The organism is Pseudomonas sp. GW821-FHT10C09, from assembly GCF_059415465.1.
Genome location: NZ_JBWKNG010000006.1, coordinates 212,402 through 266,707, shown reverse-complemented (window position 1 = coordinate 266,707; position 54,306 = coordinate 212,402). Strand labels below are relative to the sequence as shown.

Sequence of the window (54,306 nt, the reverse complement as noted above, 5' to 3'; positions counted from 1 at the left end):
TGAAGACTGTGCTCAACCAGCAGGCAGGTAAGTAATCATGGCTGAAGCCGAAAAAACTGTCCGTACGCTGACTGGCCGTGTTGTCAGCGACAAGATGGACAAAACCATCACCGTACTGATCGAGCGTCGCGTAAAGCACCCGATCTACGGTAAATACGTTAAGCGTTCGACTAAGCTGCACGCGCACGACGAAACCAATCAGTGCCACATCGGCGACAAAGTCACTATTCGTGAAACTCGTCCTTTGGCCAAGACCAAGTCTTGGGCGCTGGTTGATGTTCTCGAACGCGCTGTGGAAGTCTAAGGACTAGGGGTCGGAGAAATTATATGATTCAGACTCAATCCATGCTCGATGTGGCCGATAACAGCGGCGCTCGCCGTGTTATGTGCATCAAGGTGCTGGGTGGCTCCCATCGTCGTTACGCTGGTATCGGTGACATCATCAAAGTTACCGTGAAGGAAGCAATTCCTCGCGGTAAAGTGAAAAAAGGCCAAGTGATGACTGCTGTTGTAGTCCGCACTCGTCACGGCGTACGTCGTGCTGATGGCTCCATTATCCGCTTTGATGGCAACGCTGCTGTTCTTCTGAACAACAAGCAAGAGCCGATCGGCACCCGTATCTTTGGGCCAGTGACCCGTGAACTTCGTACTGAGAAGTTCATGAAGATCGTCTCGCTCGCCCCAGAAGTGCTGTAAGGAGATCCGACATGCAAAAGATTCGTCGTGACGACGAGATCATCGTGATCGCCGGCAAAGACAAAGGTAAGCGCGGTAAGGTGCTTAAGGTTCTCGCTAATAACCGTCTGGTTATTGGCGGTCTGAACCTGGTTAAGCGTCATACCAAGCCTAACCCGATGTCGGGCGTACAAGGCGGTATCGTCGAAAAAGAAGCTCCACTGGACGCTTCTAACGTCGCCATTTTCAACGGCGAAACCAACAAGGCTGACCGCGTTGGTTTCAAAGTAGAAGACGGCAAGAAAATTCGTGTCTTCAAGTCGACCCAAAAAGCGGTTGATGCTTGAACACTGCTAGGTAGAAGACCATGGCACGACTAAAAGAGATTTACTGGAAGGAAATCGCACCGAAACTTAAGGAAGAACTTAAGCTTTCGAACGTGATGGAAGTTCCACGCGTTACAAAAATCACCCTGAACATGGGTCTGGGCGAAGCCGTCGGTGACAAAAAAGTCATCGAGCACGCTGTTGCCGACCTGGAAAAGATCACCGGCCAGAAAGTCGTTGTGACCTACGCTCGGAAATCCATCGCTGGCTTTAAAGTCCGTGAAGGTTGGCCGATCGGCGTCAAAGTGACCCTGCGCCGTGAGCGTATGTACGAGTTCCTGGATCGTCTGCTGTCGATCTCCCTGCCTCGGGTTCGCGACTTCCGCGGCCTGAATGCCAAGTCCTTCGATGGTCGTGGTAACTACAGCATGGGCGTTAAAGAGCAGATCATCTTCCCGGAAATCGACTACGACAAGATCGATGCTCTCCGCGGTCTGGACATTACCCTGACCACCACTGCCAAGAACGATGATGAAGGTCGCGCCCTGTTGCGTGCTTTCAAATTCCCGTTCCGCAACTGATTGGAGTAGGAAAATGGCCAAGATGAGCATGAAAAACCGCGAGCTGAAGCGTCAGCTCACGGTTGCCAAGTACGCCAAAAAGCGTGCAGCACTGAAAGCTATCATCGTTGATCTGAACGCAAGTCCAGAAGCACGTTGGGAAGCTACAGTAGCTCTGCAGAAGCAGCCACGTGACGCAAGCGCCTCGCGCATGCGTAACCGCTGCCGCCTGACCGGTCGTCCACACGGCGTTTACCGCAAGTTCGGCCTCGGCCGTAACAAACTGCGTGAAGCTGCAATGCGTGGTGACGTACCTGGTCTGGTTAAAGCCAGCTGGTAAGCACTATCAAAGTCTCGGCGTTCGGAATCGCAAGATACTGACCGCCGGTGACCTTGAACTTGAATCAAGCCCCTTTTGGGGCTTGATTCATTTGTGGGGTGTGTCTAGAATACCCGGCTCGCCTGAGCCCGTGCTTTTTCCGCATGGATGAGCTCGGCGACAAGTAGTAGCCGCAAGGCTAATTTTTTTGTATTAGGAGCGTCTAGCCCATGAGTATGCAGGACCCGTTAGCGGACATGCTAACTCGAATCCGTAATGCCCAGATGGCTGAAAAGTCCGTCGTAAGCATGCCATCTTCTACTTTGAAGGTAGCTGTTGCCAAAGTCCTGAAGGACGAAGGTTACATTGCGGGTTATCAGATCAGCAGCGAAATCAAACCACTGCTGTCCATCGAGCTGAAGTACTTCGAAGGCCGTCCGGTCATCGAGGAAGTGAAGCGCGTTAGCCGTCCAGGCCTGCGTCAGTACAAGTCCGTCGATGATCTGCCAAAAGTTCGTGGCGGTCTCGGTGTGTCTATCGTCTCCACCAACAAAGGTGTGATGACGGATCGTGCTGCGCGCGCTGCCGGTGTCGGCGGCGAAGTTCTTTGCACTGTGTTCTAAGGGGGGATAAGCATGTCACGCGTCGCTAAGAACCCCGTTAAGCTGCCAGCCGGTGTCGAAGTCAAATTCGCAGGCCAACAGCTTTCGGTGAAGGGTGCCAAGGGCACTCTCGAACTGAACATCCATTCGTCCGTTGAGATCGTTGAAGAAGCTGGTGAGCTGCGTTTCGCTGCTCGCAATGGCGATCAACAAACTCGCGCAATGGCTGGTACCACTCGTGCGTTGGTAAACAACATGGTCCAAGGCGTAAGCCAAGGCTTCGAGCGCAAGCTCCAGCTGGTCGGTGTTGGTTACAAAGCGCAAGCAAAAGGCACAGTGCTGAACCTGGCTCTTGGCTTCTCGCACCCAGTGGATTATGAACTGCCGGAAGGCATCACCGCTGAGACTCCTAGCCAGACCGATATCCTGATCAAGGGCATCGATAAGCAGCTGGTAGGTCAAGTGGCCGCCGAGATCCGCGACTTCCGTCCACCAGAGCCGTACAAAGGCAAAGGTGTGCGCTACGCGGACGAAGTCGTCCGTCGTAAAGAAGCCAAGAAGAAGTAGGGCATAGCAAATGACCGACAAAAAAGTTACTCGACTGCGTCGCGCTCGCAAAGCACGCCTGAAAATGCACGAACTCGAAGTCGTGCGTCTCTGCGTGTTCCGCTCGTCGCAGCACATCTACGCCCAGGTCATTTCGGCCGACGGCAACAAAGTCCTGGCATCTGCCTCGACTTTGGATAAAGAACTGCGTGATGGCGCCACTGGCAACATCGACGCGGCCACTAAGGTTGGCCAGCTGGTCGCTACGCGTGCTAAAGCCGCTGGCGTCTCGCAGGTGGCTTTCGACCGCTCTGGCTTCAAGTACCACGGCCGCGTCAAGGCGCTGGCTGATGCTGCTCGTGAAGCTGGGCTGGAGTTCTAAGTTATGTCAAATAACGACCAAAAGCGCGACGAAGGCTACATCGAGAAGCTGGTTCAAGTTAACCGCGTAGCCAAAACCGTTAAAGGCGGCCGTATCTTCACTTTCACCGCGTTGACCGTGGTTGGTGATGGTAAAGGGCGTGTTGGCTTCGGCCGTGGCAAGTCGCGTGAAGTGCCTGCTGCGATCCAGAAGGCAATGGAAGCTGCTCGCCGCAACATGATCCAAGTTGATCTGAACGGCACCACTCTGCAGTACGCAATGAAGTCCGGTCACGGCGCTTCGAAGGTGTACATGCAGCCTGCTTCTGAAGGTACCGGTATCATCGCTGGCGGCGCTATGCGTGCTGTCCTCGAAGTTGCTGGCGTTCAGAACGTTCTGGCCAAGTGCTACGGCTCGACTAACCCGGTAAACGTGGTTCACGCCACTTTCAAAGGTTTGAAAGCTATGCAGTCTCCTGAATCCATTGCCGCCAAGCGTGGCAAAAGCGTCAAGGAGATCTTCTGATCATGGCTACCGTTAAAGTTACGCTGATCAAAAGCATGACCGGCCGTATCCCTAACCACAAACTGTGCGTTAAGGGTCTGGGTCTGCGTCGCATCGGTCACACTGTAGAAGTACTTGATACTCCCGAGAATCGCGGGATGATCAACAAGGCTTACTACATGCTGCGTGTCGAGGGTTAATCGATGAAACTCAATGATCTGAGTCCAGCGCCGGGTTCCCGTCGCGAAAAGCATCGTCCGGGCCGTGGTATCGGTAGTGGTTTGGGCAAGACCGGTGGCCGTGGCCACAAAGGTCAGTCTTCCCGCTCCGGTGGCACCATTGCTCCAGGCTTTGAAGGCGGTCAACAGCCGCTGCATCGTCGCCTGCCGAAGTTCGGTTTCGTTTCCCTGAAAGCCATGGACCGCGCAGAAGTGCGTCTGTCCGAGCTGGCTAAAGTGGAAGGCGACATCGTCACCGTGCAGTCCCTGAAAGATGCCAACGTGATCAACGTCAACGTTCAGCGTGTGAAAATCATGCTGTCCGGCGAAGTTACTCGCGCTGTCACCATCGGAAAGGGAATCGGCGCCACCAAAGGTGCGCGTGCGGCTATCGAAGCAGCTGGCGGCAAGTTCGAGGAATAAATGGCTAAGCAAGGTGCTCTCTCTGCGCTCGGCAAAGGCGGTATGTCTGAACTCTGGGCTCGTCTGCGTTTTCTGTTCCTGGCGATTATCGTCTACCGAATAGGCGCACACATCCCGGTTCCAGGTATCAACCCGGACCGACTCGCGGACCTGTTTCGACAGAATGAGGGGACCATTCTTAGCTTGTTCAACATGTTTTCCGGCGGCGCGCTGGAACGGATGAGCATCTTTGCACTGGGGATCATGCCGTACATTTCGGCATCGATCATCATGCAACTGATGACCGCCGTCAGCCCGCAGCTGGAGCAGTTGAAGAAGGAAGGTGAAGCTGGCCGTCGCAAGATCAGCCAGTACACCCGCTACGGCACTGTCGTCCTCGCTCTCGTTCAGGCAATTGGCATGTCCATTGGTCTGGCAGGGCAGGGCGTTGCGTTCACTGGTGACTTTGGCTTCCATTTCGTCGCGGTATCCACTTTTGTGGCTGGTGCGATGTTCATGATGTGGCTGGGTGAGCAGATTACTGAGCGTGGTGTTGGCAACGGTATCTCGATGTTGATTTTTTCGGGTATCGTCGCCGGTCTTCCGAGAGCGATCGGGCAGTCTTTCGAGTCTGCACGTCAGGGTGATATCAACATCTTCGCCCTGGTTGCCATCGGTTTGCTGGCAGTAGCGATTATCGGTTTCGTGGTGTTCATTGAGCGTGGTCAGCGTCGTATTGCTGTTCACTACGCCAAGCGTCAGCAGGGCCGTAAGGTCTTTGCTGCGCAGACTAGCCACTTGCCGCTGAAGGTGAACATGGCCGGTGTTATTCCGGCCATTTTCGCGAGCAGCATTTTGCTGTTCCCGGCTTCGTTGGGTGCCTGGTTTGGTCAGTCTGAAGGTATGGGCTGGTTGCAGGACATCTCGCAGTCGATCGCTCCTGGTCAGCCGTTGAATATTCTGCTGTTTAGTGCAGGGATTATTTTCTTCTGCTTCTTCTATACGGCGTTGATGTTCAATCCGAAAGACGTAGCGGAAAACCTGAAGAAGTCCGGTGCCTTTATTCCGGGCATCCGTCCAGGTGAGCAGTCTGCGCGCTACATTGATGGCGTTCTGACCCGCTTGACCATGTTCGGTGCTCTTTACATGACGGCCGTGTGCTTGTTGCCCCAGTTCCTGGTGGTTGCAGCAAACGTACCGTTCTACCTTGGCGGGACCTCGTTGCTGATCGTCGTCGTGGTTGTGATGGACTTCATGTCCCAAGTACAATCGCACCTCGTTTCGCACCAGTACGAATCCCTGATGAAGAAAGCCAACCTGAAGGGTTACGGCAGCGGCATGTTGCGCTGAGTACCCATAAGGTTCGAGGAGTTGGTGATGAAAGTTCGTGCATCGGTGAAAAAGCTGTGCCGTAACTGCAAAATTATTCGCCGCGAAGGTGTTGTTCGAGTAATTTGCAGCGCGGAACCGCGTCACAAACAGCGCCAAGGCTGAGTGTGATTGTGCTTCAAGCCCGGTAGCTAGTGCGCTACCGGGTTGATTATTTGTTATTACAGCGATATTATCTCGCGCCCTATTTCTTGGCTTCCGGGGCGTAGGTAGCTGTCAATTGGAGTCCCACTGAATGGCCCGTATTGCAGGCGTTAACATTCCAGATAACAAGCATACTGTTATCTCGCTGACCTACATCTATGGTGTTGGTCGCACTACTGCACAGAAGATCTGTGCAGTGACTGGGGTAAACCCAGCCGCAAAGATCAAAGATCTGAGCGACGAGCAGATTGAACAGCTGCGTGGCGAAGTGGCGAAGTTCACCACTGAAGGTGACCTGCGTCGCGAAATCAACATGAAAATCAAGCGTTTGATGGACCTCGGTTGCTATCGCGGTCTGCGTCATCGTCGTGGTCTTCCAGTGCGCGGTCAGCGTACCAAGACTAACGCGCGTACCCGTAAAGGTCCGCGTAAGCCGATCCGCAAGTAATCGCCCCCGCGAATCGACAGGAAAATTATCATGGCAAAACCTGCTGCTCGTCCTCGTAAAAAAGTTAAAAAGACAGTGGTTGATGGCATCGCCCACATCCATGCATCTTTTAACAACACAATCGTGACCATCACCGACCGTCAAGGCAACGCTCTTTCCTGGGCTACCTCCGGTGGTTCGGGTTTCCGCGGTTCCCGCAAGTCCACCCCGTTTGCTGCTCAAGTAGCTGCTGAACGTGCTGGTCAAGCTGCGCTGGAATACGGTCTGAAAAACCTCGACGTTAACGTCAAAGGTCCAGGCCCAGGTCGTGAATCTGCAGTCCGCGCTTTGAACGGCTGTGGCTACAAGATCGCCAGCATCACCGACGTGACGCCAATCCCGCACAACGGGTGCCGTCCGCCGAAGAAGCGCCGCGTGTAATCCAGGAGATTGTAAAGAATGGCTCGTTACATTGGTCCAAAATGCAAACTCGCTCGTCGCGAAGGCACCGATCTCTTTCTGAAGAGCGGCGTGCGCGCGATCGAATCGAAGTGCAACATTGAAGCAGCACCTGGTATCCACGGCCAACGCCGCGGTCGCCAGTCCGATTACGGCACCCAACTGCGTGAAAAGCAGAAGGTCCGTCGTATCTACGGCGTTCTCGAGCGTCAATTCAGCGGCTACTACAAAGAAGCTGCTGGCAAGAAAGGTGCAACCGGTGAAAACCTGCTGCAACTGCTCGAATGCCGTCTGGACAACGTTGTATACCGTATGGGCTTTGGTTCGACTCGTGCCGAATCCCGTCAGCTGGTATCGCACAAATCCGTCAGCGTTAACGGTCAAACCGTAAACGTACCGTCTTACCAGGTTCGTGCTGGTGACGTGGTCGCGATTCGCGAGAAAGCAAAGAACCAACTTCGCATTGTCCAAGCTCTCGATCTGTGTGCCCAACGTGGCCGCGTAGAATGGGTAGAAGTAGACACTGAGAAGAAGTCGGGCGTTTTCAAGAACGTTCCAGCTCGCAGTGATCTGTCCGCCGACATCAACGAAAGCCTGATTGTCGAGCTCTACTCCAAGTAAGGGCTAGAAAATAGGTGCATCCATGCAGATTTCGGTAAATGAGTTCCTGACACCCCGCCACATTGATGTGCAGGTTGTCAGTCCAACCCGCGCCAAGATCACTCTCGAGCCTCTCGAGCGTGGTTTCGGCCACACCCTGGGCAACGCGCTGCGCCGCATCCTGTTGTCCTCAATGCCCGGCTGTGCAGTAGTCGAGGCCGAGATTGACGGTGTACTCCATGAGTACAGCGCCATCGAAGGCGTACAGGAAGACGTAATTGAAATCCTGTTGAACCTTAAAGGTCTGGCTATCAAGCTGCACGGTCGTGACGAAGTTACGCTGACCTTGTCGAAGAAGGGTTCGGGGGTGGTTACCGCTGCCGATATTCAGCTGGATCATGATGTCGAGATCGTTAACCCCGATCACGTAATCGCTAACCTGGCGTCTAACGGCGCCCTGAACATGAAGCTCACCGTAGCTCGTGGTCGTGGTTATGAACCGGCAGACTCGCGTCAGAGCGATGAAGACGAAAGCCGCAGCATCGGTCGCTTGCAGCTTGACTCTTCGTTCAGCCCGGTTCGCCGTATCGCATACGTGGTGGAAAACGCCCGTGTCGAGCAGCGTACTAACCTGGACAAGCTGGTTATTGATCTGGAAACCAACGGTACCCTGGATCCTGAAGAGGCTATCCGCCGCGCTGCAACCATTCTGCAACAGCAGTTGGCTGCGTTCGTCGATCTCAAAGGTGACAGTGAGCCAGTGGTTGTCGAGCAGGAAGACGAGATCGATCCGATCCTGCTTCGCCCGGTTGACGATCTGGAACTGACTGTACGTTCGGCTAACTGCCTTAAGGCGGAAAACATCTACTACATCGGTGACCTGATTCAGCGTACCGAAGTAGAGCTGTTGAAGACTCCGAACCTTGGCAAGAAATCCTTGACTGAAATCAAGGACGTTCTGGCCTCCCGCGGTCTGTCCCTCGGCATGCGCCTCGACAACTGGCCGCCTGCAAGTCTTAAGAAGGACGACAAGGCGACTGCCTGATCGTCGTAATCACCGAACGTCGTGTTTGGTAAGGAATGAACCATGCGTCATCGTAAAAGTGGTCGTCACCTGAGCCGCACTAGCTCGCACCGCAAGGCCATGTTTCAAAACATGGCAGTGTCGCTGTTCGAGCACGAGCTGATCAAAACTACACTGCCGAAAGCTAAAGAACTGCGTCGCGTTGCTGAGCCGCTGATCACTTTGGCCAAGACAGACAGCCTGGCTAACCGCCGTCTGGCTTTCGACCGTACTCGTTCGAAAGCTATCGTTGGTAAGCTCTTCAACGACCTGGGCAAGCGTTACGCTACCCGTGAGGGTGGCTACCTGCGCATCCTCAAGTGCGGCTTCCGCACTGGCGACAACGCGCCTATGGCGTACGTCGAGTTGGTTGATCGTGCTACTGCCGGCGAAGCTGTATCCGCCGAGTAAGACGTCAGTCTGAAACGAAAAACCGGGCCTAGTGCCCGGTTTTTTGTGGGCGCTCGAAAAGTGCCACGACCGTTAGTTATTTTCTATCGCTACTGAAAGGTTAATGAATTTGTAGGTGTAACGTTGGTGATCAATACTCCTCCTCAGCCGATTAGCCGGCAGTTATAGACTGACAAAGGAAGAGATCGCATGAGCCAAAGTAAAACGCTTACCACCGCCAGTGGCGCTCCTGTCGCCGATAACCAGAATTCCCGTTCCGCCGGCCCCCGTGGCCCGCTGCTGCTCGACGATTTTCACCTGATCGAGAAGCTTGCCCACTTCAACCGCGAAAACATCCCGGAACGCCGTGTACACGCCAAGGGCTCGGGCGCTTACGGTACGTTCACCGTTACGCGTGACATCACCGAGTACACCAGCGCCAAACTGTTCGAGTCTGTCGGCAAGCAAACTCCGACGTTCCTGAGGTTCTCCACCGTCGGCGGTGAGCGTGGTTCGGCCGATACAGAGCGCGATCCACGGGGTTTTGCCCTGAAGTTCTACACCGAAGAAGGTAACTGGGACATCGTTGGCAACAACACGCCCGTGTTCTTCATCCGCGATCCGTTGAAATTCCCGGACTTCATCCACACGCAAAAACGCCTGCCGCAAAGCAATCTGAAAAGTGCGCAGATGATGTGGGACTTCTGGTCGCATTCGCCCGAGGCGCTGCACCAGGTCACTATCTTGTTCTCGGATCGCGGCATTCCTGACGGCTACCGTCACATGCACGGCTTCGGCAGCCACACCTACAGCCTGATCAACGCCAATGGCGAGCGGCACTGGGTGAAATGGCACTACAAAACAAAGCAAGGAATCAAAAACCTCGCCCCGGCAGAAGCTGCGCGCCTGGCGGGTACTGATCCTGATTACGCCCAGCGCGATCTGTTCGGCGCGATCGAGCGTGGTGACTTCCCGAAATGGCGCGTGTGCGTACAAATCATGACCGAGGCTCAAGCGGCGGCGCACTACGAGAATCCGTTCGATGTGACCAAAACCTGGTCGCAGAAAGAGTTTCCACTGATCGAAGTCGGCGAACTGGAGCTCAACCGCAATCCGCTGAATTACTTTGCTGAAGTCGAGCAAGCGGCGTTCGGTCCGAGCAACATGGTGCCAGGTGTTGGTCTCTCGCCTGACCGCATGCTGCAAGGTCGCGTATTCGCTTACGCGGATGCTCACCGCTACCGCATCGGCACCAATCACCAGCAACTGCCGGTGAATGCCCCTCGCAGCCCGGTGAACAGCTACCAGCGCGATGGTTCGATGGCATTTGGCAGCAACGGCGGTGCGGCACCTAACTACGAGCCTAACAGCTACGTGGATTCGCCGAAGCAAGCGCCTCGCTATGCAGAGCCGCCCTTGGCTTTGAGCGGTGCAGCTGATCGTTACGATCACCGCGAAGATACCGACTACTACAGCCACGCCGGTGCGTTGTTCCGCTTGATGAGCGACGAGCAGAAAGCGCTGTTGGTCAACAACATTGCCGGCGCAATGGCCGGGGTTTCCAGTGATGTGGTTGACCGTCAATTGCAGCATTTCTACAAAGCCGATCCGGCGTATGGAGAAGCAATCGCAAAGCTGCTCAACGTACAGCTTAACGAAGTCTAAATGAGAAGCAGAACCGCCCTCGATTGGGCGGTTTTTGCGTTATTTAAACCACTTTTCTCAGAATATCTTCGCTTTTATCGCGCAAACGGAGTGACCAATCAGTCTTCGTGGTTCAAACTACAGACTTTCAAGCAGGGAGATGTAGGGCGATGCAAGGCCACCCAGACGTAATCGATTACCTCAACACGTTGCTGACCGGCGAACTGGCGGCGCGTGATCAATATTTCGTCCATTCGCGGATGTATGAGGACTGGGGTTTCACCAAGCTCTACGAACGTATCAACCACGAAATGGAAGAAGAAGCCGGGCATGCTGATGCCTTGATGCGCCGAATTCTGATGCTCGAAGGCACGCCGCGCATGCGTCCGGACGACCTTGATGTCGGCACCACCGTGCCGGACATGCTCGCCGCTGACCTGCGACTGGAATACAAAGTCCGCGCCGCGCTCTGCAAGGGCATCAAGCTCTGCGAGCAGCACAAGGACTATGTCAGCCGCGAGATGCTGCGGGTTCAATTGCATGACACCGAAGAAGACCATACCTACTGGCTTGAAAAGCAGATGGGCCTGATCAAGTTGATCGGTCTGGAAAATTACCTGCAATCGCACGCCTGATTCCACCGAATACAAAAAAGCCCCTGTCACCGACAAAGTGACAGGGGCTTTTTCATGGCCGTGATTCAGGCCTTGTCGCGTGCCAACAGTGGCTTGAGGTAGAAGCCGGTATGAGACTGCTTCATCTCCGACACTTCTTCCGGTGTACCGACGGCAATAATCTGCCCGCCCTTGGAGCCGCCCTCTGGTCCAAGGTCCACCAGCCAGTCCGCAGTCTTGATTACGTCCAGGTTGTGCTCGATCACCACCACGGTGTTGCCGTGGTCGCGAAGGCGATGCAATACATCAAGCAGTTGCTGAATATCCGCGAAGTGCAGACCAGTCGTTGGCTCGTCGAGGATGTACAGGGTCTTGCCGGTATCGCGCTTGGACAGTTCTCGGGACAGTTTCACCCGTTGCGCCTCACCACCGGACAGCGTGGTCGCCGATTGCCCCAGCTTGATGTACGACAAGCCCACATCCATCAACGTCTGAAGCTTGCGTGCCAGCGCTGGAACCGCGTCGAAGAACACCCGGGCTTCCTCGATGGTCATCTCGAGGGTTTCATGGATGCTCTTGCCCTTGTACTTGATCTCAAGGGTTTCACGGTTGTAGCGCTTGCTCTTGCAGACGTCGCACGGAACGTAGATGTCTGGCAGGAAGTGCATTTCCACCTTGATCAACCCGTCGCCCTGGCAGGCTTCGCAGCGTCCGCCCTTCACGTTGAAGGAGAAACGACCCGGACCATAACCCCGTGAGCGAGATTCCGGCACGCCGGCGAACAACTCGCGAATCGGTGTGAACAGCCCGGTGTAAGTGGCAGGGTTGGAGCGCGGCGTTCGGCCGATAGGGCTTTGGTCGATGTCGACGACCTTGTCCAGATGCTCCAGGCCCTTGATGCTGTCGTGCGCGGCTGCCTCAAGCGTCGTCGCGCCGTTGAGAGCCGTAGCGCTCAAGGGGAACAGCGTGTTGTTGATCAGCGTCGACTTGCCGGATCCGGACACGCCGGTCACGCAGGTCAGCAGGCCGATCGGAATGTCCAGGTCGACGTTGCGCAAGTTGTTGCCGCGAGCGCCCTTGAGGGACAGCGACAGCTTCTTGTTACGCGGTGTGCGCTTGGCCGGAACGGCGATCTTCACCCGGCCCGACAAGTACTTGCCAGTCAACGAGTCAGGGTGAGCCATGACCTCGGCCGGTGTGCCTTCGGCGACGATATGCCCACCGTGTACGCCGGCGCCCGGGCCGATATCCACCACGTAGTCAGCCAGGCGAATCGCGTCTTCGTCGTGCTCGACCACAATCACCGTGTTGCCGATGTCGCGCAGGTGCTTGAGCGTGCCCAGCAGTCGATCATTGTCCCGTTGGTGCAGACCAATCGACGGTTCGTCGAGGATGTACAGAACGCCCACAAGACCGGCGCCAATCTGGCTCGCCAGACGAATCCGCTGGGCTTCACCGCCGGACAAAGTGTCGGCACTGCGATCCAGCGACAGGTAGTCGAGGCCCACGTTGACCAGGAACTGCAGGCGTTCGCGGATTTCCTTGAGAATCTTGTCGGCGATCTCGCCACGACGGCCTGTCAGCTTCAGCACGCCGAAGTACTCGCACGCGTCGCCAATCGGCAGATTCGTCACCGCTGGCAGGGTTTTCTCGCCCACCCAGACATGCCGCGCCTCACGACGCAGGCGGGTGCCACGGCAATCCGGGCAAGGCTGGGTGCTGAGGAACTTGGCCAGCTCTTCACGCACCGAAGCGGATTCGGTTTCGCGGTAGCGGCGTTCAAGGTTCGGCACGATGCCTTCGAACGGGTGCGAGCGTTTGACGATGTCGCCACGGTCGTTCAGGTATTTGAAATCGACGTTCTGCGAGCCGCTGCCGTGCAGGATGAACTTCTGCTGATCGGCCGGCAGTTCGTTGAACGGCACTTCCAGGCTGAATTTGTAGTGGGACGCCAACGACCCGAGCATCTGGAAGTAATAGACGTTGCGCCTGTCCCAGCCGCGAATCGCGCCCTCGGCCAGTGTCAGCTCGCCGTTGACCAGGCGCTTGATGTCGAAAAACTGTTTCACGCCCAGGCCATCGCAAGTCGGGCAGGCGCCGGCCGGGTTGTTGAAGGAGAACAGCTTGGGTTCCAGCTCGCTGATGGCATGACCGCAGATCGGACAGGCGAAGCGGGCGGAGAAGATCATCTCTTCACCCGGCTCGTCATCCATCGGCGCAACCAGTGCAATGCCGTCCGCCAGCTTCAGCGCGGTCTCGAACGATTCTGCCAGGCGCTGTTGCAGATCGGCGCGGACCTTGAAGCGGTCGACCACGACATCGATCGAGTGCTTCTTCTGTTTATCCAGCTTCGGCAATTCGTCCAGCTCGCAGAGCCGGCCATTGACCCGGGCTCGCACAAAGCCTTGCGCGCGCAATTCTTCGAACACCGACAGATGCTCGCCCTTGCGCTCGCGGATGACCGGCGCCAGCAGCATCAGTTTGCTGCCTTCCGGTTGGGCGAGGACCAGGTCGACCATCTGACTGACGGTCTGCGCTTCCAATGGAATATCGTGATCCGGGCAGCGCGGAATACCCACGCGTGCATACAGCAGGCGCAGGTAATCGTAGATTTCGGTGATGGTGCCGACCGTCGAACGCGGGTTGTGCGAGGTCGACTTCTGTTCGATGGAAATGGCTGGCGACAAACCTTCGATGGTATCGACGTCAGGCTTTTCCATCATCGACAGAAACTGCCGGGCATAGGCCGACAGCGACTCGACGTAGCGACGCTGGCCTTCGGCGTACAGCGTGTCGAATGCCAGGGACGATTTGCCCGACCCGGACAGGCCGGTGATGACGATCAGCTTGTCCCGTGGCAGGGTCAGGTCGATGTTCTTCAGGTTGTGGGTCCGGGCCCCACGAATCAGGATCTTGTCCAAAGTGGCCTCGCTTGGCGGGCGTCGAAAACGTAGGAGTATACGGCCAAATACTGGATGGATGCACACTATCAAACGAGCGGGTTGATGTCTTACATGAAGAGTCTGTCAGCGGAGCGCGTCAAAGCGTCGCGATATACCCTGTCAATCGATGGGACTGGTAGAATCGCGGCCGGTTCACATGAGGTTTTTCCATGCACGATCCCCACAGCGAACGCATGAGTGGCAGTGAGACCCGCGCAGCAAGCGGTCTGGCCCTGGTGTTCGCCTTCCGTATGCTTGGCATGTTCATGGTGTTGCCGGTTCTGGCGACCTATGGGATGGATCTGGCAGGCGCGACACCGGCCCTCATCGGGCTGGCGATTGGCGCTTACGGCCTGACCCAGGCAATCTTCCAGATTCCCTTCGGTTTCATTTCCGACCGCATCGGTCGTCGTCCGGTGATTTACCTGGGGCTGATCGTCTTCGCCCTCGGCAGCGTGCTGGCGGCCAATGCCGATTCGATCTGGGGCGTTATCGCCGGACGAATCCTGCAGGGCGCCGGGGCGATTTCCGCCGCCGTCATGGCCTTGCTGTCAGACCTGACCCGCGAGCAGCATCGGACCAAGGCCATGGCCATGATCGGCATGACGATTGGTCTGTCGTTCGCGGTCGCCATGGTCGTGGGACCATTGCTGACCCGTGCCTTCGGCCTGTCCGGATTGTTCCTCGCCACCGGCGGCATGGCACTGTTCGGTATCGTGATCGTGATGTTCATGGTGCCAAGATCCACCGGGCCGTTGCAGCACCGCGAGTCCGGTGTCGCGCGCCAGGCGCTGATCCCGACACTCAAGCACCCGGACCTGCTGCGTCTGGATCTCGGCATTTTTGTGTTGCACGCGATGTTGATGTCGAGCTTCGTTGCCTTGCCCCTGGCGCTGGTCGAAAAAGCCGGCCTGCCTAAAGAACAGCACTGGTGGGTCTACCTCACCGCGCTGCTGATCTCCTTCTTCGCCATGATCCCGTTCATTATCTACGGCGAGAAGAAACGCAAAATGAAACGAGTTTTATTGGGCGCCGTGCTGACGCTGATGCTCACTGAGCTATTCTTCTGGCAGTTCGGCGATAGCTTGCGGGCTCTGGTGATCGGGACGGTGGTGTTTTTCACCGCGTTCAATCTGCTGGAAGCTTCGTTGCCTTCGCTGATCAGCAAGGTTTCACCAGCAGGCGGCAAGGGCACGGCGATGGGGGTTTATTCCACCAGCCAGTTCCTCGGTTCGGCACTCGGCGGTATTCTCGGCGGCTGGATGTACCAGCATGGCGGTCTGTCGGTTGTGTTCCTGGGATGCGCTGGCCTGGCTGCACTTTGGCTGGCCTTTGCTGTTACCATGCGCGAACCTCCCTACGTGACGAGTCTGCGCTTGCCGCTGTCGCCCGAGGCGATCCGCGAAGCGGGTCTGGTTGAGCGCCTGAAGGCCGTCGTAGGGGTAACAGATGCAGTGATCGTCGCAGACGAAGCGGCGATTTACATCAAATTGGACACAGAACTATTGGATCGCACCACCCTCGAGCGCCTGGTGAACAACCCGCCCGAGGCAGCGTGCGTAGCCTAGGAGAACGTTATGGCCCGTGGGGTTAACAAAGTCATATTGGTCGGCACTTGCGGCCAGGATCCCGAAGTTCGCTACTTGCCTAACGGTAACGCCGTGACCAACCTGAGTCTGGCGACCAGCGAACAATGGACCGACAAGCAAACCGGTCAGAAGGTCGAGAAGACTGAATGGCACCGTGTGTCGATGTTCGGCAAGGTTGCGGAAATCGCCGGCGAATACCTGCGTAAAGGTTCGCAGGTGTACATCGAAGGCAAGCTGCAGACCCGCGAGTGGGAAAAAGACGGTATCAAGCGTTACACCACTGAAATCGTGGTCGACATGCAAGGCACCATGCAACTGCTGGGCGGCCGTCCACAACAGGGCGACCAACAAGGTGGGGGCAACAATTACCAGCAGTCCGCTCCGGCTCCACGCCAGCAGGCACCACGTCCGCAGCAGTCGTCGGCACCGCAACAGTCGCGTCCGGCTCCACAGCAGCAGGCCGCGCCTCAGCCAGCTCCGGATTTCGACAGCTTTGACGACGATATCCCGTTCTAAAAAGCGGCGATCCAGTCAGTAATAAAAAAAGCGAAGCCATCTGGCTTCGCTTTTTTGTGGGCGCTATTAACGGGATAACGTGGTGACGTTGGCCCGTGCCGAGTGCAGTTTCTTGTAGCTGTCGATCAACCGCAGGTGCCTGTCGAGCCCCTCCAGTTTCATGCTGGTCGGCGTCAAGCCATGGAAACGCACGCTGCCGTCCACCGATCCGATGGCCGCGTCGGTGCGTTCGTTGCCAAACATCCGGCGAAAATTGGCCTCGTAGTCTTCCAGTTCCAGGTCTTCGTCCAGCTTCATTTCCAGCACCACATTGACCGCCTGGTAGAACAAACCGCGTTCAACCGTGTTGTCGTTGTACTGCAGGAACATTTCTACCGCCTCTTTTGCCTCTTCGTATTGCTGCAAGGCGAGATAGATCAGCAGTTTCAACTCGAGGATCGTCAGCTGACCCCACGCCGTATTGTCGTCGAACTCGATACCGATCAAGGAGGTGATGTCGGTGTAGTCGTCCAGCTCACTTTCCACCAAACGCTCAACCAGTGATCGCAGTTCTTCTTCGTCCAGACGATGCAGGTTGAGGATATCGGCGCGGAAGAACAGTGCTTTGTTGGTGTTATCCCAGATCAGATCGTCCGCTGGATAGATTTCCGAATAGTCCGGTACGAGGATGCGGCATGCCGTTGCGCCGATATGCTCGTAGACCGCCATGTACACTTCTTTGCCCATGCCTTTGAGGATGCCGAACAGGGTCGCGGCTTCCTCGGCATTCGAGTTTTCACCTTGGCCGGAGAAGTCCCACTCGACGAATTCGTAATCCGACTTGGAGCTGAAGAAGCGCCACGACACCACGCCGCTGGAGTCGATGAAATGCTCGACGAAGTTATTCGGCTCGGTCACCGCATGCCCTTCAAACGTCGGCTGCGGCAGGTCGTTGAGGCCTTCGAAACTGCGGCCCTGCAACAATTCGGTGAGGCTGCGTTCCAGCGCCACTTCCAGGCTCGGGTGCGCGCCGAATGAGGCAAACACGCCGCCGGTGCGCGGGTTCATCAGCGTGACGCACATCACCGGGAATTCACCACCCAGGGATGCATCTTTCACCAGCACCGGGAAGCCTTGCTCTTCCAGTGCCTGAATACCGGCGAGAATCCCAGGGTACTTCGCCAGCACGTCGGCCGGCACATCCGGCAAGGCAAATTCGCCTTCGATGATTTCGCGTTTGACCGCTCGCTCAAAGATCTCCGACAGGCACTGCACCTGGGCTTCGGCCAGCGTGTTGCCGGCGCTCATGCCGTTGCTCAGGAACAGGTTTTCGATCAGGTTGGACGGGAAATACACCACCTCGCCATCCGACTGGCGCACGTAAGGCAGCGAACAGATGCCGCGCTCTTCATTGCCCGAGTTGGTGTCGATCAGATGGGAACCGCGCAGTTCGCCGTCGCGGTTGTAAATCTTCAGGCAGTATTCGTCGAGAATTTCTGTGGGCAGTGCGTCCTTGCGGCCAGGCTTGAACCAGCGCTCGTCCGGGTAATGCACGAACGGCGCGTTGGCGATGTCTTCACCCCAGAACTGGTCGTTGTAGAAGAAGTTGCAGTTCAGACGCTCGATAAACTCGCCCAGGGCCGACGCCAACGCGCCTTCCTTGGTGGCGCCTTTGCCATTGGTGAAACACATCGGCGAGTGCGCATCGCGGATGTGCAGCGACCACACGTTGGGCACGATATTGCGCCACGAAGCGATTTCAATCTTCATGCCCAGGTCCGCCAGAATGGCCGACATGTTGGCGATGGTTTGCTCCAGCGGCAGATCCTTGCCCGCGATATAGGTATGCGCCTCGGAATTGGAGGCAGGCATCAACAACGCTTGGGCATCGGCATCGAGGTTGTCGACTTCTTCGATCACAAACTCAGGCCCGGCCTGCACCACTTTTTTCACCGTGCAACGGTCGATGGAACGCAGGATGCCCTGGCGGTCCTTGTCGGAGATGTCCGCCGGCAACTCGACCTGGATCTTGAAAATCTGGTTGTAGCGGTTTTCCGGGTCAACAATGTTGTTCTGCGACAGGCGGATGTTTTCGGTGGGAATACTGCGAGTGTCGCAGTACAGCTTCACGAAATAGGCCGCACACAACGCCGACGAAGCCAGGAAGTAGTCGAACGGACCCGGTGCCGAGCCATCGCCCTTGTAGCGGATAGGTTGATCGGCGACCACGGTGAAGTCATCGAACTTTGCTTCAAGCCGAAGGTTGTCGAGAAAGTTGACCTTGATTTCCATGGGGGATTACCAGAATAACGGGCTAGACGAATTGGCCGCCATTATCCGGCTTTTCAGGCGTATGTCTTGTCGTTGTCGGATCCTGAGCCTGGTTTACGCCTGTTTCAACTCGACGCCCGATACACGGTATCGGACGTTTTATGAGCGATTTGAGGCTCAGTCGAGGATCAGGTGTGGCAAAAAGCGGCTCGAATCCTTGGTGATCAAGCTGTTGTCTTCGCGCACACCAATCCCGGCTGCCTGATCGCCAATCACCCAAGAGCCGATCAGCGTATAGCTGTCGCCAAACTTGGGCAGCGGCGCGAATTCCTGAAGGATAAACGGCGCGTCGGTGTAGGGGCCGTCCTCTTTCACGATCAGACCGTCGGCGGTTTGCAGCTCGATGTTGGCGCCTTCGCGGGAGAAGAACGGTTTGCGCACCCAGCCCTTTGGCACCGCTTTGTTCGGGTCCGTGTCCGGATGCGCCGCGAGCAGGTTCGGGTGACCTTTGTTGAATTCCCACAGTAGCGGCAGGATGCCTTTGTTGGAGATGATGGATTTCCACGCGGGCTCAAAAAATTGCGTATCACACTGGGCAATCGCGGCGCCGAAGGGCTCGTGGAAGATGAATTCCCAAGCGTGCAGCTTGAACAGGTGAGGAATCCAGCGATCTTCAAGGTCGACGAAGCGTCCGTCGCTGGTCAGGCCGATGTCTTCGATGTCGATGTGTCGTGATTCGATGCCGACCTTTTCCGCGACCAGTCGCAGGTAATCAGTGGTGCCCTTGTCTTCGACCGAGTGTTTCATCGAGGCGAAATAAAATGGCTGCTTCAACTGCAACTGGGCGAAAGCCTGATGCAGTTTGGTGTCGATGCTGTTGAACTGGTCAGCCTGCTTGGGCAACAGACCACGTTCGATGCATTGCTCCAGCCAGCCCCATTGAAACGCTGCGGCCTCATACAGGCTGGTCGGCGTGTCGTAGTTGAGTTCCAGCAACTTGGCCGGCCCGGTGCCGTTGTAGGAGAAATCCATGCGCCCATACAAGTGCGGGTGGCCTTCGAGCCATGACGTGCGAATCATGTCGTAGAACGCCGGGGGAATGCTCAGGCGCTCGAGCAATTCTTCGTTCTGCACCACCCGGGCGACCATGTCCATGCACATCTCATGGATCTCGGTGGTCGGGTCTTCCAGATCGTTTTCGATCTGTTTGAGCGTGAACTGGTAATACGCGCTCTCGTCCCAGTAGGGTTCGTCGTCGATGGTGTGAAACAGAAAGCCGAGACCTTCGGCGGTCTGTTTCCAGTCATGACGCTCTGCACAATGGATCTTCTTCATGGCCCGGTTTCCTTAACTGCTCGACCCGCCGCCCCAGCCGCTGCGTGCACTGGCCTTGCTGCCGAAGCCGCCACGCGACGTCGACGAGGCAACGGAAGAAACCGGCTTGCTCGCCGACTTGCTGATGGTGGAGCTGTAGCTGCTGCCGGATCGCGCCTGGTTGGAGCGGCCAAACGTCGAACCGTTGGCGACGCGCTGGCTGAGCGTTGAATTGCCGTAGTTACCGCGATCGTCGCGGTAGCGGTACACCGGCTGCGAGTAATAGCTGTTGCGGTTGTTGCTCAGCATGTTGCCGATCAACAGTCCGGTCAGCAGGCTGCTGGTGGAGAAGCCCGAACCGCCGGTGTTGGCTTCCGACGCCGGCAATTGCGCCTTGGCGGCGTCGACCTGGGACTGCGTCACCTCGCCATCGGCGCTCAGCTCGAAGCCGCCGAGCCGGGGGATGAACTTGCCGGTCGAATCCTGCTGGCACCAGTCGGCGACGAAGTCAGCGTCACAATCGGCCTGGTTGTCGTACACCGGCGCAATGCGGCGATGTTCGGCCATGGCGGTCATGTAGGCGTCTGAGCAGACGTCCACCGGGAGTTTTTCATCGGCGCATTGCTGAACGGACTGGAAGTTGTACTTCTTCTGCACCGCGTAGGTTTTTTCCGTTGGCCCGCAACCGGATATCGCCATGGCGACCGATGCGGCCAGCGAGAGCTGAACGTACTTGCTTCGTTTCATCAGGATCTCCGCTGAGCAATCAGTTCTGGGAAGGGGTCATGCACGCGGCGTTCAACATGCCGACGCTGATGGCCACTGCCGCGACATAGATGCCCGCTGCGATTTCACCTTTCTTGATGCGCTCGGAGGTGCCTTTGAGCACCAGGCTGGTCATCAGGAACGCCAGCAGTTGCACAAACGCGGCAATGACTGCCCAGACGACGAAGTCGAGCAGGCTGATCGAATAGGCGATCACATTGCTCGCTGGAATGGCGAAGCCAATGATCGCGCCACCCAGTGCAATCGCAGCCGCCACGTTGCCCGAACGGATCAGTTCGAATTCTTTGTGCGGTGTGATGCGGGTGTAGATGAACTGGAACAGCGCGAACAGCACGGCGGCGCCGAGGATGTACGACAAAAACCCGAGCACGGCTGCCGGGTTCAGGGAGATGGAGAGTGCTTCTAGCATGGACGGCTTCCTTGTTAAAAAGTATTCAGGTCGGTGGTGTACAGCGAGACGCCCAGCGACGTGCTCAAGCTGATGGTGCCTTCAGCGTCTTCTTCGACGGAAAACAGCAGGAATTCCCGGCGATCGGTCAGGCCGGTTTCGCGGGCGTACAGCATCGAACGGTGCTCGATGCTGTAGGACTGCTCCGGGTTTTTCAGCTGTTCGCTTAATGCCACCAATTCTGTCTGGCCATTTTCGGTGCCCCATTCGCGGGTGTATTCGACACCGTTATGGATGTAGGTCGGCAACCCGATCAGGCTTTGCGGGCCGGCCAGCCGACGCAGTTCCGCTTCGCTGCTGATGGTGATGTAGCTGAGGTAATTGAACAGGATCACCGACTCGACCTGGCCGGCGATTTCGCCGGTGGTGTGCACTTGCAGCCAGTACTCTTCGTCGTTCATGTAATAGCGCGACAGCCAGGTCGACTGCCCGAGATCGACGGTGCCGTTGCTCCAGATTTGCTGGGTGCCCGGGATCGTCACTGTGGTATTGCCGTCGAGCAACAACTTCAGAGTCGTGTCGAACATTACCTCTTTGCCCAAGGCCAGGCCCAGCGGGCCTGTGGCGGGTGGCGGGGTTTCGTTGGCGGTCCATTTTGACGGGGTGTTGGTGTCCGTGTTCGGAGCCTCAAGCCCCATCAACTGTTTAAACCATCCCATTGGAAATCTCCTTCAGGCGAGTGGAGGCAATGTAAAAGAGTTCGCCGCCCTGAACGCGCGTGGCGCAGGGCGGATTGATTGAAGGTTGCTGCGCGCCTTTGGCGCGATAGCCGATGAGGGTGGCGTTGTGGCGCTGTTTCATTTGCGCGTACAGATCACCAAACGTCGCCTCATAGGTGTCGGGCAGTTTCATCAGGTATTGAGTGGCGCCTTCACCCACGCACAGCAATTCATTGATGACCACTGACGAGCCGGGGTCCTGAGAGGCGCGCACCAACATCTCGATGGCCATGCTGGAAGTGCATTCCAGGCTGGGCGCGTAGGCGCTGGCGAGCGCGGCGATTTCACTGTCATTGAAATGTGCGACGACATGCCCGACCGGGTTCAGTTGATTGACCGCCAGCACGGTGGCCAGGGTCAAATCGTCTGACGGGGTGCGTACCAGCACGCGCTCGGCGCCGGGAACACCGGCACGCAACAACAATGCCGCGGAAGACAGGCTTTCACCTTTGATGAACTCTGCTTTGCCCGGCATGGGATTTTCTTCAAGGGTGCAATCGCAAATGACGATCAGGTTGTCGTTCGACGTTTCGTCCGTCAGCAACAATTCTATGACCCGTTCGCTGGACGCGCCTTCCCAGCCGATGAGCACGGTATGGCCGACCTTGCCGGTGAAATCGCCTTTACCCTTCATGCCTTTTCTCCAAGCATCGATAACACTGCTGGTGGTTTTGCCGATGGCCGCCGTCAACAGCGCAATGCCGCCGAGCATGACCCAGGTCGCCACGAAAATTCGCCCGGCCGATGTCTGTGGCGCGAGATCGCCATAGCCCACGGTCAGCGTGGTGGTGAGATAGAAGTAGGTGAACGTGGCGGGGGCGGTGAGGTGGTGCTCGCCCAGAAACACCAGGCCCAGCCAGGCTGTGCTCAGGTGTACGCCCAACGCAATCAGCAGGCCCGCCCAGCCAAAACGGTGGAAGAGGGACGAGGCGTACATGCGCAATAACAAAAAAATCGACATGGGGTCCCTGGCTCCGTGGGGGTACTCGTTCCTGGCGATAAAGTCGCGTTGGCATCCGAGTGCTCAAGTGCGCTTACCGGGCAGCATTAAACCTGCTGCGCGGTGCAGATAACAGTACTTTGGCTGCGATAAATCCGGCGAAGGCCCCGAACAGATGCCCTTCGAAGGAAACGCCCCGGCGAGGCAGGAAGCCAAAGATCAGGCCGCCATACAACAGCGCCACGACGCCCGCGGTGAGCACATTGCTCCAGCTTTTCTGGAACCAGGCGCGCGCCAGAATGTACGCCCACAGCCCGAACACCCAGCCGCTGGCGCCAATGTGTACCCCCGCAAAGCCGAACAGCCAGACCAGCGAGCCGCCCAGCAGAATAATGATGGCGCTGACCGCCATGAAACGATTGAGCCCTTCCACCATCACCAGCGTGCCCAGGACCAAAAAGGCCACGAGGTTGGCGCTCAGGTGCGAGAAGGACGCGTGTAAAAAAGGTGAAGTGACGATGCCGAGCAGTCCATGCACGGTTCGCGGGATCAGGCCGAAGGCCATAAGGCTGTAGCCGGTCGCCGCGTTGATCACTTGCAGCGCGACCATGAAGATGGCCAGGCCGGCGATTAGCTTGAAACCCTTCAGGGCATCCATCCGTGACCTCTATTCGACAAAACTGAAACGCAATCCCTGACGTGGGAGCGAGCCTGCTCGCGAAGACGGTGTGTCAGTCGGCAAAAATGTCGACTGACAGATTGCTTTCGCGAGCAGGCTCGCTCCCACAGGTTTTGCGTCTGGCGCCTGGGACGATTACTCGGCCGATTTCTGCTTCAGGCGTTCCAGGATCGCATTGGCGCTGCCTTCGTTCGGCGTGATGCCGGCTTCGCGCAGTTTGCGTTCCAGATCGGTACCGGTCGATGCGTCGGCCAGTTCGTCCTGCGCTTGCAGTTCAGCGGCGCGTTGCTGCTGCTTGGCCTGCAAACGGTTCAGGGTGCCGACGGCAGTTTCCAGTTTGCCGTTGGCGCCGCCGCTGGCGATGGAGGCGCTGACCTGGGCTTTCTGTACGCTTTCACGCGCCTTGGCCATGTCCACTTGCTGGCGCAGGCTCTTGATGCGGTTTTCGGCCTTGGTGATGTCTTTGCGCATGTTTTCCGCGTAACCACCGAATTCAGTGGCCTGCTTTTGCTCGACATCCAGTTCGTTGGTCAGGGTCGAAATCGCTTCGGCCACTTCCATCGCCAGGTCTTCGCGGTTGGCCTGGATCGCGGCCATGGCCTTGGATTCCAGGTCCTTGATTTTGGCGTTGTACTCGCTGACGCGGTCGGCCGACAGCTTGTGCTTGGCCATGATGGTGATCAGCTCACGCTTGGCGTTGGCCAGCGCGCTGTCTGCATCGCGAATTTCCTGATCAAGGATGCGCAGGGCCTGCTGGTCGACGATGGATTCGCCCACTTCAGTGGCGCCGCCGCGCAGTGCGGTGAACAATTTGCTCCAGATGGACTGAGTCATTGGATCTTCCTTTCCTGATAATTACTTGAAGAAGCGTTCGAAGGCTTCGCTGGCACGCTGGACGTTGTCGACCAGGGTTTTCACCTCGGTCACCACGTTGGTCAGGCTGGAGTCAGAACTCAGCGCGCCGAACATGTTGTAAACGACCTGGCCGTTGGGCATGGACTCGATACCGATCGAGGACAGCGGGAACATTTCCCGGCTGCGCAGCACGGCATCGTTGAAGGCTGGCACGTCGCGGATGGACTCGACGTCGACCAGAACGGTGTCAACGATGATCTGATCGCCCACCACCGCGATGTAAATCGGCAAGCCACCGAAATCGTTCATTTCCAGCTTGATGCTGGACTCGGAGCCTTGAACAAGGGAAAGGGTTATGTCGTTCGAAACCACTTCGTCGAGGGCCTTCAGGGCGTTGTAGAGGCTATCGATGTTCCAGTTGTTGCCTGCGCTCATGTAATTCTCCGACATGAATGAGCCAGCCAGAATCGGTTGGCGTAGCTGTTGCTCCATCTGCTTGAGCAAGCTTCGGTTTTCGGGAAGCACCCAAGATTCGTGTTTCACATAACCGGCGGCTGCCAGGCCCGCGCGCATCTGCTTCATGTAGAAGCTCGATGGTTTTTTCGCGGACGGTTTCGTGCGGCTTTGCATGGCAGTGACTCCGTTGTGAAAATCTCACGCGTGAGAAACCCTACGCCCAATCCTCATCGTCATCAATGACTCACGCGTGAGTTTTTTCTGCCATACGCCAAAAGGCCCGCTGCATGGCGGGCCCTGTGGTATTTCAAAGTATTTCCCGACCGTTAATGAAGGTTGGGCTATTCACATTTACCGCGTTTAATCACGCAGGAACTCATCGGTGGACACCACGTTGGCGTAGGCAAAACCCAAGGCCGACATGAACGCCGCATGAACATGGGCGGCCGGCACGGTAACGCCGTTGAATTCCAGGTCACGGCTGGCACAGGCGTCATGAATCACCGTGACGCTGTAGCCAAAATCCGCCGCCGCACGGGTGATGCCATCGACGCACATGTGGCTCATGCTGCCGACTACCACCAATTCCTTGATCCCTTGTTCATCGAGGATCGATTTCAAATCGGTTTCGCGGAACGAGTTGACGAAGTGCTTGAGGACCACGGGCTCATTGGCGAGGTTGAGCACTTTGGGGTGCAGCTTTGCGCCTTCTGAACCGGGGGTAAAGAACGGTGCCTCTTCGGAGGTGAATTCGTGGCGGATGTGCACCACCGAATCACCGGCCTCACGAAAAGCCTTGAGCAAACGAACGGCGTTATCTGCCGCGGCGTCAGCGCCGACCAGCGGCCACTTGCCTTGTGGGAAGTAGTCGTTTTGGATATCAACTACGATGAGTGCTTGCTTGGCCATGACTGTTTCCTCGAAGTGCTTGTTGGGTGTGGAATGAAGTATTGGGCTTGGCGGGCCGTCCGAGGATTGGCCGCACCGACAATAGAAGGGGGAAAACTGACAATGGACGCAGAAAGGGCAATCGCCGAACTGGGCGTGCTGATTTATCCCGGCGCGCAGATGGCGGCGGTGCATGGTCTGACGGACCTGTTCGACGTGGCTAACCGGATCGCCGCGGAGCATCAGTCGGCGCGGTTGCCGCTGCTGCGGATCAGCCATTGGCAGGTTGAAGGCGATCAGGCCCCGGTTCGGGTCTACGACAGTCATCCGGCGCCGGACTCGGCCTTGGTGGCGGTGTTGATCCCGCCGTCGATCGCCAGTTTTTACCCCGGTCAGGTGCCTCAGGCGTTGCTCCAATGGGTTCGTCAGCAGCACGCGAACGGCGCGACCCTCGGTGGCGTCTGCGTGGGCTCGATTCTCCTGGCTGAAAGCGGCCTGCTCGATGGCCGCAGCGCCACCGCACACTGGACCTCGGCCAAAACTTTCGCCGAGCGTTACCCGGCGATCAAGCTCAAGGCTGATACGCCGATTGTCGACGACGGCGACCTGATCACCACGGCCGGGCTGATGGCCTGGTCAGAGTTGGGACTGCGCCTGGTGGACCGTTTGCTCGGGCCAAGCATTGCGACTGGCACCGCACGTTTTCTGGTGGTGGAACACAGTGACAGCGCCAGTGAGTGCGGCAGCAACTTTGCGCCGATTCTCAGCCATGGCGACGCGTCGATTCTCAAGGTCCAGCATTGGCTGCAGAGTACCGGCGCGACTGATGTGTCGCTGACCACCATGGCCGAGCGGGCAGGGCTGGAGGAGCGCACGTTCCTGCGTCGGTTCCGCGCGGCGACCGGGCTTAAACCGACTGAATACTGCCAGCACCTGCGGGTCGGCAAGGCTCGGGAAATGCTTGAGTTCACCAATGGCACCATCGATCACATTGCGTGGACCGTGGGGTACCAGGACCCGAGTGCGTTTCGGGCGACGTTCAAGAAAATTACCGGGCTGGCGCCGAGTGATTACCGAACGCGGTTCGGTGTGTCGCCGACGGCTGCCGTGCCACGCTAGCCGCATCACCTCAAATCCCCTTGTGGGATCGGTGCTGAGTTTGAATCGTGCAAATTGCAGGAGAGGAATCGACTGTCGTGCAGAATAAAACAGGCCTGATGCCATTACCTTTTCGGCAACTATCTGATTTGAAAGTTGTTTGCGGCACCCGCCGCTTGGCCTGATCTCTGCACCGTTCCCTCAACACTCATCAAGCGCCAATTGAAGGGGGACGCATGACCCCAACAAGCCGCAAAAAACTGGTGGTCGCCCATTCCGTGCACCCCGATGCGCCACAGCATGAAGTCGAAACCAATCGTGCCCTGGCCCGTTGGCTGGCGCAGATTCTGGGCCTTAAATATGGCGGCAGTTTTGATCAGCAACTGCATGACGGCCGTGATCTCTACCTGCTGCCGACCCAGACCCTGATAGGCGCCGCTGCCGCCCGGCAAATGGGCGTCAAAGGGCCGGAGGATTTGTGGGGCGGTTATGTCGACCACGATTTCATCTGCACCAAGGCCATCAGCCATGGCTTGCTCAACAAAAATGCGTACGCCCCGCCAGGCTGGTCACCGCTGTTTTCCGAGCGCGTGCGCAACGTGGTGCTGGATGGCCTCAGCGTGTTCTCCCTCGACGATGCGCGGCCCGCCGCCGAACACTTGCTCTACAACGGCCCGATCCGTCTCAAGCCGGTACATGCCTGCGCTGGGCGGGGACAGGAAGTGATTGAAAGTCTCGACCAGTTTGACGCCGTCCTCGCCAGACCCGATGCCAACAAGCTGTTCACCGAAGGCGTAGTGTTGGAGCAGGACCTGAGCAACGTGATAACCCACAGTGTCGGCCAGAGTTTTATCGGCGACACCGTGCTGAGTTACTGCGGTGATCAATACTTGATCGAAGACGGGCAGGGTGAGTTGGTCTATGGCGGTTCCAACCTGCTGGTGGTGCCGGGTTATTACGAGGACCTGCTCAAGCTGCCGTTGCCGGATGACGTGCGATTGGCGATCCAGCAAGCCCAAGTGTTTGACAGCGCCGCCGATGAGGCCTATCCCGGTTTCTATGCATCCCGGCGCAACTACGACATTGTCCAGGGCCTGGACAGTAACGGCAAGCAGCGCAGCGGTGTGCTGGAACAATCGTGGCGCATGGGCGGTGCCAGCAGCGCGGAAGTGGCTGCATTGCAGAGCTTCGTCAACGATCCGCGGATGCGCGCGATTCGCGTGTCATCCGTCGAAACCTACATCGATCAACCGTTGCCGGCGGACGCCATCGAGGTGTACCGCGGTCCTGCGGAAAACAGTGACTTTCTTCTCAAGTACGTAACGGTCAAATCCTATGACGGCTAGAAGCGAAACCATTCAGATCGACATCGACGATGAACAGATGAGCGGGACTTTTCTCAGCCCCAAATCCAAGGTCCCCGGCGTGCTGTTTGTGCACGGTTGGGGCGGCAGTCAGGAGCGGGACCTGGAGCGGGCCAAAGGCATCGCCGGTCTAGGCTGCGTGTGCCTGACATTCGACTTGCGCGGGCACACCGGTGGCACCGGGATCCCGCTGACACGCGTCACCCGTGAAGACAACTTGCGCGACCTGCTGGCGGCGTACGACCGGCTGCTCGCGCACCCGGCGCTCGACACGTCGGCCATCGCCGTGGTCGGCACCAGTTATGGCGGTTACCTGGCCGCGATCCTGACGTCATTACGCCCGGTGCGCTGGCTGGCGCTGCGGGTGCCGGCGCTGTACCGCGACGATCAGTGGCACACGCCCAAGCGTGAGCTGGACAAGGCTGATCTGCGCGATTACCGCAGCACGTTGATCCGTGCCGACAGCAACCGGGCATTGCATGCTTGCTCGCAATTCACCGGTGATGTGCTGCTGGTTGAATCCGAGACTGACGAGTACGTGCCCCACGCCGCCATCATGAGTTACCGCGCGGCCTGTCAGCAGACCCATTCGCTGACCCACCGGATTATCGACGGCGCCGATCACGCCTTGAGCGACCCGGTTTCGCAGCAGGCGTACACCTCGATCCTGGTGGACTGGATTACCGAAATGGTGGTGGGTGAGCGGTTGAGCATTATTCAGTCCAGCTGAGATTTGCAGTGTCCTTCAGGTCATTCGCGAGCAGGCTCGCTCCCACATTTGTAATGCATTCCCCTGTAGGAGCGAGCCTGCTCGCGAAGGCGGCGCTCGACTCACCACATACCTCAAGAAGGTTTCTTCGAGATCCGCAACGACTTGGCCTTGGCCTCAACCACCAGATACATCACCAACGTAATCAGCAACGGCAGGATGAAATAAATCGCCCGGTACGCCAGCAATCCCGCCACCAGGCTCCCCCGCGAAACCTCATGTTGCAGCAGCGCCACAAACACCGCCTCCAGCACCCCAAGCCCCGCCGGAATATGCGTAATGACCCCGGCGATGGCGCTGATCAGCAACACCCCCAGTACCAGTGGATAATCCAGTTTGCTCGGCAACAAGGTAAAAATTACCGCCGCCATCAACGACCAGTTCAGCGCCCCCAGTGCCAGTTGCAGCACCGCCATGCGCAGCGATGGCAGGTTGATTTCCACCCCGCGAATCGCCCACTCCCGACGTTTGGAAAACCGGCAAGCGGCCAGGTAACCCGCGCTCACCAGCAGCAGCACCACGCCGACGCCTTGCAATGCATCGCTGCTGAGTTTCCAGCCGGGCGGCATGCGCACCAGGCCGCTGCTGAACACCGCGCCGGCAATCACCATGTAGCCGAACCAGTTGGTCGCGAGGCTCAAACCGAGGATTTTCGCGATGTTGCCCTTGCTCACGCCCAGCCGTGAATACAGGCGGTAGCGCATGGCGATGCCGCCCACCCATGCGCTCAGATTAAGGTTGAAGGCATAGCTGATGATCCCCACCGGCAGGATCTGTTTCCACGTCAGGTCCTGGCGAATGTAGGTGCGGCCGATCAGATCAAAACACGCGTACACCAGAAAACTGACCAGCGTCAGCCCGGAGGCGATAACCAGCGTGCGCACTTTGAAATCCGCCAGGGTGTCGAAGACTTCATTCCATTCGAGACGCTGGGCAAGCATCGTCAGCAAAACGATCAGCGCCAGGAAAAACAGCATCGTCAAGGGACGCTTCCAACGACTCCACCGGGTTTTCGCCGGGTGCTCGGCGTGTGTCGGCGAATGAGCTTCAGCGCGGGACATGGTGATCGCTCCCGGTCGCGTGGCTGAAGGGCTTCAGGCGCGGCTTGTGGGCCGGCAGCCAACCCGCCCATGCCGGGAAATGCCGCAGGAAGTGAAACACCAGAAAGCCGACCGTCATGTGCCAGATGCGTCCGCGTGGGGCCGTGTCGACGGACATCGCTTTGCAGTGGTTGTCGCTCAGGTGTTCAAGGCGCTCGAACAGCGTGCGGTTGAACGCACGGTCGCGGATCAGCACGTTGGCCTCCAGGTTCATCGACAGGCTCAGCGGGTCGAGGTTGCTCGAACCGACGGTGCTCCAGTCCTCATCGACCAGCGCGACTTTGCCGTGCAGCGGCCGCTCGCAATACTCGTGAATCTGCACGCCTGACTTGAGCAGATAGTCGTAGGTCATGCGCGCCGCGAGCTTGGCCACCAGCATGTCCGGCTGCCCTTGAAGAATCAGCCGCACATCGACGCCACGGCGCGCCGCGTTGCGGATCTCGCGCAACAAGCGAAAGCCGGGAAAGAAGTAGGCGTTGGCGATCACCACGCGGCGTTGGGCCGTGCGCAGCGCCAATCGGTAAACCTCTTCGATGTCGGTGCGATGGTCGCCATTGTCGCGGTACACCAGCCGAACCTGGCCATCATGATCGTTGACCGCCAGCTCCGAGCGCCGCTGCCGACGTCGCTGCCACCAGTATTTGGCCCGGGCCGGGCGACCGCATTGCAGCAGCGCGAAGTGATGAATGTCGGCCACTGCCGGGCCTTGCACCTCAACCGAATAATCCTGTTTGGCCTCGGGGCCGAAGTCGCCCAAATGGTCGGCGGAAAAGTTGATCCCGCCGATGAAGGCAATCGTGCCGTCGACCACCACGATCTTGCGGTGCAGCCGACGGAACCAGTTGGTGCGAATGCCCAGGTGCTTTGGCGCTGGATCGAATATCTGGATGTGAACGCCGGCCTCGCTCAACGCGGCGAGGTACCCGGTGCTCAATTCGCCGCAGCCAAAACCATCGAGACTGGCGGTGACGCGCACACCGCGCCGGGCCGCATCGATCAGCACTTGCTGCAGCTCGTTGCCGACCTTGTCCTCGAACACGATGAAGGTTTCCAGGAGGATTTCCGTGGTGGCCTGACGCATGGCCTCGAACACTCTCGGGAAATACGCTTCACCGTTTTCCAGCAACTCCACCCGGTTGTTGCCTTGCCAGCCGTAATCGACATCGACCACGCCGGGTTTACCGGTGGTCGGCGGGACGGACACGTGTTCCACGCGGGTTTCTTGCATCGACGGGATGCTCATAGCTCGATCTCCACCGACAGCGGTGCATGGTCGGAAAGGTGTGACCAGGGGCGGGCGGCCAGCACCTGCGGACGGTGGGCCTTGAGGTTGCGCACGTAGATGCGGTCCAGTCGAAGTGCCGGCATTCGCGCCGGAAAACTGCGCGCCGGTTTGCCGTGATGCTCGGCGAACACTTCGCGCAGGCCGCACGGCTTGAGCAGCACATCGGCGCGCTGGCGCCAGTCATTGAAGTCCCCGGCCACGATTACCGGCGCATCGTCCGGCAGCTCTGCCAAACGCCGGGTCAACAACTTGAGTTGTTCCGTGCGATGGGTTTCGCGCAGTCCCAGGTGCACGCAGATGGCATGGATTTCCTGGCCATCACCGGGCAAGCGCAGCACGCAATGCAGGAGGCCACGGTTTTCGTGGCCGCTGATCGACACGTCCAGGTTGTCATGGCGAATGATCTGGAATTTCGACAACAGCGCATTGCCGTGATCGCCGGCCGGGTAGACCGCGTTGCGCCCATAAGCGAACTGCGGCCACAAAGTGTCGGCCAGGAATTCGTATTGCGGCATCGCCGGCCAGTTGCTGTAGCGCATGGGATGCTGTTCATGAGCGCCGTGGACTTCCTGCAAAAACACTACGTCGGCGGACACGCTGCGCACTGCTTCACGCAATTCCGGCAGGATGAATCGCCGGTTCAGCGCGGTAAAACCTTTGTGCGTATTGACCGTCAGCACGGTGAAGCGGCGCACGGCGGTGAGAGTCGGGGACGGCTCATCCGCTGCGTCGAGCGGCTCGGGAATATTCATGGCAGCACGCCTTCGGCTGCGGGCTCACCGGGAGCGGTGGCGAGTTGGTTGTCGAGATGGAAACGTTCAAGCAAGTGCCGCGCATCGAAGGGTGCGCGGACCTTGATGTCGTTATCGAAATAGCAGAACACCTCGCGGGATTTGCGCGCCTTGGGTTTCTGCCGAGGTGCGATCAAGTGCGCGTCCGACGGTTGCTGGCCATGCACCCAGGCGTCGATCCGGTCGCCCCAGCGTTTCAGCGCCTGCGGGGTATAGCCGCTGGCGTAGAGCTCTTCGGCACCGTGCAGGCGCAGGTAGACGAAATCGCTGGTGAGGTCTTCGCGGTACGGCCATTTGCCCGCCGTATCGGCAATCACCAGCGCGGCGTTGTAGCGTTTGAGCAATTGGATAAACGCGGGGTCGACGAAGCTTTCGTTCCTGATTTCCACGGCATGACGCACGGGGTGTTTCTTGTGAGCCTTGAGGCTGGCGTGGCCATTGACGTGCGAATCATGCTGGCGGGCGAGGGCGGCCGCTTGTTGGGTGTCGTGGGGTAGTTGTTCGAGGAAGCTTTCGAACACATCGGCATCGAATTTGAAGTTGGGCGGGAATTGCCAGAGGATCGGGCCGAGCTTTTCCTTGAGCTCCAGCACCCCGGAGGCGAAGAAGTTCGCCAGGGGGTGATGGATATCCCGCAGGCGCTTGATGTGGGTAATGAAGCGCGGGCCTTTGACGCTGAAGACGAAACCCGGCGGGGTGTCGGCGTACCACTCGGCGTAACGTTCCGGCCGTTGCAAGGCGTAAAACGAGCCATTGATTTCAATGCTGTTGACCGCCCGCGAGGCGAATTGCAATTCGCGCTTTTGGGTCAACCCCTTCGGGTAGAAATCCCCCCGCCACGGCGCATAACGCCAGCCTGAAATACCAATATGAATCGCCGCCATGTCGCCTCCCGCCTGATGGTCCTCGGACAGCCCTGTCTTTGGATGACTGCCGGGCGGGCGAGAAAGTTTCGACAGGGCTACAGACGGTACGGCCTCACACAAATCAAATGTGGGAGCGAGCCTGCTCGCGAAGACGGAGTGTCAGTCAACATATTCGGCGACTGACCCACCGCTATCGCGAGCAAGCTCGCTCCCACAGGGGTCAGGTTAATCAATGTCCTGCGACGATTCGGGTTGAGCCTTGATACACCGGCCCCAACCGATCAAGCCGACCGCTCCACTCCGTCAGCGCCAATGCCACCAACACCACCAGACCACCGATCCACGCGGTATGAATCAACCCCATGTGCGCAACGATCAACCCACCACCCCACGCGCCACCGGCAATACCGAGGTTGAACGCCGCAATGTTCAGTCCAGACGCCACGTCTACTGCCTGTGGCGTGTGATGTTCAGCCTGACGCACCACATACACTTGCAGGCCCGGTACGTTGCCGAAGGCGACGGCGCCCCAGACCAGCACCGTAGCCAACGCCAGCCATGGATTACCGGCGGTAAACGTCAACACGAACAGTACGGCGGCGAGCAAGGCGAAGATGATTTTCAGCGCGCTGATCGGACCACGTTTGTCCGCCAGTTTGCCGCCCCAGATGTTCCCCACCGCCACCGAAACGCCGTAGACCAGCAACACCAGGCTGACCGTGCCGGCGCTGAAGCCGGAAATGTCCTGAAGAATCGGCGCCAGGAAGGTAAACGCGATGAACGAACCGCCGTAGCCGACCGCCGTCATGGCGTACACCAGCAACAGGCGCGGTTGCTTGAGCACCTGCAATTGTTGCAACAGCGAAGCGGGTTTGCTGTGGGCGATGTTTTTCGGCACGTAGATCAGGCTGCCGATGAAGGCGATCACACCCAAGGCCGACACCGCGAGGAAAGTTTCACGCCAGCCGAAATGCTGGCCAATGAACGTCCCCAACGGTACGCCGGTGACCAATGCCACAGTCAGGCCAGTGAACATGATGGCGATCGCACTGGCGGCTTTTTCCTTGGGCACCAGACTGGTGGCGATGGTCGAGCCAATCGAGAAAAACACCCCGTGGGCCAGCCCGGTGACGATCCGCGCAATGATCAGCGACTCGTAGCTCGGTGCTTGCCAGGCCAGCAGGTTGCCGAGGGTAAACAGCACCATCAGCGACAACAGCAGCATTTTGCGCGGGACTTTGCCGGTCAGGGCGGTCAGCACCGGGGCGCCGATGGCCACGCCCAGGGCGTAGAGGCTGACCAGCAGGCCAGCGGACGGCAGGCTGACGCCAAGGTCGGCGCCGATGGTGGGTAACAGGCCAACGATGACGAACTCGGTCGTCCCGATGGCGAAGGCGCTGAGGGTCAGCGCGAGCAAGGCAATGGGCATGACTGCAACTCCGGTGGGTTTGAGTGAATGGAGCGCAGTGTCGGGGTTGCGGTCGTGCGGAAAAATACAGGGAGGAGCATTTGATATTTGCGTTAAGGTCAAATATCGACAGTGCTATACAGTTATTTGTGGGAGCTAGCTTGCTCCCACAAGGAATCGCGTAGTCCTTATCCCGCGGCCAAAACCGAACTTGCCCGCTATTTTCAGATCAGTTTCTTACAGACTTTTCGACGGAGCTTCCCGTTTTGCTCAAGTTCAAGACTGCGATTTCGCTGGCGCTACTTCTGTTCACTTGCAGCCTCGGGCTGCACGCCGCGACGCTGCCGGGCCTGCCTGCGACCAGCACCGCCGCGACGCCACCGGCTCACCCGGAACCGTTGGTCCAGGGTGGTTTGCTCGGGGCGATCAGTTCGAGCATCGATCAGGTCGAGAGCAAACTCGATCTCAACGAAGACCTGGTCGACGCCTGGCGTCTGCGCGCCGACCGTGCGGCGGACGAAGTGGATCAATTGGTCAATCGTCCCTCGGCGCGTTCCAGCTGGAGTGTGGCGGGGGATTTCCTGATTTTGTCCGGTGTATGGATGAGCGTCTTTGCGATGCTCTGGCTGCTCGGCGGGATGCTCGCCACACGACTGAGCCAACACCGCTTGCTGCTCACCCGTGAACGCGGCCAGGCCGTGCTCGGGTATGTATTGCCGTTCAGCCTGCCGGCGCTTATCAGCCTGCCGTTGACGATTTTTGTCAGTCACTACCTGCCGGTGTCCGCCGGTCGGGCGCTGGCCTTGTGTTTCGCCTACGCCACCAGCAGCGGCATTTTCGCCGCCTCGCTGGTGCTCACATTGGTGGTCCTGTTCAACACCGGGCATAAGCGCCGGGCGGTGCAGATCCTTCGTAATTACACCCCGCGCCCACTGTTTGGCATCGGCTTTCTCGTCGCTCTCAGCGATGCCTTGACCAGCCCGCAGATCGCCCACCAATTGGGTAACAACCTGACCAGCAGTATCGCGGTATTTACCGGGTTGGGGGCTTCGATTTCCTTTGGTCTGCTGGTGATCAAGATGCGCCGCCCGGTCGCGCATCTGATCCGCATTCTGCCGCTCGCCCAACGCCTCAAGCAGCCGGCATTGCGCGAGACGCTGCGAATTTTTTCGGGGCTTTGGTATTGGCCGATTCTGTTGATGGTGATGGTCTCGGTCATGAACCTGATCAGCATCAGCGATGACAATCAGCAGGTGCTGCGCAGCGCACTGTTCACCACCGTGTTGTTGATCGCCACGGTGTTTCTCAGCACCACGTTGCATCACGTGTTCAAGACCCGCAGCGAGCAAGCGGCGCGTCGCAGCAATGCTTATAAAGAGCGTTTCCTGAGCCTGTCACATGCCTTGCTGCGGATCGGCATGGCGATTGTGTTCATCGACATCCTGGGGCGTATCTGGGGTGTGTCACTCCTGGAATTCGCGATGAGCAACACGGTCGGGCGCGCGATCAGTGACTCGCTGAGCCGCATCGGCCTGATCTTCCTGGTGACCTGGATGGTCTGGGTGGTGCTCGACACGGCGATTCAGGAAGCCCTGAAACCGCCGGTCAACAAACGCTCCGCACGCCAGCCGAGTACGCGGGTGAAAACCATCCTGCCGCTGCTGCGCAATGCGATCAAAATCCTCCTGGTGGTGATCTGTGCGATCACCACCATGGCCAACCTGGGGATCAATGTCGCGCCGTTCCTGGCCGGTGCCGGGGTGGTGGGGCTGGCCATCGGTTTCGGCTCCCAGCAACTGGTGCAGGACGTCATCACCGGGCTGTTCATCATCATCGAAGACACCTTGTCGATTGGTGATTGGGTGGTGCTCGATTCCGGGCATGCCGGCACGGTCGAGGGCCTGACCATCCGCACCCTGCGCCTGCGTGACGGCAAGGGTTTTGTGCACTCGGTGCCGTTCGGCCAGATCAAGGCAGTAACCAACCAGTCCCGGCAGTTTGCCTATGCGTTCTTCTCGGTGCAGTTCACCTACGATACCGACGTCGACAAGGCGATCGAGCTGATCCGCGAGGCCGGGCATTCGATCAGCGACGACCCGTTTCTCAAGTACAACCTGCAAGGGCCGCTCGACGTATTCGGCGTCGACAAAATGGACCTTAACGGCGTGGTGCTGACGGCCCAGTTCCGTACCGTGTCGGGGGGACAATATGCGGTGAGCCGGGCGTTTAACCAGCGTTTGAAAAAGCTTGTGGATAACAGCCCGTGGGTGCATTTCGCGCAGACTTATCCACAGCAGGTTTTTATGCCGAAGCGGCAGGTGGATGGTGAGGGCGAGTTGGCGCAGGAGCATTCGGCGGTGTTGCTGCCGGATCAGCTTAGAACCCAGTGATTTGTGGTGAGGCTGATGGCACCTTCGCGAGCAGGCTCGCTCCCACATTGAATCTCCAGTGAACACAGAATTTGTGAACGACAGAGATCCCCTGTGGGAGCGAGCCTGCTCGCGAAGAGGCCGGTGCAGATACCCTCAATGCCGGATCAATTTGCTATGCAATTCAGCACTCGATACCTGATCCAGCTCCAGCCAAAAATGCGGCTTGCCGGCAATCTCCGCCGCCGCCGGCAATCCGTCGCGGTACACCAGCCGATTACTCGCCAACGCCGGCACCTTTGCCCCCGGCAACAGCGTCCCGGCCAGGTTCAGCGGATCAACCCCGCACACCGCAATCAAACTCCCGTCATGCGGCCGTCGACGTACTTCGCGCAACAACGGAATCGCCTCGGGCAACGCAAACTGTTCACCGGCCAAGCCACTGACAAACCGCCCGCCACGTATCTCGCCCCGCGCCTCCAGCCGATGAAAGGTGCGCAGCAATTCGCGCCAGCTCGGCAGCCAATCCGCCTCCCGTTCCAGCAAACGCCAGAACACCACGCCGTAGCGTCGCAGCAACGTCATGGCGATGTGTTCCAGTGTGTCGACAGGCGTGGGCGCCGGACGTGGGTTATCCACAACCGGCGCGGCCGGCCCGCGACGTAACAAGGCCCAGCGCCCGGCATCGTCCATACCTCCGACAAACGCTCCGCGCCCGCGTCGACTGCTGCGATTCTGGCGTTTGCTGGCCGGGGTGATCAGCGCCCGTAAGCCGGCGAAGCTGTCGGCATTCACCAGCCCGGCGCCGACCAGTTCTTGCAAGGCGATTTCCAGTTCTGCGCGCAACAGATGAGCTTCGTGAATCAGCTCATCGAAAAACAGCGCGCCGTGCTGGCTGAGCGCCTCGTGAACCTTTTGTGTTTTGGGCGACAGATCGCTGACCGCTGTCTGCTCGGTCAAGCCGCTCCATAAGCCGACCTGACTGCGCGGCAGCAGCAGAATCGGCGTGCTGCGCAGCGCGGTGCTGGCGCTTTTGTTGTGAGCGGTCAGACGGGTCCAGACCAGTTTGCCGCTGCGGCACAGATCGTCCAGCCAACCCGGCGAAAAGTCTTTGATCCGCGCCGGCAGGATGTCGCTGTCCCACGCCGATGCGGCGGCGGGGTAGCCTTCGAACTGACTGATGATCGCCGGCAAAACCGCGCTGCCCTGGCCCTGAGTCGCCGCCGACAAGTGCTGCCAGTCGAACAGGAAACGCATGAAATCCTGCAGCGCCACCGGCTCGATTTCCCGGCGCAACCGCTTGACGGTGTAGCGGTGAATGCGCGCCAGCAGATGCCGCTCGCACCATTGCTCATCGCCCGCGCCCGGCGTGAACTGGCCGCGCAATACGTAACCTTCGCGTTCCAGTTGCGCCAAGGCCTGGGTGACGCGATTGGCCGCCAATCCAAGCGGTTCGGCAATCGCTGTGAGTGGCAATGGCCCGAATGCACTGAGCCGAGCGCGAATGACTTCAACGATGGCTTCTTCTGGCGCCCAAATCTCATCAAAACCGGGCAACGCTTGCAGTGCCGGCAACAAAATGACCTGTGGATGAATTGCCTGCCAACAAGTCAGCCGCTCCAGGGCCAGCCACAGCGATTGCCCGGCATTGATCTGCAAGCGGCTGGCGCGACCGCTGTCGGCCAGGGCGTTAAGCCAGTCGAGCCAGTGCGCATTGGCCTGCGCCTCGGCATCGGTGATGCACGCAAGACTCATCAACGCCTCGTGCATTTCATCGACGCCGGTGGGTGTCGGCCAGGCCTCATCGCGTACCGCTTGAATCGCCTCGGCATCCAGCGCGCCGAGGTCGTCGGTGGACTGTGGGTCGGTCCAGCGCCGGTTGAGCACGGCTTGCGTGCGGCGCTCTTCCAGCGGCGCGTCGTCGAGAAAGGTGTAGGGCCGGGCGCTGAGGATTTCCGCTGCCAGCGGGGAGGGCGCCGGCAAGTCGCGACTGATCAGCCGCACGTCGCCACGTTCCATGCGCCGCAACAGCGCCAGCCAGCCTTCGCTGTCCATCGCCTCGTGCAGGCAATCGTCGAGGGTCTGTTCCACCAGCGGATGGTCGGGGATTTCACGCTCGCCGGCGAGGTTTTCCACGCAGGCAATCTGATCCGGAAAGACGCTGGCGATCAGGTCTTCACTCTTCATCCGCTGGATCTGCGGCGCCACTTTGCGTCCGCCGCTGTAGCGCGGCAGGGCCAGGGCGACTCCGGTATTCCAGCGCCAGCGCACGCCGAACAGCGGCGCGTCGAGCACCGCTTGAATCAGGATGTGCTCGGCGCTGTTGCTGTGCAGGTAACGCCAGACGTCGTCGAGTTCAAAACTGTGGCTGGTGGACAGCGACAGCACGATGGCGTCTTCGCTGGCGGCGGCCTGCAATTCGAAGTTGAACGTGCGGCAGAAACGCTTGCGCAGGGCCAGTCCCCAAGCGCGATTGATGCGGCTGCCGAACGGGGTGTGGATGATCAGTTGCGTGCCGCCGGACTCGTCGAAAAACCGTTCCATCAGCAGCGTGTCTTGTGACGGCAGGGCGCCAAGGGTCAGGCGCGCACGAGCGAGGTAATCCGTCAGTTGCTCGGCGCTGGCGAGGTTCAGGCCGAGGGTGTCGGTCAGCCAGTCGAGGGCCGGTTGCAGGTTGCCCGGTGTGGCGCCGAGCAGTTCGTCGAGGTGTGCTTGCAAGCGCGCGACGGCAGATGACAATTCAGCGCTGCGTCCCGGCGCTTCGCCGAGCCAGAACGGAATGGTCGGCGGTTGGCCCTGAGCGTCTTCGACCCGGACCTTGCCGGTGTCGACCCGCAGGATTCGATAAGAGGTGTTGCCCAGCTGGAACACGTCCCCGGCGATGCTTTCCACCGCGAAGTCTTCGTTGACGCTGCCGATGTTCAGCCCTTGGGGTTCCAGCAACACGCTGTAGTCGGCGTTGTCCGGAATCGTCCCGCCACTGGTGACGGCGGTCAGCTTGGCGCCCCGGCGACCGCGCAGGGTGCGGGTCACGGCGTCGCGGTGCAGGTACGCGCTGCGGATGCCCTGGCGCCCGTTGTAACCCTCGGCGAGCATGTGCAGCAGCGCCTGATAGTGTTTTTCGTCGAGCCCGGCATACGGCGACGCTTTGCGGAACGTCTCCAGTAGCGCCTGTTCCGGCCATTCCTGGCAACTCACTTCGGCGATGATTTGCTGTGCGAGCACGTCCAGCGGCGCGGTGGGAATCTGCAACGTGTCGAGTTCGCCGCGCCGCACGCAATCAAGCAGCGCGGCGCATTCGATCAGGTCGTCGCGGGTGGTGGCGAACAAGCGGCCCTTGGGCGTACCGCCGACCTGGTGCCCGGAGCGACCCACTCTTTGCAGAAACCCGGAAATCGTGCGCGGCGAGGCGATTTGGCACACCAGGTCGACATCGCCAATGTCGATGCCCAACTCCAGCGAAGCGGTGGCGATCAGCACTTGCAGATCACCGCGCTTGAGCCTTTGTTCGGCGTCCAGGCGAAACTCTTTGGCCAGGCTGCCGTGGTGCGCGGCGACCGCGTCCTTGCCGAGGCGTTCGCTCAGATGCCGACTCAAGCGTTCGGCGAGGCGCCGGGTGTTGACGAAAATCAGCGTGGTCCGGTGCTCGCGGGCGAGGGCGGCGAGGCGATCGTAGACCAATTCCCAGACGTCATTGGCCATCACCGCCGACAACGGCACGGGCGGTACTTCGATGCCCAGGTCCCGTGGGCGGGCGTGGCCGATGTCGACGATGGCGCAAGGACGGTCGCGGCCGACCAGAAAGCGCGACACCGCTTCGATGGGTTTTTGCGTGGCGGACAGGCCGATGCGCACCAGCGGTTCCGCGCACAACGCCTGCAGCCGTTCAAGGCTCAGGGCCAGATGGCTGCCGCGTTTGCTGGCGGCGATGGCGTGGATTTCATCGACGATGACCGTGCGTGTGGTGCCGAGCATCTGCCTCCCGGAATCGGAGCCGAGCAGCACGTAAAGCGATTCCGGGGTGGTCACCAGAATGTGCGGCGCGGTCTTGCGCATGGCCGAGCGGTCTTTCTGCGGAGTGTCGCCGGTGCGCACGGCGGTGTTGATCTGCAATTGGGGCAGGCCCATCGCCCGTAATTGCCCGGTAATTCCGGCCAGCGGGTTTTGCAGGTTGATCTGGATGTCGTTGGACAAGGCCTTGAGCGGCGAGACATAGACCACCAGGGTTTCGTCCGGTAGCCCGTCGTCGGTTTCCAGACCGCGGTGAACCAGGTCGTCGATGACGGCGAGGAAAGCGGTAAGGGTTTTACCGGACCCGGTGGGCGCGGCGATCAGGGTCGAGTGGCGCTGACGAATCAACGGCCACGCCTGGGCCTGGGCGGCGGTGACCGTCGGGAAGGTGCTGCTGAACCAGGCGCTGACGGCGGGGTGGAAGCCTGCCAGGGCGCTGTCCGTGGGGATTGGCAGATTCATGAAGTGATTTATGCGGGTGGGATGGGCAAGTTGCAAGTACCGCTCGGGATCTATATTGACCCCTCTGGCCCCTTCGCGAGCAGGCTCGCTCCCACAGTGGATCGGTGCATCAACACGAATCCCCTGTGGGAGCGAGCCTGCTCGCGAAGGGGCCCATAGCCGCACCACAAATCCCGGGGATCTACACTTTACGGATGACGGTTGCGCACTAAACCCGCAAAATGCAACGATTCCGGCAACTATCAACGGCATTGCCCGCGGGCCGTGCCGATACAGCCATCGTTCCAATCAGACTGGGCCTGCTGACTCTATGCGAATGCGCCTTATGTTACTGGGCGGCGGAAATGCCCTTGGGCAGGCGCTGATTCGCCTCGGTGCGGAGGAAGACATCGGTTTCCTCGCCCCCCGCCCCCCGCAAGACGGCTGGGATGCCGCGAGCCTGACGCAACTGCTCGACGACACCCGTCCGGACGCGCTGATCAACCTCGCCTACTACTTCGACTGGTTTCAGGCGGAAGCGGTCAGCGAGCAACGTCTGGCCGGGCAGGAGCGTGCAGTCGAGCGTCTGGCCGAACTGTGCCAGCATCACAACATCGTTTTGCTGCAGCCCTCGAGCTATCGCGTGTTCGATGGCTCCCGTGCCACCGCCTACAGCGAAAAAGATGAGCCGGTGCCACTGGGCCTGCGCGGTCAGGCGCTGTGGCGCATCGAACAAAGTGTTCGCGCGACCTGCCCGCAGCACGTCTTGCTACGTTTCGGCTGGCTGCTCGATGACAGCCCTGACGGCTCGCTCGGGCGTTTCCTTGCTCGGGCCGAAACACCCGACGAACTGCTGCTGGCCGACGACCGCCGGGGCAACCCGACCCCGGTCGACGATGCGGCACGGGTGATCATCTCGGTGCTCAAGCAACTCGATTGTGCAGCGCCGCTGTGGGGCACCTATCATTACGCCGGGCATGAGGCGACCACGCCGCTGGCGCTGGGGCAGGCCATCCTGACCGAAGCACGCAGCCTGCATCCGCTGGCCATCGAGGCACCGACCGCCCAGGCGCACGCCGCGCGCGCGGATGCCGCCGAAGAGCCGCAACACGCGGTGCTGGCCTGCAAGAAAATTTTGCACACCTTCGGGATCAAGCCTCGCGCCTGGCGCGCGGCACTCCCGGGCTTACTGGACAGGTTTTATCGCCATGGCTGACGGACCCGTTTTAATCACCGGCGGCGCCGGTTTCATCGGCTCGCACCTGACCGACGCCTTGCTCGCCAAGGGTCATTCGGTGCGCATTCTCGATGACCTGTCCACCGGCAAACGCAGCAACCTGCCGCTGGATAACCCCAAGCTTGAATTGATCGTCGGCGACGTCGCCGATGCTGCGCTGGTGGCTCAGGCGATGCTCGGTTGCAGCGCTGTGGCGCACCTGGCTGCGGTGGCGTCGGTACAGGCCTCGGTGGATGATCCGGTGAAGACTCACCAGAGCAACTTCATCAGTTCGCTGAATGTCTGCGAAGCCATGCGCCAGGCTGGCGTCAAGCGTGTGCTGTTTGCCTCCAGTGCGGCGGTTTACGGCAACAATGGCGAAGGTGAATCGATCGATGAAGACACCGCTAAAGCACCGCTGACGCCGTATGCGTCGGACAAACTGGCGAGCGAGTACTACTTCGATTTCTATCGGCGCCAGCATGCACTGGAACCGGTGATTTTCCGCTTCTTCAACATCTTCGGCCCGCGTCAGGACCCGTCCTCGCCGTATTCCGGGGTGATCAGCATTTTCAGCGAGCGGGCACACAAAGGCCTGCCGATCACCGTGTTCGGCGATGGCGAGCAAACGCGCGACTTCGTCTATGTCGAAGATCTGGTGGACCTGCTGGTGCAAGCCATCGAAAAACCACAGGTTGAAGTCGGCGCAGTGAATGTCGGCTGGAACCAGGCGACCAGCCTCAAGCAAATGCTGCTGGCACTGGAAGCGGTGGTGGGCGAGTTGCCGCCGATCAGCTACAGCCCGGCGCGTTCTGGCGATATCCGCCATTCCCGGGCGAACAACCAGCGTTTGCTGCAGCGCTTCAGCTTCCGCGAGCAGACACCGATGAGTGTTGGCTTGGCACGGCTGCTGGGACGCTGAGTTTTTTACAGCCACAAAAAAGGCGCCTGTTGAGGCGCCTTTTTTGTTGCCGGTGTAGTACTTGTGGCGAGGGAGCAAGCTCCCTCGCCACAAAGACTTTCTTAGAACTTGTAACCCAGGCCAACCATGTAAATGAACGGGTCCACGTCGACATTGACCTTGGCACGTGTGCCAGGCGCCAGCGAGTCGTTTTCGACCGTTGCGCGGGTGTCGATGTCGATGTAGCGCACCTGGGCGTTGATCAAGATGTTGTCAGTGATCATGTAGTCAGCACCGACCTGAAACGCCAGGCCCCACGAATTTTCAGCTTCGAAATTGCTGAAACCCTTGGCCTGCGCTTCGCTGCCGACGTGTTCGTCATAAATCACGGTGTAGTTGATACCGGCGCCGAGGTACGGCTGGAAATCGGATTTCGAGTCCAGCGGGTAGTACACGACGCTCAAGGTCGGCGGCAGGTGTTTCAGGGTGCCGAGTTTACCGTTGGCCGCTGAACCCAAGGCAGTGCCTTTGAGTTTCACATCATGTTCGAACGGGGTGGCCGCCAGCAGCTCGATACCCCAGTGTGGGTCAATCATGTAGGCAAAGTTCAGGCCCAACTGCGTGTCGCTGTCCATGGTGGCTTTGCCGCCCAGGTTGGTACCGGCCAGCGGGCCTTGGTCGACCTTGACGCTGGAGCTGTCGGCTTTCGGGTTAACGGTGATGGCACCGGCACGAATGAGGATGTCGCCGGCCTCGAAGGCGTGGGCGAGCGGGGCTGTGAGCGCTAAGGCAAACAGCGAGGCGCTGAGCAAGGACTTGTGCATGGAGGGCTCCAGAGGACGTTAAAAATTTTCGATGTCCAATGGTACAAAGCGCTCTGATACGGTCTTTTGATTCAGCTCAATGAAACTGTGATGGGGTTGGTTTTTGGGGTGGGTTTGAGGGCCCCATCGCGAGCAGGCTCACTCCTACAGGATTTAGGTGATCCCTGTGGGAGCGAGCCTGCTCGCGAAAGCTATCTGATGGACGACACAGAACTGCCGGATTCACTCCGGCAATTCATACACATAAATCTTGTCCGCCTCCATCTGATACCCGGCATCCGCCAGCTCGCTGGTCGAGGCCTTGACCTGCATCGCCCCCTCGATCCAGTACGGCTGATACAGCTCATCCAGCTTCACGCCGACTTCGCTTTTAACATGCACGATCTGGTTCGACGGCGGTGGCGGTACGTGGATGCAGGCGCCGAAGTACGGCACCAGCAGAAAATCCGTGGTCCGTCCGTCTTCACTCACTTCCAGCGGCACGATATAGCCCGGCAGGCGAATGTTCTGGCCATCCAGACTCTTCACCACCGGTGCATTCGGCATGTCCTGTTTGGCGGCAGGCGCCGACTCGGCCGCCAGGGTGCTGCTCATCTGCGACAAGTCATGCAGGGGCGTCATGTTCGGCACTTCCGGCGCGGCGTCCGGCGGGATCATTTCTGACCAGGTCAGGTCTTTCGGCTCGGCCGCCCACAGGGGCAGGGCGACCAGCATCAGCAGCGCGAGTACGGCGCGGGGCATGTTCAACGTCCTCATAGTCGGATCGACAGGCCATCGGCCAACGATTGGCGATACGCGCGCCAGGCCGGCACGCTGCCCATCAGCAAAGCGGCGATCAGGATGCCACCGAGCAGCGTCCATTCATACTCGCTCGGCCACGCCAGCGGCAGGTACAAGCCGTAATTGGCTTGCACGTAACCCTGGGCGGCGGCGATGCACACATACAGCAACGCCACGCCGGCGATCACCCCGGACAGCGCCAACGCAAATGCCTCCAGCACCAGCAAGGTCGCGATGTGCCACGGTCGGGCGCCCACCGAGCGCAGAATTGCCATCTCGCGTCGGCGTTCATTCAGGCTGGTGAGAATCGCCGTGAGCATGCCGATCAACCCGGTCAGCACCACGAACAGCGAGACCACAAACAAGGCTTTTTCCGCCGTGCTCATCAGGCTCCACAACTCTTGCAGCGCCACGCCGGGGAGGATCGCCAGCATCGGCTCACCGCGGAATTCGTTGATCTCGCGTTGCACCGCAAACGTCGAAATCTTGCTGTTGAGGCCGAGCATGAATGCCGTGATCGCTTGCGGCGTGAGGTCCATGTTGCGCGCCTGATCGGCGCTGATCCGGCCTTCACCTCGGGCCGGCACGCCGTTGTGCCAGTCGATGTGAATCGCTTCCATGCCGCCGAGGCTGATGTGCAACGTGCGGTCCACCGGGGTGCCGGTGCGCTTGAGAATGCCGACCACGGTAAACGGTTTGTCGTCGTGCTTGACCAGGCTGATCACCGCCACGCCGTGGGACAGCACCAGTTTGTCGCCGAGTTTGTAGTGCAGCGCATCGGCGACTTCCGCACCGAGCACCACTTCAAACGGATCGGTAGCGAAGGCGCGGCCGTCGGCCAGTTCCAGGTGTTGCTGGTGGCCGTACTGGTAATGCTCGAAGTAGGCCTCGGTGGTGCCCATCACCCGGTAACCGCGATGGGAATCGCCGAGGGACATCGGAATCGCCCACTTCACTTTCGGGTTGTTGGCGAAGTGTTCGAAGCTGTCCCAGCGAATGTTGTTGGTGGCGTTGCCGATCCGGAACACGGAATACAGCAGCAGGTTCACCGAACCCGAACGCGCGCCAACGATCAGGTCGGTGCCGCTGATGGTGCTGGCGAAACTGGCTTTGGCTTCGGTGCGCACGCGCTCGACCGCCAACAGCAGGCACACCGACAGGGCGATGGCGAACGCGGTGAGAATCGCGGTGAAGCGCCGGTTAGCCAGACTGGCCATGGCTAGACGAAACAAATACATCTCAGACCTCGGACGGGGTGGCGGCGCGATTGAGTTCGGCCAGCGACAGGTTGCGATCGAACAGCGGCGCGAGGCTCTGGTCATGGCTGACAAACAACAGGCTCGACCCGGCTTCTCGGCATTCGGCGAACAACAGGCGAATGAAGTTTTCCCGGGCGTCGTAGTCCAGCGCCGACGTCGGCTCATCGGCGATGACCAGTTCCGGCTGGCCGATCAGCGCTCGTGCTGCGGCCACGCGTTGTTGCTGACCGATGGACAGCGAGTCGGCGCGGCGGCTGAGGATGCTTTCATCCTTCAAACCCAAATGGGCGAGGAGGGTGGCCGCGGCCTGATCGACGCTGCCGTGGCGCTGTTTCGCCCGTTCGGCGCGCAGTTTGGAGAAGTGGCAGGGCAGTTCGACGTTCTCGCGCACCGACAGGAATGGCAGCAAATTGAATTGCTGGAAGATGTAACCGGTGTGGTCGACGCGGAAGCGGTCGCGGGCGCCGGCACCGAGTTCGGTCAATTCCTGGCCGAGCAGGCGAATGCTGCCGCGATCAGGTTTCTGCACGCCACCGAGCAGGCCCAGCAGAGTGGTTTTGCCACTGCCGCTCGGGCCTTTGAGGAACAGGGTTTCGCCAGGCTCCAGGCGAAACGCCGGGATGTCCAGCAACGGCGGGTGACCGGGCCAGCTGAAGCCCAGGTCGGACAGTTCGATGAGTGCTTGGGTCATGGCGCCGATTTCACAAATGTTGGACCTGTGTAGGAGCCGGCTTGCTGGCGATAAACGATAACGCGGTTTCATTGACAGACCGCGGCGTGGCGATCGCCAGCAAGCCGGCTCCTACAGGAATAGGGTGATTTCAGAATTTCAGGGCCGCGGCCTTGGCGGTCACTTCAACACCTTGCTGCCCGCTCGGGCCGATCAGTTGTACCTGAATTTTCTGGGTGGCCGGGAACGTGTTGAAGAGGGTAGCCAGGTCCAGGGTTTTCAGGGCGCCGGGAGCTGCGCAGGTGAATTGATAGTGCGCGTGGATTTCGCTGTGGTCGTGGTGATGTTCGTCCTTGGCATCTGCATCGTGATCATCGTCGGCGTCCGGCTTGTCACCGAACAGCGGGCTTTCCAGTTCCTGCATGGCAACCACGCAACCGGCGGCTTTCGGCAGGTTAAACAGCGCCAGCGGTTTCTCCAGCTGCGCACGGACGGCGGCGACCTTGGCTTTGTCGGCATCCGTGGTGGCCGCGTGTTCGAAACCCACCAGGTTCATCGCCGGGCTTTCCAGTTCCAGCTCCAGGGTCTGGCCGTCCAGTGCTGCGTTCAAGCGGCCGACGCCATGTTCGTGGGCGCCGAGACTGCCGTGCTCATGATCATGTTCATCGGCGGCGTGGGCGACGGCCAACGGCAACAAGGCAAACGGCAAAGCGAGCAGCAGACGACGCATGGGGGGTCTCCGGAAAGTAAAGTGAAGAGTTTGTTATGTAATCTTATAACGTAAGTGCGGGGAGTTTGACCGGCTACTTGGCGTTGCACAAGTCCCATGGGAGCATGCAGGTCAGAAATGTGCAGGAGCGGACTTATGTTGCGAATTCGCGGAAGCATCGGCGACTGGCCGGTGGATTTGACGCTGGAGATGGATGACGGCGACTGGGCGAAGCTCGGCGCGCAGTTGCAGGTAAGCAAGCCCGAGGCCAGTGTCGCCCCGGCCAAACCGGTGACTCAGGATGAGGCGCTGTGGCAGATCGCCAAGGACCTGCTGCGCCAGGCCGGGCAATTGAGCGGGCCGGATTTGCTCGATCAGCTGGAAGGGCTGACCGGCAGCGCGGCGTCGGGCAAACGCCTGTTGGTGCGGTTGCGCCATTGCCCGGATGTGAAGGTGGAAAGCGGCGCGGATACGCCGATGTACCGCTGGTTGTAGGAGCCGGCTTGCTGGCGATGCAGACGCTGCGTTTCATCAGGTGAACCGCGTCATCGTTCATCGCCAGCAAGCCGGCTCCTACAGGTCACGATCAGTACAGTGCAGCAAACAGCTTGCGACGGTACGTGGTCACCAGCGGATGATCATTGCCCAACAGTTCGAACACCTGCAGCAAGGTCTTGTGCGGCAAGCCTTCGCTGTAGCTGCGATTGCGGATGAACAGCTTGAGCAACGCATCCAGCGCCGCGTCGTATTGCTGGCGAGCCAGTTGCTGAATCGCCAGTTGATACACCGCTTCATCGTCCTGCGGGTCTTTGGCCAGACGCGCTTTCAGGTCTGCCGCATCCGGCAAATCCTTGGCCTGACCGAGAAACTGGATCTGCGCCTTGGCGCCGGCCAGCGCCGCTTTGTGTTCATCGCTCTTGACTGCGTCGAGCACGGTTTGCGCTTCACCCAACTCACCGCGCTCGGTGAGGCAACGGGCATAGAGGATCAGCGCCTTGGCGTTGGTGTTGTCTTCGCCCAGCAGCACTGTGAGCACGGCTTCGGCGTCGGCAAAGCGGCTTTCGTCAAACAGCGCCTGAGCCTGCTCGAACGGGTCGGCTGCTGCCGGTGGCGGCATTTGAACGTGAGGTTCAAGCATCGCCCGCACGGCGGATTCCGGTTGCGCACCGGCAAAGCCGTCGACCGGTTGACCGTCCTTGAACAGCACCACGGTTGGCAGGCTGCGAATGCCGAAACGGGCGACGATGTCTTGCTCCAGGTCGCAGTTGACCTTGGCCAGCAGCAATTCGCCCTGATAACTCTCGGCAATGGTCTGCAGCAATGGCATCAGCACTTTGCAGGGCGCACACCATTCGGCCCAGAAATCCACGAGCACCGGTTTGTGGAAAGAGTTCTCGATCACCGACTGGTCGAAATCAGCAGTCGTGGCGTCGAAGATGTACGGCGTTTCCTGACTCATGGGGGATCTCTTGGAAGCGTGAATGGGGCAACTATACGGCTTGGCAGGGTACGGCTGAAAGCGGGGTGGTGGTCAGAGACGTGTTGTCTGACAGGACGCCTTCGCGAGCAGGCTCGCTCCCACAGAGGTTTTGGGTGTGATGCAGATTCTGTGTGGGAGCGAGCCTGCTCGCGAAGCTTTTAGCTGCGCCGCGCATGGTAAAGGCTCACATGCCGAAACTCTTCAGGCTCAGCCAGGTCCGGCAAGGTCATCGCTTCGAGCATTTCAATGCGCTGGTACAACGGATGGCGAAAATCCCGGACCCGCGAATCCGCCACCAACGCCTCTTTACCACGGGTCAAAAACTCATCGAGCAGCGGCAGGTTCGCCCGGTCGTAGAGCACGTCGGCGACCAGGATCAGGTCAAACCGGTCGGCCTCGGCGAAAAAGTCGGTCGAGTAATTGAGCTGTACGTCATTGAGTTCGGCATTCGCCCGGCATGAGGCAATCGCCAGCGGGTCGAGGTCACAGGCCACCACTTCCAGCGCGCCGGCCTTCACGGCGGCAATCCCCGCCACACCCGAACCGGCACCGAAATCCAGCACTCGTTTGCCTTTGACCCACTCCGGGAATTCGGCGAGATAACGCGCCACCGCCAGACCACTGGCCCAGCAGAAACTCCAGTAGGGCGGTTCATGCAGAATCCGCCGGGTTTCTTCGGGGCTGAACGCTCGGTCCATGTTGTCGCCGTCGATCAGCCAGAGTTTCAGCTCGGTATCGGGCAATGCCACAGGCACAAGCTGCGCATCACCGAGCAGTTCACCCAAGGCCTGTTGCAGGTCGAGCGGTGCAATCATGGCGCTTTGACGAATTGCAGCTGACCCATGGCCTGCGTGGTGGGCTGGGAAATGACCTGCGACGGCAGATGCAGAATCAGTTGGCCGGACTGGCTGGCGCGGCCGCGCAGTTCAACGCGGGCACCGGTCGGGAACGATTCCGGGTTGAAGCGCAGGTGAAACGGCAGCAGTTGATTGGTGCCGATCAAGGTGGAACTGGCGAGCAATTGTTGCGGGCGATCCTTTTCGTCGATCACCAGCAGCGCCAGTTCGACCTCGGCGCCGGCCGGCACGCCTTGCAAGGTGCCGCTCAATTCACGCTGGTACGCGGGCAGCGGCCCAAGATTGGCCGACTCCTGGGCTTTTTTCTGCGCAGCCTGCGGGGCGGGCCCGGGCGTCGGCGGCTGGGGCTTGGGCGCATCGCTGCTGCAGGCCACCAGCAGGCTGAAAAGACTGAGCAAAACGAGCGGTCTTAAGGACATTTACGGCTCCAGCAAGGTGAAATCCATGGATCAAGCACTATAGGCGTCTGTATACCGTAAACCCTATGGCTTGTCTTGCCACCGGGATGCGCTACCATGGCCCTCCCTTTTTTTGTTGCCTGCCACCATGCACTGTCCCTTCTGCGGTGCCAACGACACCAAGGTCATCGACTCGCGTCTGGTCGCCGAGGGCGAACAGGTGCGCCGCCGGCGTGAATGCCTGGCCTGCGGCGAGCGTTTCACGACGTTCGAGACTGCCGAACTGGTGTTGCCGCGCCTGATCAAAACCGACGGCAGCCGTCAGCCCTTCGACGAAGAAAAACTGCGTGCCGGCATGCAGCGAGCGCTGGAGAAGCGCCCGGTGAGTGTCGAGCGCCTCGAATCGTCGCTGGTACACATCAAACACAAACTGCGCGCCACCGGCGAGCGCGAGGTCAAATCCCTCGTGGTCGGTGAACTGGTGATGGCCGAGCTGCAGAAGCTCGACGAAGTCGCCTATATCCGCTTCGCCTCCGTGTATCGCCGCTTCCAGGACCTCAACGAGTTCCGCGAAGAGATCGATCGCCTGGCCCGTGAGCCGGTGAAAGAATGAATACGCCCGCCGAACACGCCATCCTCGACGCTCATTACATGGCCCGCGCGCTGGAACTGGCGCGCAAGGGGCATTACACGACGCACCCCAACCCTCGGGTGGGCTGCGTGATTGTGCGGGACGGACAGATTGTCGGCGAAGGCTGGCACGTGCGCGCCGGCGAGCCGCATGCCGAAGTCCATGCCCTGCGCGCCGCTGGCGACAAGGCCCGTGGCGCCACTGCCTATGTGACCCTTGAGCCGTGCAGCCACCACGGCCGCACGCCGCCCTGTGCCGATGCGCTGGTGAATGCCGGGGTCGCCCGGGTGGTTGCGGCGATGCAGGACCCGAACCCGGAAGTCGCCGGTCGCGGTCTGCAACGCCTGGCCCAGGCCGGGATTGCCACCGAAAGTGGTGTGCTGGAAGGCGAGGCGCGCAAGCTCAATCAAGGGTTCCTCAAGCGCATGGAACACGGCTTGCCGTTCGTGCGGGTCAAGTTGGCCATGAGCCTGGACGGTCGCACCGCGATGGAAAGTGGCGAAAGCCAATGGATCACCGGCCCTGCCGCGCGTTCGGCGGTGCAGCGCCTGCGTGCCCAGGCCGGCGTCGTGCTGACCGGCGCCGACACGGTGCTGGCGGACAACGCCCGGTTGACCGTGCGCGCTGATGAATTAGGCCTGGATGCGGAGCAAACCGCGTTGGCCATGAGCCGTCCGCCGCTGCGTGTACTGGTCGATGGTCGCCTGCGGGTGCCGCTGAATGCGCCGTTCTTCAAGGCCGGCCCGGCGTTGGTCGCCACCTGCGTAGCGGTCGAGGAGCAATACGCCAATGGCCCGGAATGCCTGATCGTGCCCGGCGTTGACGGTCAGGTCGATCTGCGCCAATTGCTGGTCGCGCTTGCCGCCCGTGACGTCAACGAGGTATTGGTCGAAGCCGGGCCGCGTCTGGCCGGTGCTTTCGCGCAGCAAGGATTGGTGGATGAATTCCAGATTTTCATTGCCGGCAAGTTCCTTGGTTCTTCGGCGCGGCCGTTGCTCGACTGGCCGCTCGCGCAAATGAAGGATGCGCCCGAGCTTAAAATCATCGAAATTCGCGCGGTTGGCGATGACTGGCGGGTCACTGCCATTCCTTCGCCAGCCGCCAGCGTATAATTCCCGGCCATCGCTACAGCGCTGGCTTTGTTCTCGAGGAGAACCTCATGTTTACCGGCATCATCGAATCCATCGGCAGTATTCGTGCATTGACCCCAAAGGGCGGTGATGTGCGGGTCCACGTAGAAACCGGCAAGCTCGACCTGAGCGACGTCAAGCTGGGCGACAGCATCGCGGTCAACGGCGTGTGCCTGACCGCGGTTGAACTGCCGGGCAACGGCTTTGCCGCCGACGTCAGCCGCGAAACCCTCGACTGCACCGCCATGAACGACCTCAAGAGCGGCAGCCCGGTGAACCTGGAAAAAGCCCTGACCCCGACCACTCGCCTCGGCGGGCATCTGGTCAGCGGTCACGTCGATGGCGTGGGCGAAGTGGTTGCCCGTACCGAAAACGCGCGCGCCGTGGAATTCCGCATCCGCGCGCCGAAAGAGCTGGCCAAGTACATCGCCCACAAAGGCTCGATCACCGTCGACGGCACCAGCCTGACCGTGAACGCGGTCGATGGCGCCGAATTCATGCTGACGATCATTCCTCACACCCTGAGCGAAACCATCATGGCGTCGTACCAGCCAGGTCGCCGGGTGAACCTGGAAGTCGACTTGCTGGCGCGTTATCTGGAGCGTCTGTTGCTGGGTGACAAGGCTGCAGAGCCGACTTCCAGTAACATTACCGAAAGCTTTCTGGCCCAAAACGGCTACCTCAAATCCTGAAGCTCAAATTTCAAAGAAAGGGGGTGCCTTGTGGCGCTCAATAGCATCGAAGAACTGGTTGAAGACATCCGCCAAGGCAAGATGGTCATCCTCATGGATGACGAAGACCGCGAGAATGAAGGCGACCTGATCATGGCCGCCGAATGCTGCAAGCCCGAGCACATCAACTTCATGGCCAAGCACGCCCGTGGCCTGATCTGCATGCCGATGAGCCGCGAACGCTGCGAATTGCTGAAGCTGCCATTGATGGCGCCGCGCAACGGTTCCGGCTTCGGCACCAAATTCACCGTGTCGATCGAAGCGGCCGAAGGCGTGACCACCGGTATCTCCGCCGCTGACCGCGCACGCACCGTGCAAGCGGCCGCCGCGAAAGACGCGAAGGCTGAAGACATCGTCAGCCCCGGCCATATCTTCCCGCTGATGGCCCAGGCCGGCGGCACCCTCGCTCGCGCGGGCCACACTGAAGCCGCTTGCGACCTGGCGCGCATGGCCGGTTTCGAGCCGAGCGGTGTGATCTGCGAAGTGATGAACGACGACGGCACCATGTCCCGTCGCGCCGAGCTGGAAGCTTTCGCTGCCGAACACGACATCAAGATCGGCACCATCGCCGACCTGATTCACTACCGGATGATCCACGAACGTACCGTTCAGCGGATTGCCGAGCAGCCACTGGACAGCGAACTGGGCCAATTCAACCTGGTGACCTATCGTGACTCCGTGGAAGGCGACGTGCACATGGCTCTGACCCTGGGCACTGTCTGCGCCGAAGAACCGACCCTGGTTCGCGTGCACAACATGGACCCGCTGCGCGACCTGCTGATGGTCAAGCAACCGGGCCGCTGGAGCCTGCGCGCCGCCATGGCTGCGGTCGCCGAGGCGGGCAGCGGTGTGGTGCTGTTGCTCGGTCACCCGCTCGATGGCGACGTGTTGCTGGCGCACATTCGCGAAACCGCCGACCAGGCGGCCGTGAAAAAACCGACCACCTACAGCATCGTCGGTGCCGGTTCGCAGATCCTTCGGGACCTGGGCGTACGCAAAATGCGCCTGATGAGTGCGCCAATGAAATTTAATGCGATATCCGGTTTCGATCTGGAAGTTGTAGAATACGTGCCCTCCGAATAATGACCGGTTGTTTCCAGTCCTTGATTCGCGGCTAACAAATCACTGAGGGATGCGTAGAAAACGCGTCCCGGCTCTTTAAGAGATCTAACGAATGACCCTGAAGACCATCGAAGGTACCTTCATCGCCCCTAAAGGCCGCTACGCTTTGGTAGTGGGCCGTTTCAACAGCTTCGTCGTTGAAAGTCTGGTCAGCGGTGCAGTGGATGCCCTGGTTCGCCACGGCGTAAGCGAAAGCGACATCACCATCATCCGCGCTCCTGGCGCCTTCGAAATTCCGCTGGTTGCGCAGAAAGTCGCTCAGAAAGGCGAATACGCGGCAATCATCGCCCTGGGCGCGGTCATTCGTGGCGGCACTCCGCATTTCGAATACGTGGCAGGCGAATGCACCAAGGGTCTGGCCCAGGTGTCCATGGAGTTCGGCGTTCCAGTCGCGTTCGGCGTGCTGACCGTTGATTCCATCGAGCAAGCCATCGAACGTTCCGGCACCAAGGCCGGTAACAAAGGTGCCGA

Annotated in this window: 60 protein-coding genes (2 of these 60 only partly in view); 35 read left to right on the top strand and 25 right to left on the bottom strand. The window is 59.5% G+C overall.

Translation table 11 applies throughout. The features are described from left to right. The 21 genes from rpmC to bfr all read left to right on the top strand — a co-directional run. Positions 1-35, top strand: partial view of a 50S ribosomal protein L29 gene (rpmC, locus tag AC07N8_RS08355; protein WP_002555481.1) — the 3' portion only. The gene continues 157 nt to the left of window position 1, outside the view; 35 of the gene's 192 nt are visible here — the last part of the coding sequence; its start codon lies off the left edge, out of view; it ends in the stop codon at positions 33-35. Between the two features lie 2 nt (positions 36-37). Beyond that, a complete protein-coding gene (gene rpsQ, locus AC07N8_RS08350) occupies positions 38-304 on the top strand; it encodes a 30S ribosomal protein S17 (protein ID WP_003176419.1) in 267 nt (88 codons plus the stop codon). 23 nt (positions 305-327) lie between these two features. Next, positions 328-696 (top strand): 50S ribosomal protein L14, encoded by a 369-nt coding sequence (gene rplN, locus AC07N8_RS08345; RefSeq protein ID WP_002555479.1) that lies wholly within the window; start codon positions 328-330, stop codon positions 694-696. An 11-nt stretch (positions 697-707) separates the two neighbouring features. Beyond that, a complete protein-coding gene (gene rplX, locus AC07N8_RS08340; protein WP_003176416.1) occupies positions 708-1,022 on the top strand; it encodes a 50S ribosomal protein L24 in 315 nt (104 codons plus the stop codon). 20 nt (positions 1,023-1,042) lie between these two features. Then, positions 1,043-1,582, top strand: coding sequence for a 50S ribosomal protein L5 (rplE, locus tag AC07N8_RS08335; protein WP_003176415.1), 540 nt, complete (start codon positions 1,043-1,045; stop codon positions 1,580-1,582). A 13-nt stretch (positions 1,583-1,595) separates the two neighbouring features. After that, a complete protein-coding gene (gene rpsN / locus AC07N8_RS08330) occupies positions 1,596-1,901 on the top strand; it encodes a 30S ribosomal protein S14 (RefSeq protein ID WP_003176414.1) in 306 nt (101 codons plus the stop codon). A 209-nt stretch (positions 1,902-2,110) separates the two neighbouring features. Continuing rightward, positions 2,111-2,503 (top strand): 30S ribosomal protein S8, encoded by a 393-nt coding sequence (gene rpsH, locus AC07N8_RS08325; RefSeq protein WP_003186040.1) that lies wholly within the window; start codon positions 2,111-2,113, stop codon positions 2,501-2,503. 12 nt (positions 2,504-2,515) lie between these two features. After that, positions 2,516-3,049, top strand: coding sequence for a 50S ribosomal protein L6 (gene rplF / locus AC07N8_RS08320; RefSeq protein ID WP_003176412.1), 534 nt, complete (start codon positions 2,516-2,518; stop codon positions 3,047-3,049). Between the two features lie 10 nt (positions 3,050-3,059). After that, positions 3,060-3,410, top strand: a complete 351-nt coding sequence (gene rplR, locus AC07N8_RS08315; RefSeq protein WP_003186037.1) for a 50S ribosomal protein L18 — start codon at positions 3,060-3,062, stop codon at positions 3,408-3,410. Positions 3,411-3,413: 3 nt separating this feature from the next. Next, positions 3,414-3,914 (top strand): 30S ribosomal protein S5, encoded by a 501-nt coding sequence (gene rpsE / locus AC07N8_RS08310; RefSeq protein ID WP_007943782.1) that lies wholly within the window; start codon positions 3,414-3,416, stop codon positions 3,912-3,914. Positions 3,915-3,916: 2 nt separating this feature from the next. Beyond that, positions 3,917-4,093 (top strand): 50S ribosomal protein L30, encoded by a 177-nt coding sequence (gene rpmD / locus AC07N8_RS08305; RefSeq protein ID WP_003186033.1) that lies wholly within the window; start codon positions 3,917-3,919, stop codon positions 4,091-4,093. Positions 4,094-4,096: 3 nt separating this feature from the next. Then, positions 4,097-4,534, top strand: coding sequence for a 50S ribosomal protein L15 (gene rplO / locus AC07N8_RS08300; RefSeq protein WP_007896782.1), 438 nt, complete (start codon positions 4,097-4,099; stop codon positions 4,532-4,534). Continuing rightward, positions 4,535-5,863, top strand: coding sequence for a preprotein translocase subunit SecY (gene secY / locus AC07N8_RS08295; RefSeq protein WP_003228718.1), 1,329 nt, complete (start codon positions 4,535-4,537; stop codon positions 5,861-5,863). 27 nt (positions 5,864-5,890) lie between these two features. Then, the gene (gene rpmJ / locus AC07N8_RS08290) at positions 5,891-6,007 is read left to right on the top strand and encodes a 50S ribosomal protein L36 (protein WP_002555468.1); all 117 of its coding nucleotides are present in this window, start codon (positions 5,891-5,893) and stop codon (positions 6,005-6,007) included. Between the two features lie 130 nt (positions 6,008-6,137). Further along, positions 6,138-6,494 (top strand): 30S ribosomal protein S13, encoded by a 357-nt coding sequence (rpsM, locus tag AC07N8_RS08285; RefSeq protein ID WP_003186020.1) that lies wholly within the window; start codon positions 6,138-6,140, stop codon positions 6,492-6,494. Between the two features lie 30 nt (positions 6,495-6,524). Beyond that, on the top strand, positions 6,525-6,914 hold the full coding sequence (gene rpsK / locus AC07N8_RS08280) for a 30S ribosomal protein S11 (protein WP_002555466.1): 390 nt from the start codon (positions 6,525-6,527) through the stop codon (positions 6,912-6,914). Between the two features lie 18 nt (positions 6,915-6,932). Then, entirely contained in the window at positions 6,933-7,553 is a 621-nt protein-coding gene (gene rpsD, locus AC07N8_RS08275) for a 30S ribosomal protein S4 (protein ID WP_003210056.1), read from the top strand. Positions 7,554-7,575: 22 nt separating this feature from the next. Next, positions 7,576-8,577, top strand: coding sequence for a DNA-directed RNA polymerase subunit alpha (locus AC07N8_RS08270; protein ID WP_003186012.1), 1,002 nt, complete (start codon positions 7,576-7,578; stop codon positions 8,575-8,577). 42 nt (positions 8,578-8,619) lie between these two features. Further along, positions 8,620-9,006, top strand: coding sequence for a 50S ribosomal protein L17 (gene rplQ / locus AC07N8_RS08265; protein ID WP_007918448.1), 387 nt, complete (start codon positions 8,620-8,622; stop codon positions 9,004-9,006). 189 nt (positions 9,007-9,195) lie between these two features. After that, positions 9,196-10,650, top strand: a complete 1,455-nt coding sequence (locus AC07N8_RS08260) for a catalase (protein WP_493143023.1) — start codon at positions 9,196-9,198, stop codon at positions 10,648-10,650. 149 nt (positions 10,651-10,799) lie between these two features. Beyond that, positions 10,800-11,264: a bacterioferritin gene (gene bfr / locus AC07N8_RS08255; protein WP_007943775.1), complete on the top strand. Its 465-nt coding sequence runs from the start codon at positions 10,800-10,802 to the stop codon at positions 11,262-11,264. 65 nt (positions 11,265-11,329) lie between these two features. Here bfr and uvrA read toward each other — a convergent pair whose 3' ends face one another. Then, complete coding sequence (gene uvrA, locus AC07N8_RS08250; RefSeq protein ID WP_123433348.1) at positions 11,330-14,164, bottom strand: excinuclease ABC subunit UvrA; 2,835 nt, start codon at positions 14,162-14,164, stop codon at positions 11,330-11,332. A gap of 191 nt (positions 14,165-14,355) precedes the next feature. On the opposite strand from uvrA, the gene AC07N8_RS08245 reads away from it, so the two are divergent. Beyond that, the gene (locus AC07N8_RS08245) at positions 14,356-15,753 is read left to right on the top strand and encodes an MFS transporter (RefSeq protein ID WP_483843515.1); all 1,398 of its coding nucleotides are present in this window, start codon (positions 14,356-14,358) and stop codon (positions 15,751-15,753) included. A 9-nt stretch (positions 15,754-15,762) separates the two neighbouring features. Next, positions 15,763-16,290: a single-stranded DNA-binding protein gene (locus AC07N8_RS08240; RefSeq protein ID WP_017341065.1), complete on the top strand. Its 528-nt coding sequence runs from the start codon at positions 15,763-15,765 to the stop codon at positions 16,288-16,290. A 66-nt stretch (positions 16,291-16,356) separates the two neighbouring features. Here AC07N8_RS08240 and AC07N8_RS08235 read toward each other — a convergent pair whose 3' ends face one another. The 10 genes from AC07N8_RS08235 to AC07N8_RS08190 all read right to left on the bottom strand — a co-directional run bounded on the left by AC07N8_RS08235 (position 16,357) and on the right by AC07N8_RS08190 (position 25,646). Next, positions 16,357-18,561, bottom strand: a complete 2,205-nt coding sequence (locus AC07N8_RS08235; protein ID WP_483843516.1) for an OsmC domain/YcaO domain-containing protein — start codon at positions 18,559-18,561, stop codon at positions 16,357-16,359. A 156-nt stretch (positions 18,562-18,717) separates the two neighbouring features. Then, complete coding sequence (locus tag AC07N8_RS08230) at positions 18,718-19,875, bottom strand: glutathionylspermidine synthase family protein (RefSeq protein ID WP_493143019.1); 1,158 nt, start codon at positions 19,873-19,875, stop codon at positions 18,718-18,720. 12 nt (positions 19,876-19,887) lie between these two features. Beyond that, positions 19,888-20,601, bottom strand: a complete 714-nt coding sequence (locus AC07N8_RS08225) for a DUF1190 domain-containing protein (RefSeq protein ID WP_483843518.1) — start codon at positions 20,599-20,601, stop codon at positions 19,888-19,890. A 19-nt stretch (positions 20,602-20,620) separates the two neighbouring features. Then, positions 20,621-21,049, bottom strand: coding sequence for a DUF350 domain-containing protein (locus AC07N8_RS08220; protein WP_123433352.1), 429 nt, complete (start codon positions 21,047-21,049; stop codon positions 20,621-20,623). Positions 21,050-21,063: 14 nt separating this feature from the next. Continuing rightward, the gene (locus tag AC07N8_RS08215; protein ID WP_493143017.1) at positions 21,064-21,747 is read right to left on the bottom strand and encodes a DUF2491 family protein; all 684 of its coding nucleotides are present in this window, start codon (positions 21,745-21,747) and stop codon (positions 21,064-21,066) included. After that, the gene (locus tag AC07N8_RS08210) at positions 21,734-22,768 is read right to left on the bottom strand and encodes an ion channel (RefSeq protein WP_493143015.1); all 1,035 of its coding nucleotides are present in this window, start codon (positions 22,766-22,768) and stop codon (positions 21,734-21,736) included. Before AC07N8_RS08210 ends, AC07N8_RS08215 begins: the two co-directional genes overlap by 14 nt. Positions 22,769-22,841: 73 nt before the next feature. Then, positions 22,842-23,405, bottom strand: a complete 564-nt coding sequence (locus AC07N8_RS08205; protein ID WP_483843522.1) for a rhomboid family intramembrane serine protease — start codon at positions 23,403-23,405, stop codon at positions 22,842-22,844. Between the two features lie 156 nt (positions 23,406-23,561). After that, a complete protein-coding gene (locus AC07N8_RS08200; RefSeq protein WP_483843523.1) occupies positions 23,562-24,260 on the bottom strand; it encodes a PspA/IM30 family protein in 699 nt (232 codons plus the stop codon). A gap of 21 nt (positions 24,261-24,281) precedes the next feature. Further along, a complete protein-coding gene (locus tag AC07N8_RS08195; RefSeq protein ID WP_493143031.1) occupies positions 24,282-24,863 on the bottom strand; it encodes a YjfI family protein in 582 nt (193 codons plus the stop codon). Between the two features lie 234 nt (positions 24,864-25,097). Further along, positions 25,098-25,646: a cysteine hydrolase family protein gene (locus AC07N8_RS08190; RefSeq protein ID WP_493143013.1), complete on the bottom strand. Its 549-nt coding sequence runs from the start codon at positions 25,644-25,646 to the stop codon at positions 25,098-25,100. 102 nt (positions 25,647-25,748) lie between these two features. Here AC07N8_RS08190 and AC07N8_RS08185 point away from each other — a divergent pair, with 102 nt between their 5' ends. From AC07N8_RS08185 to AC07N8_RS08175, 3 genes are all read left to right on the top strand, one after another. Beyond that, on the top strand, positions 25,749-26,744 hold the full coding sequence (locus AC07N8_RS08185) for a GlxA family transcriptional regulator (protein ID WP_493143011.1): 996 nt from the start codon (positions 25,749-25,751) through the stop codon (positions 26,742-26,744). Positions 26,745-26,959: 215 nt separating this feature from the next. Next, positions 26,960-28,069, top strand: coding sequence for a DUF3182 family protein (locus AC07N8_RS08180; RefSeq protein WP_493143009.1), 1,110 nt, complete (start codon positions 26,960-26,962; stop codon positions 28,067-28,069). Further along, positions 28,059-28,817 (top strand): alpha/beta hydrolase family protein, encoded by a 759-nt coding sequence (locus tag AC07N8_RS08175; protein ID WP_483843527.1) that lies wholly within the window; start codon positions 28,059-28,061, stop codon positions 28,815-28,817. The genes AC07N8_RS08180 and AC07N8_RS08175 overlap by 11 nt, the downstream gene beginning before the upstream one ends. 113 nt (positions 28,818-28,930) lie before the next feature. On the opposite strand, the gene AC07N8_RS08170 is transcribed toward AC07N8_RS08175, so the two are convergent. The 5 genes from AC07N8_RS08170 to AC07N8_RS08150 form a co-directional block, all read right to left on the bottom strand. Then, positions 28,931-29,917 (bottom strand): lysylphosphatidylglycerol synthase domain-containing protein, encoded by a 987-nt coding sequence (locus AC07N8_RS08170; RefSeq protein ID WP_493143007.1) that lies wholly within the window; start codon positions 29,915-29,917, stop codon positions 28,931-28,933. After that, entirely contained in the window at positions 29,904-31,199 is a 1,296-nt protein-coding gene (clsB, locus tag AC07N8_RS08165) for a cardiolipin synthase ClsB (protein ID WP_483843529.1), read from the bottom strand. The genes AC07N8_RS08170 and clsB overlap by 14 nt, the downstream gene beginning before the upstream one ends. Next, on the bottom strand, positions 31,196-31,993 hold the full coding sequence (locus AC07N8_RS08160) for an endonuclease/exonuclease/phosphatase family protein (RefSeq protein ID WP_483843530.1): 798 nt from the start codon (positions 31,991-31,993) through the stop codon (positions 31,196-31,198). Before AC07N8_RS08160 ends, clsB begins: the two co-directional genes overlap by 4 nt. Further along, complete coding sequence (locus tag AC07N8_RS08155) at positions 31,990-32,916, bottom strand: DUF72 domain-containing protein (protein WP_483843531.1); 927 nt, start codon at positions 32,914-32,916, stop codon at positions 31,990-31,992. The genes AC07N8_RS08160 and AC07N8_RS08155 overlap by 4 nt, the downstream gene beginning before the upstream one ends. Positions 32,917-33,127: 211 nt before the next feature. Beyond that, complete coding sequence (locus AC07N8_RS08150) at positions 33,128-34,327, bottom strand: MFS transporter (RefSeq protein WP_493143005.1); 1,200 nt, start codon at positions 34,325-34,327, stop codon at positions 33,128-33,130. Positions 34,328-34,572: 245 nt separating this feature from the next. On the opposite strand from AC07N8_RS08150, the gene AC07N8_RS08145 reads away from it, so the two are divergent. Further along, positions 34,573-36,696: a mechanosensitive ion channel family protein gene (locus tag AC07N8_RS08145; RefSeq protein WP_493143003.1), complete on the top strand. Its 2,124-nt coding sequence runs from the start codon at positions 34,573-34,575 to the stop codon at positions 36,694-36,696. Positions 36,697-36,831: 135 nt separating this feature from the next. On the opposite strand, the gene AC07N8_RS08140 is transcribed toward AC07N8_RS08145, so the two are convergent. Further along, the gene (locus AC07N8_RS08140) at positions 36,832-41,148 is read right to left on the bottom strand and encodes an Lhr family helicase (RefSeq protein ID WP_493143002.1); all 4,317 of its coding nucleotides are present in this window, start codon (positions 41,146-41,148) and stop codon (positions 36,832-36,834) included. Positions 41,149-41,458: 310 nt separating this feature from the next. Between AC07N8_RS08140 and AC07N8_RS08135 the strand changes: the two genes are divergently transcribed. After that, complete coding sequence (locus AC07N8_RS08135; protein WP_483843535.1) at positions 41,459-42,343, top strand: sugar nucleotide-binding protein; 885 nt, start codon at positions 41,459-41,461, stop codon at positions 42,341-42,343. Further along, positions 42,336-43,265 (top strand): NAD-dependent epimerase/dehydratase family protein, encoded by a 930-nt coding sequence (locus AC07N8_RS08130; protein ID WP_493142999.1) that lies wholly within the window; start codon positions 42,336-42,338, stop codon positions 43,263-43,265. Before AC07N8_RS08135 ends, AC07N8_RS08130 begins: the two co-directional genes overlap by 8 nt. 101 nt (positions 43,266-43,366) lie before the next feature. Here AC07N8_RS08130 and AC07N8_RS08125 read toward each other — a convergent pair whose 3' ends face one another. From AC07N8_RS08125 to AC07N8_RS08105, 5 genes are all read right to left on the bottom strand, one after another. After that, positions 43,367-44,068, bottom strand: coding sequence for an OmpW/AlkL family protein (locus AC07N8_RS08125; RefSeq protein ID WP_483843537.1), 702 nt, complete (start codon positions 44,066-44,068; stop codon positions 43,367-43,369). Positions 44,069-44,290: 222 nt separating this feature from the next. After that, positions 44,291-44,809, bottom strand: coding sequence for a DUF3299 domain-containing protein (locus AC07N8_RS08120; RefSeq protein WP_027924350.1), 519 nt, complete (start codon positions 44,807-44,809; stop codon positions 44,291-44,293). A gap of 11 nt (positions 44,810-44,820) precedes the next feature. Continuing rightward, positions 44,821-46,086 carry an ABC transporter permease gene (locus tag AC07N8_RS08115; RefSeq protein WP_483843538.1) on the bottom strand — a complete coding sequence of 422 codons (1,266 nt, stop codon included), beginning with the start codon at positions 46,084-46,086 and terminating at the stop codon, positions 44,821-44,823. A 1-nt stretch (position 46,087) separates the two neighbouring features. Next, positions 46,088-46,798 carry an ABC transporter ATP-binding protein gene (locus AC07N8_RS08110; protein ID WP_027924348.1) on the bottom strand — a complete coding sequence of 237 codons (711 nt, stop codon included), beginning with the start codon at positions 46,796-46,798 and terminating at the stop codon, positions 46,088-46,090. Between the two features lie 130 nt (positions 46,799-46,928). After that, a complete protein-coding gene (locus tag AC07N8_RS08105) occupies positions 46,929-47,507 on the bottom strand; it encodes a DUF2796 domain-containing protein (RefSeq protein WP_483843539.1) in 579 nt (192 codons plus the stop codon). Positions 47,508-47,642: 135 nt separating this feature from the next. On the opposite strand from AC07N8_RS08105, the gene AC07N8_RS08100 reads away from it, so the two are divergent. Continuing rightward, positions 47,643-47,981, top strand: coding sequence for a hypothetical protein (locus tag AC07N8_RS08100; protein WP_493142996.1), 339 nt, complete (start codon positions 47,643-47,645; stop codon positions 47,979-47,981). 91 nt (positions 47,982-48,072) lie between these two features. Here AC07N8_RS08100 and trxA read toward each other — a convergent pair whose 3' ends face one another. From trxA to AC07N8_RS08085, 3 genes are all read right to left on the bottom strand, one after another. Further along, on the bottom strand, positions 48,073-48,945 hold the full coding sequence (gene trxA, locus AC07N8_RS08095; RefSeq protein WP_483843541.1) for a thioredoxin: 873 nt from the start codon (positions 48,943-48,945) through the stop codon (positions 48,073-48,075). Positions 48,946-49,124: 179 nt separating this feature from the next. Beyond that, entirely contained in the window at positions 49,125-49,781 is a 657-nt protein-coding gene (locus tag AC07N8_RS08090; RefSeq protein WP_493142995.1) for a class I SAM-dependent methyltransferase, read from the bottom strand. Beyond that, complete coding sequence (locus AC07N8_RS08085; protein ID WP_483843543.1) at positions 49,778-50,242, bottom strand: YbaY family lipoprotein; 465 nt, start codon at positions 50,240-50,242, stop codon at positions 49,778-49,780. The genes AC07N8_RS08090 and AC07N8_RS08085 overlap by 4 nt, the downstream gene beginning before the upstream one ends. A 127-nt stretch (positions 50,243-50,369) precedes the next feature. On the opposite strand from AC07N8_RS08085, the gene nrdR reads away from it, so the two are divergent. From nrdR to ribH, 5 genes are all read left to right on the top strand, one after another. Next, positions 50,370-50,834 carry a transcriptional regulator NrdR gene (nrdR, locus tag AC07N8_RS08080; protein ID WP_003228656.1) on the top strand — a complete coding sequence of 155 codons (465 nt, stop codon included), beginning with the start codon at positions 50,370-50,372 and terminating at the stop codon, positions 50,832-50,834. Further along, complete coding sequence (ribD, locus tag AC07N8_RS08075) at positions 50,831-51,964, top strand: bifunctional diaminohydroxyphosphoribosylaminopyrimidine deaminase/5-amino-6-(5-phosphoribosylamino)uracil reductase RibD (protein WP_493142994.1); 1,134 nt, start codon at positions 50,831-50,833, stop codon at positions 51,962-51,964. Before nrdR ends, ribD begins: the two co-directional genes overlap by 4 nt. Positions 51,965-52,011: 47 nt before the next feature. After that, positions 52,012-52,674, top strand: a complete 663-nt coding sequence (locus AC07N8_RS08070) for a riboflavin synthase (RefSeq protein ID WP_483843545.1) — start codon at positions 52,012-52,014, stop codon at positions 52,672-52,674. Between the two features lie 30 nt (positions 52,675-52,704). Further along, complete coding sequence (ribBA, locus tag AC07N8_RS08065) at positions 52,705-53,796, top strand: bifunctional 3,4-dihydroxy-2-butanone-4-phosphate synthase/GTP cyclohydrolase II (RefSeq protein ID WP_007944233.1); 1,092 nt, start codon at positions 52,705-52,707, stop codon at positions 53,794-53,796. A gap of 91 nt (positions 53,797-53,887) precedes the next feature. Then, positions 53,888-54,306, top strand: the 5' portion of a protein-coding gene (ribH, locus tag AC07N8_RS08060) for a 6,7-dimethyl-8-ribityllumazine synthase (RefSeq protein WP_003185938.1). The gene runs 58 nt beyond the window's last position; only the first 419 of its 477 coding nucleotides appear in the window; the start codon lies at positions 53,888-53,890; its stop codon lies beyond the right edge, outside the window.

What these genes read in the sequence shown, in the direction of transcription:
- nrdR (WP_003228656.1), top strand. Translation starts at nt 50,370, where the DNA reads ATGCACTGTCCCTTCTGCGGTGCCAACGACACCAAGGTCATCGACTCG.
- rplN (WP_002555479.1), top strand. Translation starts at nt 328, where the DNA reads ATGATTCAGACTCAATCCATGCTCGATGTGGCCGATAACAGCGGCGCT.
- rpsQ (WP_003176419.1), top strand. Translation starts at nt 38, where the DNA reads ATGGCTGAAGCCGAAAAAACTGTCCGTACGCTGACTGGCCGTGTTGTC.
- rpsK (WP_002555466.1), top strand. Translation starts at nt 6,525, where the DNA reads ATGGCAAAACCTGCTGCTCGTCCTCGTAAAAAAGTTAAAAAGACAGTG.
- rplR (WP_003186037.1), top strand. Translation starts at nt 3,060, where the DNA reads ATGACCGACAAAAAAGTTACTCGACTGCGTCGCGCTCGCAAAGCACGC.
- rplE (WP_003176415.1), top strand. Translation starts at nt 1,043, where the DNA reads ATGGCACGACTAAAAGAGATTTACTGGAAGGAAATCGCACCGAAACTT.
- AC07N8_RS08230 (WP_493143019.1), bottom strand. Translation starts at nt 19,875, where the DNA reads ATGAAGAAGATCCATTGTGCAGAGCGTCATGACTGGAAACAGACCGCC.
- AC07N8_RS08245 (WP_483843515.1), top strand. Translation starts at nt 14,356, where the DNA reads ATGCACGATCCCCACAGCGAACGCATGAGTGGCAGTGAGACCCGCGCA.
- rplF (WP_003176412.1), top strand. Translation starts at nt 2,516, where the DNA reads ATGTCACGCGTCGCTAAGAACCCCGTTAAGCTGCCAGCCGGTGTCGAA.
- rpsH (WP_003186040.1), top strand. Translation starts at nt 2,111, where the DNA reads ATGAGTATGCAGGACCCGTTAGCGGACATGCTAACTCGAATCCGTAAT.
- AC07N8_RS08135 (WP_483843535.1), top strand. Translation starts at nt 41,459, where the DNA reads ATGCGAATGCGCCTTATGTTACTGGGCGGCGGAAATGCCCTTGGGCAG.
- AC07N8_RS08155 (WP_483843531.1), bottom strand. Translation starts at nt 32,916, where the DNA reads ATGGCGGCGATTCATATTGGTATTTCAGGCTGGCGTTATGCGCCGTGG.
- rpsE (WP_007943782.1), top strand. Translation starts at nt 3,414, where the DNA reads ATGTCAAATAACGACCAAAAGCGCGACGAAGGCTACATCGAGAAGCTG.
- AC07N8_RS08110 (WP_027924348.1), bottom strand. Translation starts at nt 46,798, where the DNA reads ATGACCCAAGCACTCATCGAACTGTCCGACCTGGGCTTCAGCTGGCCC.
- rplX (WP_003176416.1), top strand. Translation starts at nt 708, where the DNA reads ATGCAAAAGATTCGTCGTGACGACGAGATCATCGTGATCGCCGGCAAA.
- AC07N8_RS08090 (WP_493142995.1), bottom strand. Translation starts at nt 49,781, where the DNA reads ATGATTGCACCGCTCGACCTGCAACAGGCCTTGGGTGAACTGCTCGGT.
- AC07N8_RS08085 (WP_483843543.1), bottom strand. Translation starts at nt 50,242, where the DNA reads ATGTCCTTAAGACCGCTCGTTTTGCTCAGTCTTTTCAGCCTGCTGGTG.
- AC07N8_RS08190 (WP_493143013.1), bottom strand. Translation starts at nt 25,646, where the DNA reads ATGGCCAAGCAAGCACTCATCGTAGTTGATATCCAAAACGACTACTTC.
- AC07N8_RS08205 (WP_483843522.1), bottom strand. Translation starts at nt 23,405, where the DNA reads ATGGATGCCCTGAAGGGTTTCAAGCTAATCGCCGGCCTGGCCATCTTC.
- rpsM (WP_003186020.1), top strand. Translation starts at nt 6,138, where the DNA reads ATGGCCCGTATTGCAGGCGTTAACATTCCAGATAACAAGCATACTGTT.
- AC07N8_RS08270 (WP_003186012.1), top strand. Translation starts at nt 7,576, where the DNA reads ATGCAGATTTCGGTAAATGAGTTCCTGACACCCCGCCACATTGATGTG.
- secY (WP_003228718.1), top strand. Translation starts at nt 4,535, where the DNA reads ATGGCTAAGCAAGGTGCTCTCTCTGCGCTCGGCAAAGGCGGTATGTCT.
- AC07N8_RS08160 (WP_483843530.1), bottom strand. Translation starts at nt 31,993, where the DNA reads ATGAATATTCCCGAGCCGCTCGACGCAGCGGATGAGCCGTCCCCGACT.
- AC07N8_RS08200 (WP_483843523.1), bottom strand. Translation starts at nt 24,260, where the DNA reads ATGACTCAGTCCATCTGGAGCAAATTGTTCACCGCACTGCGCGGCGGC.
- rpmD (WP_003186033.1), top strand. Translation starts at nt 3,917, where the DNA reads ATGGCTACCGTTAAAGTTACGCTGATCAAAAGCATGACCGGCCGTATC.
- AC07N8_RS08185 (WP_493143011.1), top strand. Translation starts at nt 25,749, where the DNA reads ATGGACGCAGAAAGGGCAATCGCCGAACTGGGCGTGCTGATTTATCCC.
- rpsD (WP_003210056.1), top strand. Translation starts at nt 6,933, where the DNA reads ATGGCTCGTTACATTGGTCCAAAATGCAAACTCGCTCGTCGCGAAGGC.
- AC07N8_RS08115 (WP_483843538.1), bottom strand. Translation starts at nt 46,086, where the DNA reads ATGTATTTGTTTCGTCTAGCCATGGCCAGTCTGGCTAACCGGCGCTTC.
- rplO (WP_007896782.1), top strand. Translation starts at nt 4,097, where the DNA reads ATGAAACTCAATGATCTGAGTCCAGCGCCGGGTTCCCGTCGCGAAAAG.
- AC07N8_RS08260 (WP_493143023.1), top strand. Translation starts at nt 9,196, where the DNA reads ATGAGCCAAAGTAAAACGCTTACCACCGCCAGTGGCGCTCCTGTCGCC.
- ribD (WP_493142994.1), top strand. Translation starts at nt 50,831, where the DNA reads ATGAATACGCCCGCCGAACACGCCATCCTCGACGCTCATTACATGGCC.
- AC07N8_RS08220 (WP_123433352.1), bottom strand. Translation starts at nt 21,049, where the DNA reads ATGCTAGAAGCACTCTCCATCTCCCTGAACCCGGCAGCCGTGCTCGGG.
- AC07N8_RS08240 (WP_017341065.1), top strand. Translation starts at nt 15,763, where the DNA reads ATGGCCCGTGGGGTTAACAAAGTCATATTGGTCGGCACTTGCGGCCAG.
- clsB (WP_483843529.1), bottom strand. Translation starts at nt 31,199, where the DNA reads ATGAGCATCCCGTCGATGCAAGAAACCCGCGTGGAACACGTGTCCGTC.
- trxA (WP_483843541.1), bottom strand. Translation starts at nt 48,945, where the DNA reads ATGAGTCAGGAAACGCCGTACATCTTCGACGCCACGACTGCTGATTTC.
- AC07N8_RS08225 (WP_483843518.1), bottom strand. Translation starts at nt 20,601, where the DNA reads ATGAAACGAAGCAAGTACGTTCAGCTCTCGCTGGCCGCATCGGTCGCC.
- AC07N8_RS08235 (WP_483843516.1), bottom strand. Translation starts at nt 18,561, where the DNA reads ATGGAAATCAAGGTCAACTTTCTCGACAACCTTCGGCTTGAAGCAAAG.
- AC07N8_RS08140 (WP_493143002.1), bottom strand. Translation starts at nt 41,148, where the DNA reads ATGAATCTGCCAATCCCCACGGACAGCGCCCTGGCAGGCTTCCACCCC.
- rpmJ (WP_002555468.1), top strand. Translation starts at nt 5,891, where the DNA reads ATGAAAGTTCGTGCATCGGTGAAAAAGCTGTGCCGTAACTGCAAAATT.
- rplQ (WP_007918448.1), top strand. Translation starts at nt 8,620, where the DNA reads ATGCGTCATCGTAAAAGTGGTCGTCACCTGAGCCGCACTAGCTCGCAC.
- AC07N8_RS08130 (WP_493142999.1), top strand. Translation starts at nt 42,336, where the DNA reads ATGGCTGACGGACCCGTTTTAATCACCGGCGGCGCCGGTTTCATCGGC.
- AC07N8_RS08150 (WP_493143005.1), bottom strand. Translation starts at nt 34,327, where the DNA reads ATGCCCATTGCCTTGCTCGCGCTGACCCTCAGCGCCTTCGCCATCGGG.
- AC07N8_RS08210 (WP_493143015.1), bottom strand. Translation starts at nt 22,768, where the DNA reads ATGTCGATTTTTTTGTTATTGCGCATGTACGCCTCGTCCCTCTTCCAC.
- AC07N8_RS08105 (WP_483843539.1), bottom strand. Translation starts at nt 47,507, where the DNA reads ATGCGTCGTCTGCTGCTCGCTTTGCCGTTTGCCTTGTTGCCGTTGGCC.
- bfr (WP_007943775.1), top strand. Translation starts at nt 10,800, where the DNA reads ATGCAAGGCCACCCAGACGTAATCGATTACCTCAACACGTTGCTGACC.
- AC07N8_RS08125 (WP_483843537.1), bottom strand. Translation starts at nt 44,068, where the DNA reads ATGCACAAGTCCTTGCTCAGCGCCTCGCTGTTTGCCTTAGCGCTCACA.
- AC07N8_RS08070 (WP_483843545.1), top strand. Translation starts at nt 52,012, where the DNA reads ATGTTTACCGGCATCATCGAATCCATCGGCAGTATTCGTGCATTGACC.
- AC07N8_RS08175 (WP_483843527.1), top strand. Translation starts at nt 28,059, where the DNA reads ATGACGGCTAGAAGCGAAACCATTCAGATCGACATCGACGATGAACAG.
- AC07N8_RS08215 (WP_493143017.1), bottom strand. Translation starts at nt 21,747, where the DNA reads ATGGGATGGTTTAAACAGTTGATGGGGCTTGAGGCTCCGAACACGGAC.
- AC07N8_RS08170 (WP_493143007.1), bottom strand. Translation starts at nt 29,917, where the DNA reads ATGTCCCGCGCTGAAGCTCATTCGCCGACACACGCCGAGCACCCGGCG.
- AC07N8_RS08195 (WP_493143031.1), bottom strand. Translation starts at nt 24,863, where the DNA reads ATGAAGCAGATGCGCGCGGGCCTGGCAGCCGCCGGTTATGTGAAACAC.
- AC07N8_RS08180 (WP_493143009.1), top strand. Translation starts at nt 26,960, where the DNA reads ATGACCCCAACAAGCCGCAAAAAACTGGTGGTCGCCCATTCCGTGCAC.
- rpsN (WP_003176414.1), top strand. Translation starts at nt 1,596, where the DNA reads ATGGCCAAGATGAGCATGAAAAACCGCGAGCTGAAGCGTCAGCTCACG.
- AC07N8_RS08120 (WP_027924350.1), bottom strand. Translation starts at nt 44,809, where the DNA reads ATGCCCCGCGCCGTACTCGCGCTGCTGATGCTGGTCGCCCTGCCCCTG.
- AC07N8_RS08100 (WP_493142996.1), top strand. Translation starts at nt 47,643, where the DNA reads ATGTTGCGAATTCGCGGAAGCATCGGCGACTGGCCGGTGGATTTGACG.